General features: G+C 60.0%; 51 protein-coding genes and 1 pseudogene (2 of these 52 cut by a window edge). 12 read left to right on the plus strand and 40 right to left on the minus strand.

What is annotated here, in order from left to right; all coding sequences use genetic code 11:
- The 16 genes from nusA to KI792_14130 all read right to left on the minus strand — a co-directional run.
- Positions 1 to 1,347, minus strand: the 5' portion of a protein-coding gene (gene nusA / locus KI792_14055) for a transcription termination/antitermination protein NusA (GenBank protein MBV6634146.1). 240 nt of this gene lie to the left of the window's left edge; only the first 1,347 of its 1,587 coding nucleotides appear in the window; the start codon lies at positions 1,345 to 1,347; its stop codon lies beyond the left edge, outside the window.
- Between the two features lie 60 nt (positions 1,348 to 1,407).
- Positions 1,408 to 2,004 carry a ribosome maturation factor RimP gene (gene rimP, locus KI792_14060; protein ID MBV6634147.1) on the minus strand — a complete coding sequence of 199 codons (597 nt, stop codon included), beginning with the start codon at positions 2,002 to 2,004 and terminating at the stop codon, positions 1,408 to 1,410.
- Between the two features lie 210 nt (positions 2,005 to 2,214).
- Entirely contained in the window at positions 2,215 to 2,946 is a 732-nt protein-coding gene (locus tag KI792_14065; GenBank protein ID MBV6634148.1) for a tRNA (guanine(46)-N(7))-methyltransferase TrmB, read from the minus strand.
- A gap of 58 nt (positions 2,947 to 3,004) precedes the next feature.
- A complete protein-coding gene (gene metK, locus KI792_14070) occupies positions 3,005 to 4,177 on the minus strand; it encodes a methionine adenosyltransferase (protein ID MBV6634149.1) in 1,173 nt (390 codons plus the stop codon).
- A gap of 248 nt (positions 4,178 to 4,425) precedes the next feature.
- Positions 4,426 to 4,914 (minus strand): helix-turn-helix transcriptional regulator, encoded by a 489-nt coding sequence (locus tag KI792_14075; protein MBV6634150.1) that lies wholly within the window; start codon positions 4,912 to 4,914, stop codon positions 4,426 to 4,428.
- 134 nt (positions 4,915 to 5,048) lie between these two features.
- Entirely contained in the window at positions 5,049 to 6,782 is a 1,734-nt protein-coding gene (lnt, locus tag KI792_14080; protein ID MBV6634151.1) for an apolipoprotein N-acyltransferase, read from the minus strand.
- A 14-nt stretch (positions 6,783 to 6,796) separates the two neighbouring features.
- Positions 6,797 to 7,714, minus strand: a complete 918-nt coding sequence (locus tag KI792_14085; GenBank protein MBV6634152.1) for an HlyC/CorC family transporter — start codon at positions 7,712 to 7,714, stop codon at positions 6,797 to 6,799.
- Between the two features lie 134 nt (positions 7,715 to 7,848).
- Positions 7,849 to 8,415 carry an rRNA maturation RNase YbeY gene (gene ybeY / locus KI792_14090; GenBank protein ID MBV6634153.1) on the minus strand — a complete coding sequence of 189 codons (567 nt, stop codon included), beginning with the start codon at positions 8,413 to 8,415 and terminating at the stop codon, positions 7,849 to 7,851.
- Positions 8,412 to 9,458: a PhoH family protein gene (locus KI792_14095; protein MBV6634154.1), complete on the minus strand. Its 1,047-nt coding sequence runs from the start codon at positions 9,456 to 9,458 to the stop codon at positions 8,412 to 8,414. Before KI792_14095 ends, ybeY begins: the two co-directional genes overlap by 4 nt.
- On the minus strand, positions 9,455 to 10,915 hold the full coding sequence (gene miaB, locus KI792_14100; GenBank protein MBV6634155.1) for a tRNA (N6-isopentenyl adenosine(37)-C2)-methylthiotransferase MiaB: 1,461 nt from the start codon (positions 10,913 to 10,915) through the stop codon (positions 9,455 to 9,457). The genes KI792_14095 and miaB overlap by 4 nt, the downstream gene beginning before the upstream one ends.
- 69 nt (positions 10,916 to 10,984) lie before the next feature.
- Positions 10,985 to 11,851, minus strand: coding sequence for a 1-acyl-sn-glycerol-3-phosphate acyltransferase (locus tag KI792_14105; GenBank protein ID MBV6634156.1), 867 nt, complete (start codon positions 11,849 to 11,851; stop codon positions 10,985 to 10,987).
- Positions 11,852 to 11,875: 24 nt separating this feature from the next.
- Positions 11,876 to 12,691: a GNAT family N-acetyltransferase gene (locus KI792_14110; protein ID MBV6634157.1), complete on the minus strand. Its 816-nt coding sequence runs from the start codon at positions 12,689 to 12,691 to the stop codon at positions 11,876 to 11,878.
- Between the two features lie 285 nt (positions 12,692 to 12,976).
- Positions 12,977 to 13,420: a MucR family transcriptional regulator gene (locus KI792_14115; GenBank protein ID MBV6634158.1), complete on the minus strand. Its 444-nt coding sequence runs from the start codon at positions 13,418 to 13,420 to the stop codon at positions 12,977 to 12,979.
- 354 nt (positions 13,421 to 13,774) lie between these two features.
- Entirely contained in the window at positions 13,775 to 14,263 is a 489-nt protein-coding gene (locus KI792_14120) for a GNAT family N-acetyltransferase (GenBank protein ID MBV6634159.1), read from the minus strand.
- Positions 14,260 to 14,928 carry a tRNA (adenosine(37)-N6)-threonylcarbamoyltransferase complex dimerization subunit type 1 TsaB gene (gene tsaB, locus KI792_14125; GenBank protein MBV6634160.1) on the minus strand — a complete coding sequence of 223 codons (669 nt, stop codon included), beginning with the start codon at positions 14,926 to 14,928 and terminating at the stop codon, positions 14,260 to 14,262. Before tsaB ends, KI792_14120 begins: the two co-directional genes overlap by 4 nt.
- Positions 14,929 to 14,958: 30 nt before the next feature.
- Complete coding sequence (locus KI792_14130; protein MBV6634161.1) at positions 14,959 to 15,555, minus strand: malonic semialdehyde reductase; 597 nt, start codon at positions 15,553 to 15,555, stop codon at positions 14,959 to 14,961.
- A 145-nt stretch (positions 15,556 to 15,700) separates the two neighbouring features.
- Between KI792_14130 and KI792_14135 the strand changes: the two genes are divergently transcribed.
- The gene (locus KI792_14135) at positions 15,701 to 16,846 is read left to right on the plus strand and encodes a polysaccharide deacetylase family protein (protein MBV6634162.1); all 1,146 of its coding nucleotides are present in this window, start codon (positions 15,701 to 15,703) and stop codon (positions 16,844 to 16,846) included.
- Positions 16,847 to 16,872: 26 nt separating this feature from the next.
- Here KI792_14135 and KI792_14140 read toward each other — a convergent pair whose 3' ends face one another.
- The 15 genes from KI792_14140 to rph all read right to left on the minus strand — a co-directional run bounded on the left by KI792_14140 (position 16,873) and on the right by rph (position 34,166).
- Positions 16,873 to 17,439, minus strand: coding sequence for a NifU family protein (locus tag KI792_14140; GenBank protein MBV6634163.1), 567 nt, complete (start codon positions 17,437 to 17,439; stop codon positions 16,873 to 16,875).
- A 64-nt stretch (positions 17,440 to 17,503) separates the two neighbouring features.
- Positions 17,504 to 18,100, minus strand: coding sequence for a universal stress protein (locus KI792_14145; GenBank protein MBV6634164.1), 597 nt, complete (start codon positions 18,098 to 18,100; stop codon positions 17,504 to 17,506).
- Positions 18,101 to 18,154: 54 nt separating this feature from the next.
- The gene (locus KI792_14150) at positions 18,155 to 18,895 is read right to left on the minus strand and encodes a TIGR02186 family protein (GenBank protein MBV6634165.1); all 741 of its coding nucleotides are present in this window, start codon (positions 18,893 to 18,895) and stop codon (positions 18,155 to 18,157) included.
- Positions 18,892 to 19,827, minus strand: coding sequence for a sulfite exporter TauE/SafE family protein (locus tag KI792_14155; GenBank protein MBV6634166.1), 936 nt, complete (start codon positions 19,825 to 19,827; stop codon positions 18,892 to 18,894). Before KI792_14155 ends, KI792_14150 begins: the two co-directional genes overlap by 4 nt.
- Positions 19,828 to 19,972: 145 nt before the next feature.
- Positions 19,973 to 20,851, minus strand: coding sequence for a hypothetical protein (locus KI792_14160; GenBank protein ID MBV6634167.1), 879 nt, complete (start codon positions 20,849 to 20,851; stop codon positions 19,973 to 19,975).
- Positions 20,851 to 21,429, minus strand: a complete 579-nt coding sequence (locus tag KI792_14165; protein MBV6634168.1) for a hypothetical protein — start codon at positions 21,427 to 21,429, stop codon at positions 20,851 to 20,853. The genes KI792_14160 and KI792_14165 overlap by 1 nt, the downstream gene beginning before the upstream one ends.
- Positions 21,429 to 22,433: a tryptophan--tRNA ligase gene (gene trpS, locus KI792_14170; GenBank protein MBV6634169.1), complete on the minus strand. Its 1,005-nt coding sequence runs from the start codon at positions 22,431 to 22,433 to the stop codon at positions 21,429 to 21,431. Before trpS ends, KI792_14165 begins: the two co-directional genes overlap by 1 nt.
- Before the next feature lie 75 nt (positions 22,434 to 22,508).
- Positions 22,509 to 24,077: a murein biosynthesis integral membrane protein MurJ gene (gene murJ / locus KI792_14175; protein ID MBV6634170.1), complete on the minus strand. Its 1,569-nt coding sequence runs from the start codon at positions 24,075 to 24,077 to the stop codon at positions 22,509 to 22,511.
- A gap of 158 nt (positions 24,078 to 24,235) precedes the next feature.
- On the minus strand, positions 24,236 to 27,163 hold the full coding sequence (locus KI792_14180; GenBank protein MBV6634171.1) for a [protein-PII] uridylyltransferase: 2,928 nt from the start codon (positions 27,161 to 27,163) through the stop codon (positions 24,236 to 24,238).
- Positions 27,160 to 29,862, minus strand: coding sequence for a DNA mismatch repair protein MutS (mutS, locus tag KI792_14185; protein MBV6634172.1), 2,703 nt, complete (start codon positions 29,860 to 29,862; stop codon positions 27,160 to 27,162). Before mutS ends, KI792_14180 begins: the two co-directional genes overlap by 4 nt.
- A gap of 35 nt (positions 29,863 to 29,897) precedes the next feature.
- Positions 29,898 to 31,115: a coproporphyrinogen III oxidase gene (locus KI792_14190; GenBank protein ID MBV6634173.1), complete on the minus strand. Its 1,218-nt coding sequence runs from the start codon at positions 31,113 to 31,115 to the stop codon at positions 29,898 to 29,900.
- On the minus strand, positions 31,081 to 31,815 hold the full coding sequence (locus tag KI792_14195; GenBank protein MBV6634174.1) for a hypothetical protein: 735 nt from the start codon (positions 31,813 to 31,815) through the stop codon (positions 31,081 to 31,083). The genes KI792_14190 and KI792_14195 overlap by 35 nt, the downstream gene beginning before the upstream one ends.
- 108 nt (positions 31,816 to 31,923) lie before the next feature.
- Positions 31,924 to 32,607 carry a hypothetical protein gene (locus tag KI792_14200; protein MBV6634175.1) on the minus strand — a complete coding sequence of 228 codons (684 nt, stop codon included), beginning with the start codon at positions 32,605 to 32,607 and terminating at the stop codon, positions 31,924 to 31,926.
- A 159-nt stretch (positions 32,608 to 32,766) separates the two neighbouring features.
- Positions 32,767 to 33,417 (minus strand): RdgB/HAM1 family non-canonical purine NTP pyrophosphatase, encoded by a 651-nt coding sequence (gene rdgB / locus KI792_14205; GenBank protein MBV6634176.1) that lies wholly within the window; start codon positions 33,415 to 33,417, stop codon positions 32,767 to 32,769.
- A gap of 20 nt (positions 33,418 to 33,437) precedes the next feature.
- Positions 33,438 to 34,166, minus strand: a complete 729-nt coding sequence (gene rph, locus KI792_14210; protein ID MBV6634177.1) for a ribonuclease PH — start codon at positions 34,164 to 34,166, stop codon at positions 33,438 to 33,440.
- 111 nt (positions 34,167 to 34,277) lie between these two features.
- Between rph and hrcA the strand changes: the two genes are divergently transcribed.
- From hrcA to dnaJ, 4 genes are all read left to right on the plus strand, one after another.
- Positions 34,278 to 35,375 (plus strand): heat-inducible transcriptional repressor HrcA, encoded by a 1,098-nt coding sequence (gene hrcA, locus KI792_14215; protein MBV6634178.1) that lies wholly within the window; start codon positions 34,278 to 34,280, stop codon positions 35,373 to 35,375.
- A gap of 126 nt (positions 35,376 to 35,501) precedes the next feature.
- Positions 35,502 to 36,272, plus strand: a complete 771-nt coding sequence (gene grpE / locus KI792_14220; GenBank protein ID MBV6634179.1) for a nucleotide exchange factor GrpE — start codon at positions 35,502 to 35,504, stop codon at positions 36,270 to 36,272.
- A gap of 365 nt (positions 36,273 to 36,637) precedes the next feature.
- Positions 36,638 to 38,593, plus strand: a complete 1,956-nt coding sequence (dnaK, locus tag KI792_14225; protein ID MBV6634180.1) for a molecular chaperone DnaK — start codon at positions 36,638 to 36,640, stop codon at positions 38,591 to 38,593.
- Positions 38,594 to 38,728: 135 nt separating this feature from the next.
- The gene (gene dnaJ / locus KI792_14230) at positions 38,729 to 39,865 is read left to right on the plus strand and encodes a molecular chaperone DnaJ (GenBank protein ID MBV6634181.1); all 1,137 of its coding nucleotides are present in this window, start codon (positions 38,729 to 38,731) and stop codon (positions 39,863 to 39,865) included.
- A gap of 1 nt (position 39,866) precedes the next feature.
- Here the strand turns inward: dnaJ and KI792_14235 are convergent, their stop codons facing one another.
- On the minus strand, positions 39,867 to 40,736 hold the full coding sequence (locus KI792_14235) for a hypothetical protein (GenBank protein ID MBV6634182.1): 870 nt from the start codon (positions 40,734 to 40,736) through the stop codon (positions 39,867 to 39,869).
- Positions 40,737 to 40,874: 138 nt separating this feature from the next.
- Here KI792_14235 and dapB point away from each other — a divergent pair, with 138 nt between their 5' ends.
- Positions 40,875 to 41,732 carry a 4-hydroxy-tetrahydrodipicolinate reductase gene (gene dapB / locus KI792_14240; protein ID MBV6634183.1) on the plus strand — a complete coding sequence of 286 codons (858 nt, stop codon included), beginning with the start codon at positions 40,875 to 40,877 and terminating at the stop codon, positions 41,730 to 41,732.
- A 12-nt stretch (positions 41,733 to 41,744) separates the two neighbouring features.
- Here the strand turns inward: dapB and KI792_14245 are convergent, their stop codons facing one another.
- The 3 genes from KI792_14245 to KI792_14255 form a co-directional block, all read right to left on the minus strand.
- The gene (locus KI792_14245) at positions 41,745 to 44,183 is read right to left on the minus strand and encodes an FkbM family methyltransferase (GenBank protein MBV6634184.1); all 2,439 of its coding nucleotides are present in this window, start codon (positions 44,181 to 44,183) and stop codon (positions 41,745 to 41,747) included.
- A gap of 121 nt (positions 44,184 to 44,304) precedes the next feature.
- Entirely contained in the window at positions 44,305 to 45,201 is an 897-nt protein-coding gene (locus KI792_14250; protein ID MBV6634185.1) for a methylated-DNA--[protein]-cysteine S-methyltransferase, read from the minus strand.
- Positions 45,202 to 45,336: 135 nt separating this feature from the next.
- Positions 45,337 to 45,870, minus strand: coding sequence for a DUF2244 domain-containing protein (locus KI792_14255; GenBank protein ID MBV6634186.1), 534 nt, complete (start codon positions 45,868 to 45,870; stop codon positions 45,337 to 45,339).
- 155 nt (positions 45,871 to 46,025) lie between these two features.
- Between KI792_14255 and nth the strand changes: the two genes are divergently transcribed.
- Entirely contained in the window at positions 46,026 to 46,661 is a 636-nt protein-coding gene (gene nth, locus KI792_14260; protein MBV6634187.1) for an endonuclease III, read from the plus strand.
- A gap of 17 nt (positions 46,662 to 46,678) precedes the next feature.
- Here the strand turns inward: nth and KI792_14265 are convergent, their stop codons facing one another.
- Together KI792_14265 and KI792_14270 are read right to left on the minus strand one after the other, a co-directional pair.
- Positions 46,679 to 46,873, minus strand: coding sequence for a hypothetical protein (locus KI792_14265; GenBank protein ID MBV6634188.1), 195 nt, complete (start codon positions 46,871 to 46,873; stop codon positions 46,679 to 46,681).
- Positions 46,874 to 46,978: 105 nt separating this feature from the next.
- Positions 46,979 to 47,752 carry an EI24 domain-containing protein gene (locus KI792_14270; protein MBV6634189.1) on the minus strand — a complete coding sequence of 258 codons (774 nt, stop codon included), beginning with the start codon at positions 47,750 to 47,752 and terminating at the stop codon, positions 46,979 to 46,981.
- Positions 47,753 to 47,840: 88 nt separating this feature from the next.
- On the opposite strand from KI792_14270, the gene KI792_14275 reads away from it, so the two are divergent.
- Entirely contained in the window at positions 47,841 to 48,824 is a 984-nt protein-coding gene (locus tag KI792_14275; protein MBV6634190.1) for an adenosine kinase, read from the plus strand.
- 13 nt (positions 48,825 to 48,837) lie between these two features.
- Here the strand turns inward: KI792_14275 and KI792_14280 are convergent, their stop codons facing one another.
- A complete protein-coding gene (locus tag KI792_14280; GenBank protein ID MBV6634191.1) occupies positions 48,838 to 49,839 on the minus strand; it encodes a zinc-dependent alcohol dehydrogenase family protein in 1,002 nt (333 codons plus the stop codon).
- Between the two features lie 120 nt (positions 49,840 to 49,959).
- On the opposite strand from KI792_14280, the gene KI792_14285 reads away from it, so the two are divergent.
- Positions 49,960 to 50,862: a LysR family transcriptional regulator gene (locus KI792_14285; protein MBV6634192.1), complete on the plus strand. Its 903-nt coding sequence runs from the start codon at positions 49,960 to 49,962 to the stop codon at positions 50,860 to 50,862.
- On the opposite strand, the gene KI792_14290 is transcribed toward KI792_14285, so the two are convergent.
- Positions 50,847 to 52,748 (minus strand): ABC transporter substrate-binding protein, encoded by a 1,902-nt coding sequence (locus KI792_14290; GenBank protein MBV6634193.1) that lies wholly within the window; start codon positions 52,746 to 52,748, stop codon positions 50,847 to 50,849. The genes KI792_14285 and KI792_14290 overlap by 16 nt on opposite strands.
- Here KI792_14290 and KI792_14295 point away from each other — a divergent pair.
- Positions 52,747 to 55,434, plus strand: a pseudogene (locus tag KI792_14295) (bifunctional acetate--CoA ligase family protein/GNAT family N-acetyltransferase). The gene KI792_14290 and the pseudogene KI792_14295 sit on opposite strands and share 2 nt — an antisense overlap.
- Before the next feature lie 18 nt (positions 55,435 to 55,452).
- On the opposite strand, the gene KI792_14300 reads toward KI792_14295, so the two are convergent.
- Positions 55,453 to 56,457 carry a D-glycerate dehydrogenase gene (locus KI792_14300; GenBank protein ID MBV6634194.1) on the minus strand — a complete coding sequence of 335 codons (1,005 nt, stop codon included), beginning with the start codon at positions 56,455 to 56,457 and terminating at the stop codon, positions 55,453 to 55,455.
- A 223-nt stretch (positions 56,458 to 56,680) separates the two neighbouring features.
- On the opposite strand from KI792_14300, the gene KI792_14305 reads away from it, so the two are divergent.
- Both KI792_14305 and fabA read left to right on the plus strand, forming a co-directional pair.
- Entirely contained in the window at positions 56,681 to 57,286 is a 606-nt protein-coding gene (locus KI792_14305) for a hypothetical protein (GenBank protein ID MBV6634195.1), read from the plus strand.
- A gap of 162 nt (positions 57,287 to 57,448) precedes the next feature.
- Positions 57,449 to 57,671: the 5' portion of a bifunctional 3-hydroxydecanoyl-ACP dehydratase/trans-2-decenoyl-ACP isomerase gene (gene fabA, locus KI792_14310; GenBank protein ID MBV6634196.1), read on the plus strand. Its footprint extends 305 nt past the window's final position; the window shows 223 of its 528 coding nt (coding positions 1-223); its start codon is at positions 57,449 to 57,451; its stop codon lies off the right edge, out of view.

The raw sequence follows: 57,671 nt of genomic DNA on the forward strand, positions 1-57,671 counted from the left end.
TTCTGGGGTCATACCGCCGATCTCGGCCAGCTGATCTTCCACGCCAAGCTCAACCCGGCGGGCTTCAAACTCGGCATCACGCTTCTCGATGAAGTTGGCGGCGCGCTGCTGAAGTTCAGCGCCCAGCTCTTCCTCGATGCCTTGAATGCCGGTCAGTTCATCAACTGGGCTTTGGGCGATGTCTTCCAGGCTAGCGAAGCCCTCAGTGACCAGCAGGCTGGCCAGCATCTCGTCGCAATCCAGTGCCTCGATGAAGATCTCGGTACGCTTCTTCATCATCTCCTGGAAGCGGGCGGCTTCGTCCTCTTCGGTGATGATGTCGATATCCCAGCCGGTCAACATGGAAGCGAGGCGCACATTCTGACCACGACGGCCAATTGCCTGCTTCAGCTGCTCTTCTGGCACCACAACCTCAACCCGGCCGGTTTCCTCATCCATCACCACTTTGGAGACCTCAGCAGGGGCCAGCGCGTTCACCAAGAAGGTGGCGGCGTCTTGGGTCCATGGAATGATGTCGATCTTCTCGCCTTGCAGCTCGCCAACGACGGCCTGCACACGGCTACCACGCATACCAACGCAAGCGCCGACAGGGTCGATAGAGCTGTCATTGGAGATCACAGCGATCTTCGCGCGGCTGCCTGGGTCACGGGCAACGGCCTTAATCTCAATCACACCGTCATAGATTTCAGGCACTTCCTGCGCGAACAGCTTGGCCATGAATTCTGGGTGGGTGCGGGACAGGAAGATCTGTGGGCCGCGCTGCTCTTCACGAACATCGAAGATATAGGCGCGAACCCGGTCACCGTTCTTGAAGAACTCACGCATGATGGTCTCATCACGGCGCATATAGCCCTCGGCACGGCCAAGATCGATGATCACATTGCCATACTCAACCCGCTTGACGATACCGTTGACGATCTCGCCAGCGCGGTCCTTGTACTCTTCATATTGGCGGGCACGCTCAGCGCCGCGCACTTGCTGAACGATCACCTGCTTCGCGGTCTGTGCGGCGATGCGGCCAAAATCAATTGGTGGCAGTGGGTCGATCAGGAACTCACCGATCTCAACGCCCTCTTGGATAACCACAGCTTCGCGATGTGGAAGCTGGATGTTTTCATCTTCGATCTCAGCATCGTCGGCGACGACCTCGCGGTAGCGGGCCAGGGTGATCTCACCGTTTTTGCGGCTGACCTCGGCGCGGATATCGTGCTCTAGGCCGTATTTTGAGCGGCCAGCTTTTTGGATCGCCTGTTCCATGGCGACCAGCACTTCTTCCCGGTCGATGCTTTTCTCGCGGGCGACCGCATCGGCCACTTGCAGCAATTCGAGGCGTGGAGTTCCTGACATTTTTCCGTCCTTCGTTCTTCTGTCCGCTGTCTCTAGCTAGTGCGGCGCAGTGTTAGTCGCTCAATGTTGAGTCTCGGTAATCTCTAATTCGGTATCGACATCATCGCCGGCTTCATCCAACTCCAAGGCACCGCCCTGGGCGCCGGCTTTACCGCCCGCCTTCGCCTGTTCATGGGCGATCAGCGCATCGGTTAGGATCAGCTTGGCTTTCTGAATGCCGTTGAAAGGCAGGGCGATCTCACCCTCCTCCATCTCCAGCACCACGGCGTCGTCATCCTGGGTGCCGATAATCGTGCCGCTGAACTTACGGCGGCCGCCCGGCTCAGTCGTGGCGTGGTGGAACAGCTCCACCTTCGCCTGAAAGCCGGCGTAGTTCACATAATCCTTCAGCCGGGTCAGCGGCCGGTCGATCCCTGGTGACGATACCTCAAGGTGGTACGCGTCAGGGATTGGGTCTTCCACATCGAGCACGGCAGAAATAGCGCGGGAGATATCGGCGCAATCATCCACGGTCATCGATGCACCATCGGCGCGGTCGGCCATGATTTGCAGCACTGGGCGCTTACCGCCCTGCAGCTGCACGCGCACCAGCTCATAGCCCATATCTTCCAGGGCGGGCTCGATAATCGTCGCAACTTTGGTTGCCGGATCGGCCATGCTTTGCCTTGCTCGTAAAACTCTGTCCTGGCCCCATTCGGCCAACAAAAAAGGCGGACCGAAACGGCCCACCCATCCAACGCGATCCTGTCGCGCCGATTGTCGCTCAACCTCGTCTTCTACAAAGCGTCATCACGTACAATCAGGTATGGCCGCCAATATAGGGATTTTTACGACAGGCACAAGCGCGGATGATTGGGGGGCGTCCTGCTAGCCCTCATCAATGCGGGTGAAGTTCAGGAAGTAACCGCAGCGGCCCTGGGCCACCGCCTTCTCAAAATACCGCGTTGGCGACCAATCCTCTGGTGGTACTCGCCAATCACTCGCCTGCTCTGCCTGCCACTTAAAGGCGGGGTGGCGCCAGGTCCGTTCCATCATCCAATCGGCCAGTCTTGGATCATCGGTGGCCAGGCGCAGCTCGGCGCCTGGTTTCATGATCGCGGCAAACCGGTCCAGGGTGGATGGCTGTAGGAAGCGGCGGCGGTGATGCTTGGTTTTCGGCCAGGGATCTGGGAACTGAAGATAAAGGCGCCCAACAACTGAATTTGGAATGGCGGGCAGTAGCTTGCGCGCGTCATCGGGAAACACCCGCACATTCTCAATCTTGCGCGCATGCATGTGGTTCAGCATGGCGGCGACACCGTTCAGAAACGGCTCAAAGCCCAGAATGCCGACATTGGGATAGGTCTCGGCGATATGCAGGGTGTGCTCACCATTGCCAAAGCCGATTTCGAGCCAGAAATCCTCGATCTCGCGACCGAACAGGCCGTCCGGGCCGATCAGCTCATCCGCGGTGTAGGTTTCACCCTCTGGTGGGACTGGCAGGCCGTATTCGGGCAGGGTGGTCAGCGCATCGGCGCGGCCCGCCCGTAAGGGGCGGCCACGGCGGCGGCCATAGAAACGATCGCCGCGTCTGCGCGGTTGAGCATCGCTCTCCTGCATAAGGCCAGCAGTTAACCCCCGATCGCGTCTTGTGTCCCCGGCAGATCCCTAAAGTCGCTTAGAACGCGCTCTTCAGTTGGTCGACCAGGTCCGTCTTCTCCCAAGAGAAGCCGCCATCAGCCTCTGGCTCACGGCCAAAGTGACCATAAGCAGCGGTGCGGGCATAGATTGGGCGGCTCAGCTTAAGGTGCTCACGGATGCCACGTGGGCTTAGATCCATCACATCCTGCAGGATGGCTGGCAGCTTGGTGTCGTCCACTTTCTCGGTGCCATGGGTATTCACATAAACCGAGAGCGGCTTGGAAACGCCAATCGCGTAGGAAAGCTGGATCGTGACGCGGTCGGCCAGATCAGCGGCGATCACGTTCTTGGCGAGGTAGCGCGCGGCATAGGCAGCTGAGCGGTCAACCTTCGTCGGATCCTTACCGGAGAAGGCACCACCACCGTGTGGTGCGGCACCGCCATAGGTGTCGACGATGATCTTACGACCGGTCAGGCCGGCATCACCATCCGGACCACCAATCACGAAGCGACCGGTTGGGTTCACATAGAACTCAGCATCCGGGCACATCCAACCCTCAGGCAGGATCTTCTCGACATGGGTGCGAACATATTCGCGGATTTCTTCCTGGCTGGCGCCTTCGGTGTGCTGGGTCGACACAACAACGGAGGTGGCGCCAACAGGTTGGCCATCGCGGTATTGCAGGGTGACCTGGCTCTTCGCGTCTGGGCCGAGGAAATCGACATCTTTGGCGTGGCGAGCAGTGGCCAGTGACCGAAGGATTTCGTGGGAATAGTAAATCGGCGCTGGCATCAGAACCGGCGTCTCACGGCAGGCATAACCGAACATGATGCCCTGGTCGCCCGCACCTTCATCCTTGTTGTCAGCCGCATTGGCATCAACACCGATGGCGATATCAGCAGATTGCTGGTGCACCCGGTTCAGGACTTCCGCGTTCTTCCAGTGGAAGCCGTCTTGCTCGTAACCGATGTCTTTGATCGCTTCGCGGGCCAGCTGCTCCATCAGCTCATGGGTCACGCTGTCCGGGCCGCGCACTTCACCGGCCAGGCCGACAAAGTTGGTGGTGGTCATGGTCTCAACCGCCACGCGGGAGAGCGGGTCAGCGCCGAGGAAGGCATCGACGATGGCGTCGGAGATGCGGTCACACACCTTATCTGGGTGACCTTCAGAGACAGACTCACTGGTGAAAAGGAAATCGCCCTGGCTCACGCTACTACTACCTTCTGCGGAGGCGGCTGGCTTGGATGGTGGGACAACAGTCATGGGCCAGAACTCCGCCGTTATTATGAATTGATTAGATGATGCGACGTCATCAACGAACGCTGATGAGAGGGTGGCTGTTGTGGCAAGCGTAGCCGCCAAGGTCAAGCATCAGGCGCCTGCCCAGCATAAGCTGTAAAAATTTAGGGTTGATAACCACAAGACATAGCCGGTTTGGCCGGGTCTTAAGCGCCTGTTTAGTCAGCCTTCGCCAGGGTGCGGGCGAGGTCTAGGATCCGGCGACGGACACCGGTATCGCCAATGCTGTAATAGGCCCGAACCAGGTCCAGGGTCTCTTTACGCGCCATTGGGTCATTGTCGAGCCGCGCCTGTGGTTCCTCACCGAAGCCGGCGACCGGCTCGGTCGTGGCTTCCCCGGGCCCCTCATAGATCGCGAGGACGTCGGCGGGCATATCATCGAAGAAGTAGTTTACCGAGACGTCGAGCAGGCGGCTCAAATGGAATAGGCGGCTGGCGCCGATCCGGTTGGCGCCGCGCTCATACTTCTGCACCTGCTGGAAGGTGAGGCCCAGGGCATCACCGAGCCGTTCCTGGCTCATGCCCAGTAGGGTCCGCCGCTGGCGCAGTCGCAGGCCCACATGCATGTCCACCGGGTGTGGACCGCTATCCTGTTTACGGGCACCACCAGATTGGGCTTGTCCTGGTTGATCCTGATCGAAAGGCATAAACGGCTCTATTGGGCTATTCGACGGGCGAATATCTGTTTGGTTTCCTACACTAACTGGGTTGCCCGTTGGCTTGCCGACCCCGGTACCCGGTCATGTTTTGGTTGGCTTAACTGATCGATACACGCTTTGCGTTAGGTCGCAGTTTTATTGGTGCTGCGTACCGTCACGACCGTTATCACGATCCAACCAATCAGCAAGATATAGAAAAACCACATCGGGGTGAAGTGAGATGCGTCATTCAGCTCACTCGATCCGTCTGGGGTGGCCCGATTGACCGGCTTTGGCAGCGGCATATCGAGGACATCGGCGGTGTTGATCGCACTCTGAACCAGCACCCGGCCATGGCCGTCGATGACCCCAGAGATGCCGGTATTGGCGACCCGAACAACCGGCAACCCAGTTTCAATCGCGCGCATTCTAGCGCTGAAGAAATGCTGATGTGGGCCAGCTGTGGCGCCGAACCAGGCATCATTGGTGACCGTCACAATCCAATCAGCCGACGATACGGCACCGCTGAAAAGCCCTGGAAAAATAACCTCATAGCAGACCATGGGCAGTGGCCGTGGCAGGCTGGGCGGCAGTAGCGGTGGTAGGTAGGTGGCGTCCAGGCGCTGGCCCGGGCTGAAATCAGAAGACCCAGCGGCAATCGCGTCCATACCCAGCGGGCGTAGGATCGAGCGGAGCGGTAGGAACTCACCAAACGGGACCAGCTTGACCTTGTCATACCGGCCCAGCGCATCCCCTGCCGCGTTCAGGGTGATCACACTGTTGTGATAGCGGAAGCCCCCTTCCTCATTATCGTTCTCTAGCGGCTCCCGATGTGGCGTGCCGGTGAGGAGGTAGCCGTCATATGGGATTGCCAGGGACACGGCGGTCCGTGCCGCCTCATCAATGCCGAGGGCATAGGGCACCGCCGTTTCTGGCCAGATAATTATTGGCGGGATCGTATCGCCGTCATCGTCCGGTGGCTGGGTGGATAGGGTGATCAGCCGGTTCAGGATCTCACGCCGGTTTTCCGCATCCCACTTCTCAGTCTGCTGAACATTGGGTTGGATCAGCCGAACGGTGGTGCTGGCATGGTAAGTGGTTGGATTGTCGGACAGGCGTGCGGCACCCCAGGACCACAGGGCCACGGTGCCGATGATCGCCAACAGCGGCAGAGCCAGGCGCAGCCGCGCCTCAACCTTGCCCTGGCAGAGGGTCGCGAGGGCTAGTGGGACCGCAATCGCAAACAGGCTTAAGCCATAGCTGCTGATCAGGGCCGCCCCTTGCAGCAGTGCCTCACTACCGGCGAGGCCATAGCCGACCAGGTTCCAGGGAAAGCCAGTCAGAACCGTGCCGCGCAGGAACTCAGCCAGGGTAAAGGCGGCGACTAGCGCCAGAAATCGACCGGTACCCTTAGCGCCAGAGGCGGTGACGGCGAGACCGGCCAGGCCCCAGAATATCGCAAGTCCAGCGGGCAGCAGGGTCACGGCAAACGGCACCAACCACCAATACTTGCCAATATCGGTGAACAGGGCCGCGCTGATCCAGTAGAGGCCAAAGGCCAGATAGCCAAAGCCAAAGGCCCAAGCGGTCGCAAACCCGCCCCGCTTTGTCGTTACCCCATCAAACAACCAGGCAAAGCCGATCCAAGCGATAGGCAAAGCAGGCAAGAAGTTGAGCGGGGCGAGGGATAGGACGGCCAGGGCACCCAGCAAGAACGCCAAGCCCATCCGCTTCCAAGGCTTAAGCGCCGCGCACCAGGCGGCGGGCCGCTCAAGCGGGGCAAGCCAGGCATCAAGCTGGCCCGGTACGCCTTTCAAGAAGAGGGGGCGCAGGGAGATGGGTTTCGGGACGGCCCAGGGCGCCTGACTGACTGCCATAAGCTGACCAGTTTCTAACTTTGGTTGGAGGCGCCGGTAACGGTCGCGCCTTGTCCCTCATCGGTACGGCCTGCGGTCCGGTAATGGTGCACCCGCAAACGGCGAATGCGGCGGGGATCACATTCTAACACCTCAAACTCAAGGCCTGAGCTATGGGGGATTAGGGCGCCGCGATTTGGCACCTCACCGGCCAGGGCGAAAACCAGGCCGCCCAGCGTGTCGATGTCTTCCCGCTCTTCCTCGGTCAGCAGGTGGCCGACATGGGCCTCAAAATCATCGATATCCAAGCGGGCATCGACGATCAGGGTGCCGTCTGGCTGTTCCACCAACTGTGGTGCCTCATCCGTCTCATGCTCATCGCGGATTTCACCGACGATCTGCTCAACCAGATCTTCAATGGTCACCAGGCCATCAATGCCGCCGAATTCATCAACGACAAGGGCCAGGTGGGTCTGCTTCATCCGCATCTCAAGCAGCAAATCCATGACCGGCATTGAGGGGGCAACAATCATGGGGTTGCGGACCAGATCAGTCAGCACGAGCGGCTTACCGGCTGCCAGGGCCGCCAGCACATCCCGGATGTGCAGAACGCCGACAACCTCATCCAGGCTCTCGCGATAAACCGGCATCCGGCTGTGGGTCTTGTTGGCCAGCAGCTTCAGCAGATCACTTTGCGGGGTGTCGACCTCAATCGCATTGATGTCCACCCGCGGGACCATGCAGTCTTCGGCTGAGAGGTCGCGCAGCGCTAGCACGTTCTGGATCAGCATCCGCTCATGCGCGGCGGCGGCGTTATCAGCCTCGGCGCCATTGCGACCATTGCCGTTCTTGCCGCCGTTTTTGCTGTTGCCGGTCATCTCGCCATAGATGGCGGCATCGACGCCGATATCATTGCCGTCATCGCCACCAAACAGGCGTTTGATCCGCGCCATTAGGCCATCGCCGCCGTTGTTATCAGCGGGGTTGTAGGTTTTCTGGCTGATCGGTGCCCCACCCGTGTGGGGCTTGGGACTAGATCCCGGTGGTTCTTCACCCGCGGGCATGCTGGATTTGGTTGGTTGCTCACTCATTGTGCTGAGGCCTCTTCGTCAACGGCCAAACCAACACGATCAAAGCGATAGGGGTCATCGAGACCCAACCGGCGTAACGCCAACACTTCCAACTGCTCCATAAAAGCGGCCTGTTCGTCATCTTCATGGTCCAGGCCGACCAGGTGATACAGCCCGTGCACCACCAAATGGGTGACGTGCTGCCATATGGGAATATCCCGCGCTTGGGCCTCGGTTGCAACCACATCCTGGGCCAGGATCAAGTCACCGATGGGCAGCGCCTCCATCCCGGGCAGGGCGGACACAGTTTCGCCCGTCTCAAATTGCGGGAAGGACAGCACATTCGTCGGCTTATCCTTGCCCCGATAATCCCGGTTTAGCTCACGTACGGCATCGTTATCCGTCAGGACAACTGAGACTTCCCAGCCAAGCTCACTCGGCCAGTCGGCGGGTTTGCCATTGGCGATCAGCTCTTCGTGACCAGCATTCAGGGCATCTTGGACCACTTGCACAGGCGTTTTGGGCGCGAGGGCAGCGGCCCATTGGTCATCCGCGACCTCTAGGATCAGGGCAGGCTGGGTCATTCGGGCTGTTTCTTTGTTTTATCAGCCCGGGCATAGGCACGGACGATCCGGGCCACCAGCGCATGGCGCACCACATCTTCAGCGGCGAAGCGGACAATATCCATATCCTCCTCCTCGCCGAGGATATCCAACGCCTCCAACAGGCCAGAGCGGACATTGGGCGGCAGGTCGATCTGGCTCGGATCGCCGGTCACAACCATGCGGCTATTCTCACCCAGGCGGGTCAGCACCATGCGCATCTGCATCGTGGTGGTGTTCTGCGCCTCATCCAGGATCACGAACGCATTGGCCAGGGTACGGCCGCGCATGAAGGCAAGCGGGGCCACTTCGATCTGCCCACTCTCCAGCCGTTTGGCCGTGCGTTCTGGGCCCAAAAGATCAAACAGCGCGTCATAAATCGGGCGCAGATAGGGGTCGACCTTGTCCCGCATATCACCGGGCAGGAAGCCAAGGCGCTCACCGGCCTCAACCGCGGGGCGGGTGATGATGATCCGGTCCACCTCTTCCGCCAGAAACCGGCGCACTGCCTCAGCGACGGCGAGGTAGGTTTTACCGGTACCGGCCGGGCCAACGCCAAAGACAAGGGCGCTATCGGCCATGGCCTGAAGGTAGCGCGCCTGGGTTGGGCTGCGTGGCATCAGACCGGCGGCATTGCTGTGCCCACGGCCAGGTTTACCGCCCCGCTCAACCACCGGGGTTCCGGCACCGATGGCGCGGAGGGCGGCAGCCCGTGCGGTTTCATCAAGATTGCCCATGGCACTCCTCAACACGGCATCAATCTCAGCCGGTCCAACCTCAAGCCCGTGCTTCAACCGCTGCCAGATCGTTTCCAGCGCGGTGCGGGCGGTTTCAACCGACTCTTCTGGGCCGATCAGGGCAAGGCGATTGCCCCGGCTCGCGATCTGCAGGCCCAGCTGGTGTTCGATACGCGCAAGATGGGCGTCATGCTCGCCGCAGAGAAGGGCGAGCAGGTGGTTATCGTCGAATTCCAGGGTGATCTGATTGTTCAGATCCGATGGTTTTGCGGTCTTGCTATCGCTCAAGACGCAACCTCCAGCTCGCTGCCCATCACCTCATCAGCAACGGTGACAATGTCACCGGTGACGCTGTTCGCGTGGGCGCTGGCGATCTTCACATCTACCACCTGGCCAAACAGCCGCTCATTCGCCGTCACGTGGACCGACTGCATGTAGGGCGAGCGGCCATGCAACTGGCCCGGGATCCGGCCCATACGGTCCAGCAGTACTGGCACGGTCTCGCCGATCATCCGGCGGTTGAAGGCATCCTGCTGGGCATTCAGTAGCTGCTGAAGTGCGCTCAGCCGCTCGGACTTCACGTCTTCAGGCACTTGGGTCTTGGCATCGGCCGCTGGCGTGCCCGGGCGGGTGGAGTATTTGAACGAGTAGGCTTGCGCATACTCAACCTCTTGAACCAGGCGCAGGGTATCGGCGAAGTCCTTATCGCTCTCACCTGGGAAGCCGACGATGAAGTCAGAGGATAGCGCCAGGTCGGGGCGGGCCGTCCGCAGCCGGTCAATGATCTGGTGGTAGAACTTGGCATCATGCTTACGGTTCATGGCCGCCAAAATGCGATCAGAGCCGGCTTGGATGGGCAGATGCAGGAACGGCATCAAGCCTGGGATCGCGCCATGGGCCTCAATCAACGCATCATCCATGTCGCGCGGGTGCGAGGTGGTGTAGCGCAGGCGCTCAATGCCATCGATCTCCGCCAGCTCATACAGCAGACGGGCGAGGCCCCAATCGGAACCATCCGGCCCCTCACCGTGATAGGCATTCACGTTTTGGCCCAGGAGGTTCAGCTCTTTCGTGCCGCCAGCCGCTAACCGTTTCGCTTCCGTAATAAGCTGGGCGACGGGGCGGGAGTATTCGGCACCACGGGTATAGGGAACAACACAGAAGGCGCAGAACTTATCGCAGCCTTCCTGAACCGAGAGGAACGCGCTGGGGCCTGGATTACTGGCGTTCTTCTCTGCCTCGCCTTGCAGTTGATCGAACTTCTCATCCACCGCGAAATCGGTGTTGATCAGCCGCTTGCCGCCGGTGCCCTTCTCAACCGCCGCCACCATCTCAGGCAGGGCATGATAGGCCTGGGGCCCGAACACCATATCGACATAGGGTGCGCGCTCGGTGATCTCTTCACCCTCTGCCTGGGCGACGCAGCCAGCGACAGCGATAGCCGTCTTCTTGCCCTTAGCGGCGCGGGCATCCTTCACCTTGCGTAACCGGCCAAGGTCGGAGAACACCTTCTCCGTCGCTTTTTCCCGGATATGGCAGGTGTTCAGGATAACCAGATCCGCATCCTCTGGTGCCTCCACGGGCTTATAGCCCAGCGGGGTGAGGAGGTCGGCCATCCGCTCACTGTCATAGACATTCATCTGACAGCCCCAGGTACGGATCAGCACGCCCTTGGTGTCTGGGCGCTCTTCGGCTGGGTTTTCGGGCGCGGTATCAGGCGCGGTTTTGGTTTGGCTATTGTTCATGGCAGCGGGGATTTACAGTGGCTGCTTGAAGGCTGCAAGGCAAGTCTGCCGGAAATTAGGGCAAAGCGCCTATGCGGCAAGCGCTTCCGGGCTTGGATCAGGCGTTCTCTCTGGCACGCCGGCAAGGCCATCGAGGGGCAGGCCGCCATTGATCTGGTCGATAGCCCCGCGCACCGCATCCTCGGCCTGCTTTGCCATGTCCTTACGGCTCGCCCCCGCAACCTTGATCGGCTTCAGAAAGGCCACCGTCACCGTGCAGTGGCCGAGGCAGGCCAGGCGCCATAGATGGGGCATCAGGTCCATATCGCCGTACCAGGCATAGACATGGCGCATATCCCGGCCAAGCGGCAGGTTATCCAAATGGGTGCAAAGAACGGCAATCGGCTGGATGGTCAGCTGGGTATCGCCCTCCCCATTCCCCGCGGCTAAATCAGCGACAGAGAACAGCGCGGATTTGAACGGCAAGACGCCAAGGCTGTCGGATGATGTGCCCTCTGGGAACAGAATCAGATCGGTGCCATCGGTCACCCGGTCGGCCATGTTGCGCCGCTGGTTGTCCAGGTCGCGGCGGTTCCGCTCAATGAACACGGTGCGCTGTAGGCGGGCCAGCGTGCCAAAGAGTGGCCAGCTCGCCACCTCAGCCTTGGCAACAAAACTGCCAGGGATCAGCGAGCCCAGAACCGGGATATCGAGATAGGATGTGTGGTTTGAGACGAACAGCAATGGCTTTGTCTCCACCGGCTTGCCATGCAGTTCAATCTCAATGCCAAACACCTTACAGGCCAGCTTGTGAAACATCAGCGGGATGCGATGCTCATGGGCGCGGCGAAGGGATGGTACGGCCAGAATGATGGCCTGGATCCCACCGACCAGCAGGACCATCAGGAGGAAGGTCAACAGGCGGACGGTGCCAAGTATGCGGGAGCCGGTGGGCATATCAGTCGGGGCGTTCGCTAGACGTCAGTTGGATGCGCTACTGGCGTCGGCGTCTTTCTCGTCATTAATCCGACGGGTGTAGTGGTCGTAGTATTTGGAGGTGACCGTATCGGTCTTCACCACCACACAAACGTCGGTTGTGTGGAACTGCGGATCAATCACCGCGCCGTCTCCAAACTTCGCACCCAGGCGCAGATAACCCTTAATCAGGGGTGGCATCTCATTCAGCGCGCGCTTGGGGTCAATCTGATCGGCGGGTAGCCGGTTCATATCGACATAACGGTCGCGCACGGCCACGGGCCGCAGTTCTTCCGGCGCCATGTGGTGATGGTGCAGGTAGGAAAACGCCATCGCATGTTCATCCGGATCAACGCCGGGGAAACTCGCACAGCCAAACATGAAGCCGATATCGTAATGGAACACGTAAGCGGCCAAACCGCGCCATAGCAGCTGCATGGTTGGGCGGTCGCGATACTCGGCATGAACGCAAGAGCGGCCGAGCTCCAGGATGTCGCCCGGCTGCTGAACCAGCGGGTCGATATCGTACTCATCAACCGAGTAGAATTGGCCAGCCTTCTGGGCCAGTTCACGGCGCATCAGGCGGTAGGTGCCGACGATCTGATTACGCTCATGATCCATCACCATCAGGTGGTCGGCATGGTCATCGAACGCATCCATATCCTTACGCTCGGCGGCCATGGCCTCATCCGGCTTTGCGGCCATTTCTTCATAGAAGATTTCGTAGCGCAGGCGCTGAACGGCGGCCACATCCTCCGGCCCCGTGGCTAGTCGTGCGCCGAGGCGGCCAAGGCGCAGGCCGTCCCCTTGCAAAAGCTCCAAACTCACCGGTGCTATCCCCGCTACTCTCAATGCCCGGCGGTATAGGGTCCGGGCTGATTATTCTGTGCCTTGGTTGTACCCAACGATGGTCCCAAGGGCTGGCGCTCACGTCGCCGTGCGATTGGCCGCAATATGATGTCGAGCTTTGTTATTGCCAAGCATAACCGGCCCGCAAGAAACAAAAATTGATCTGGGGTGGCCTTAGAACGGGCGCCTAGAGCGTAAAGAAAAAGCCCGCCTCAGGCTTGGGACGGGCTCTTCTATATCAAATCTCAGCGCTTGGAATTACTTCCGGCGACCACGCTTGCGGGTGGTTTTGGTGCCAAGACCAATGTCTTTCGCCAGTTGGCTACGCTGCTTGGCGTAGTTCGGCGCGACCATTGGGTAATCCGATGGCAGGCCCCAACGCTCACGATACTCCTCAGGGGACATATCGTAGGCGGTTTTCAGGTGACGCTTGAGCATCTTCAGCTTCTTACCGTCTTCCAGGCAGACGATGTAATCAGGCGTGATCGACTTTTTAATCGGCACGGCTGGCTGTGGACGCTCTGGCTCTGGCTCAACCGTCTCACCAAAACCGGCGAGGGTTTTGAACACGTTCTCAATCAGGCTCGGCAGTTCAGCCGGTGCGACAGAGTTGTTCGACACATGGGCCGATACGATTTCACTGGTCAGGGCCAGTAGGTGGTAAGTATCGGGCTCTTCCATTGCGAGTGCGTCGTCGGTCATTTGGCTCATATTGGGGTCTAAGTCCTCAGTTCTAATGATGTGCTCGATTACTGCCGGTCTTTGGTTGCCTTTGAGGTTTGAAACCTTCTCGTGAACTCTCTTCGACCGGCTTGCGTACCGATCATTCCGAACAGCGCTAGATGATATCGGCCCTTCATTGCCGTGCCATTTGTCCCAATCATTGGGGTGGCGGGCATCGATCAAATTACGGGCAGAGCTCTATTACCCGGCACTTTGGCCGGTTTTGCTGTAGAAATAAAAGTAATATTTTGAACAATTAGCAAAATTTGCTGGGTGAATGCTTTTATCTGTGTCGAACAATCCCCAGGTAATTAAGACCCAGAAATTCTGACATCAGTTCTGATCGACAATCCCGCCAATCTTGCGGGTCATCAATATCGCATCCTCATTGCCATAGTATCGCGGCCGTAACCCGGTCTGGGTAAAGCCAGTTCGCTGGTAAAGGGCAATTGCCGCGCGGTTGCTGGCTGCGGCCTCCAGCATGATTTGTTCGCATCCTTTACTGGCGGCGTCAGTGGCCAGGTGGTTGATCAGCGCCACACCCAGCCCTTGCCTCCGCGCGTTGGCAGCCGTGGCAATCAGTAGGATTTCAGCCCTATCGGCGACGGACTGAACCAAGATTACACTGGTCAGTGCACCCCCATCCGCGCCCCTATGTCCCCAAGCCTGGCTATGGCCGGCGTTCAGTTGTTTGGCCAGGCTATCCGCCGACCAGCCACCCGCGACTGCTTGACCATCATTGGCGGCCACCTCTTCCAATAGCTCGGCGATCTCACCTGCCGCTTCGGCGGTAAGTGGCCGGGGGTCGCCAATGTCGCTCATTGTTCCGCGAGCCAGATGCGGGATGGCTTGGCGGGTTTGGCATCTGGAGGGCGGGCATATACCGGTTCAAGTGGCGCAAGCTCATCCCACTCGTATCGTTCTTGGGCCAGCCTAGCCAGTACGACTGGGTCGGGTCGGGTCTGGATGACACTAATCTCTGCATTGATGGCATTCGCAACCATGTCTGCTGCATCGCCGATAACCCGAAGTCCGGTGACGTCACCACCCAGCCAATCGACAAGCTGGTTGGGAGCCAGGGCCTGTTCTCGAGCGTCACCGTTAATTGTGAGATACCTAAAGAACAGGTCAGCACGACGGCTATCGATGGCGATCAATAGCGGTTTGGCATCATCTGGTACCAAGGCGTGGAAGGCATCGAAGCTGCTAATTCCCATACCGGGAATACCCAGCGCTAGGGCAAGCCCCTTTGCGGCGGCTAGGCCAATTCGAATGCCAGTGAATGCCCCGGGCCCGGTGGTTGCGGCTACTAAATCCAGATCACCGGGCTGCAACCCTGCCTCGGCCAGCGCAGCCTCAATCCAGGGCAGCAGGACAGCCGCTTGCCCATGGGCCATGGCTTCCCGGCGGTCGACCAAGACTTGGTCGCCATCCAGGATCGCCAGGTGACAGCCTGCAGTGGCGGTATCGAAGGCGAGAACGCGCATTATCGGCCCCCTTTAACGGGGCTGATCTGATCACGCGATGGTGCAGGCCTCACCGAACTCAAAACGTGGGCTGCGTGGGTGCATGTTGACCGGGTCGCCATAACCGAGATTGCAGAGGAAGTTGGATTTGATCGTCGTGCCAGCGAAAAAGGCCTCATCCACCTTGCCCTTGTCAAACCCAGACATCGGACCGCAATCCAGACCGAGGGCCCGGGCGGCCAACATCAGGTAACCACCCTGCAGGGTCGCGTTGCGGAACGCTGTCTCTTCAATCGCGGCGGGTTTGCCAGCGAACCAGGACCGGGCATCGGTATGGGGGAAGAGCTGCGGCAGCTTCTCATAGAACTCCATATCCTGGGCAATAATGGCACAAACCGGTGCGCTCATCGTCTTATCCAGATTGCCGGCGGCAAGGCATGGCTTCAGCTTTTCCTTCGCCTCGTCAGACTTCACAAAGACGATCCGGGCGGGGGAGCAGTTGGCGCTGGTCGGCGCCATCTTCATCAGGTCGAAGACCTGGTGCAGCGTCTCATCCGCAACGGGTTTGTCCTGCCAATCATTGAAGGTTCGTGCCTCGTTGAACAAAAGATCGAGAGCTTGTTGGTTTAGGGGTGTCTTTTCGCTCATGGTTTTCTGCTATCCTTGCGATCGAGGCGTTTAGTGGAACGTGAGTATCGGGATGACCGTGGCAACTTATCGCTGCAGATCGTCTTGGCAAATCACAGCTATGGTTGTCGCGCGTTTTGTGCGGGGTTACAGGTCAATCAACCGCATGAACCGACAATTCTTTTCACTATTGCCAGCCATCCTCGTGATGTTGGGTGGGTTGCTGACCCTCCCCGCGACGGCATTTGCCCTGACATCGGAGGCTAACCCCGCCGGCGCCGGTCGCAGCAGCACCGTGCTCGCCTATTTCCGGTTTGGCGAGGATGCATTCCCAGGGGCCAGCATCCGCCTCGACCAATTTGAGGGGCATCTGCGTGCCCTGACTAACCCCAATATCGATGTAATTGATCTGCCCGCCGCCCTGGCACTGGCCGGGCAATCTGCGGCGCCAACCCCGGCGCAGCCGGATCGACGCCGGGTGGTGATCACGGTCGATAATGCCTATCGCAGTTTCTATGAGCATGCCTGGCCACGGCTGAAGGCGGTTGGGCTACCGGTCACCCTGTTTGTTGCCACTGATCTGGTCGATGGCGGCGCCTCCCAATACATGAGCTGGGATCAGATCCGCGAGGTTGCAAGCGAGGGTGTCACAATCGGCCTGCGCGGTGCGGCCCATGCCCATTTGCCGGGCCTGACAGATCTGGACCTTCTCAAAGATATTCGCCACGCGCTAAGCCGGGCGGAGGCTGAATTGGGGGCGACGCCGCGCTTGTTCTCCTACCCCTATGGTGAATTCAGCAATCGGGTGATCAATGTTCTGGCGGGACACGGCTTTGTTGCCGGATTTGGCCTGCATTCCGGTGCCCTCGACCCCAACAGCCTGCCCAGCGGCGGCAGCTTCTCCCTGCCGCGGTTCCCGATTACTGAGAAGTTTGGCGATGCCGACCGGTTCCGGCTGGCGATCAATGCCCTGCCGCTCAGTGTTGAGGGCATGACGCCCAGGGATATGGCGCTCTCCGATCCGCAGCCACAGATTGGCTTTACCGTGGATGAGGCGATGGGCCGCCTCGATCGTCTGAACTGCTTTGCCAGTGATCAGGGCCTGCTTGGCATGACCACCATTGGGCGCCGGGTTGAGCTGCGCTTGGCGGCGGGGTTTGAGCCTGGCCGGGCACGGGTAAATTGCACCATGCCGGTAACCCAGGCAGGTGCCGCAACCGATGGCGAGCCAGAGCGCTGGCGCTGGCTGGGCCTTAATTTCTACTTATCGCGACCGGCGGGTGATCGGGCGGTACTAGGCCCCCGACCCTAAGGACAGATGATGGGGCCAGCCTGGCCTCACATCGTCTGTTCGACTTCCTCAACCTCAGGAATGTAGTGGCGCAGCATGTTCTCGATGCCGTGCTTCAGGGTCATGGTTGAGGATGGGCAGCCAGCACAGGCGCCGCGCATCTGCAGATAGACCACGCCATCTTCAAAGCGTTCGAAGACGATGTCGCCGCCATCTTGCGCTACGGCTGGGCGGACGCGGGTCTCGATCAGCTCACGGATCTGGGCTGATACCTCATCCTCATCGGCCGGTGCCTTTGGCGTGTCGTCGGCTTCCTCGGCCTGTTCTTTGGCCAGGACGGGATCGCCGCTGTTGAAATGCTCCATGATCGCGCCGAGGACGGCGGGTTTCAGTTGGAACCAGTCAGCCTCATCGGTTTTGGAGACAGAGACGAAGTCATAGCCAAGGAACACACCCTCAACCCCATCAACGCCCATGAGGCGGCTGGCGAGGGGGGAGCGACCGGCGGCCTCGGCATCGCGGAAATCGGCGGTGCCGTCGCGGCCCATGACTTCCCGACCGGGCAGGAACTTAATGGTCGCTGGGTTTGGTGTGTCTTCGGTTTCGATAAACATGGTTGCGGCCCTTCTAAGTTAGCCGTGGCAATTGCTTAACGGAGGAAATGGTGAACCAGCGCCGTTAGGTCAACTGATCAATATCGGCAATGCTTAACCCGCCAGGGATCACCACCACTGGAATCCGTAGGCGGCTCAGCCCCTTTTCCATCACGTGGCTGACCAGCGGCCCGGGGCCGCTATCGCTGGCGGCGGCGGCCAATACCAGGATCGACAGGCTCTCCTCCGCCTCAATCAGCTTCAGCAGCTCTTCGCGCCGCTTACCCTCGCGAACATGGATGATTGCCATGCCGCCGGTTTCGGTCTGCACCTGGCGGGCGAGCTTATGCATCTTCTGCTCGGCTTCCTGCCGCTTCTCGGCACGGATCATGTCTTCCACGGCGGCCCATTGCTGGACCTCGCCGCTATCGATCACATGCAGCAAGGCAACCCGGCCGCCGGTATGCTTTGCCCGGCGGCAGGCGTAATGCAGGGCCACTTCCATCTCTGCACTCTCATCCGCCACAACCAGGAAGGTGCGGGGGTTGCCGGCCGGGCTGGCGGGGTCGGGTGCGTTATCGGCGCCGCTGCTGCTCTCTTCCGCGGCTTTCGCCTCACTTGGCGCGGCATCGGCGGCTGGTGCTGGGGCTTCTGCGCCGTTATCTGTTGGACTGTCGGACATTAGTTGCCTCCCTTGAGGGTGCTGGGCTGTTGCCGCCCGGTCGTTAACTCGTTGTTATGATTTGCGGAACATGAAGGCGGCGAACCATCCCGCCGCTGCGGCGATCAACACGGCGGCGAGGCCGAAGATCGCGGAATAATCATGGGCGAAGTCGAAGACATCCGCGCTGATCCCCACCTTCTCAATCGTCAGCGGGGTATCAACCTCGGCCACCACCTCACCACCCCGGATCAGCATGACCCGCACGGTGTAGTTCCCGGTCGGTACATTGGCCGGGAAGAAGATATCGGCCCGGAATAGGCGGCTGCCGTTAAACGTAACGTTGCCAATCTGGGCAGCGTAGAGGCCAGCCGCCTGCCGATCTTCAATCAGTGCCTCCCGAAACGCTCTTTCCGTCGCGTTGTCGAGTTGGTTTACCTCGGTCGGCAGCGGCAGGTTTTCCAGCCCGATCCGGTGGATCTGCCGTGGCGTCTGGCGCAGGAAGTTATCCGGCTCCCGGGTTGCGGCGGCGTAATAATAGGTCGGCACATCGTTGAAGCGTAGGCTCTCGGTGTTGGTCCAGATACCGGCAACCCGGGCCTTCTTCCGCACGGTTAGCGTGGCGCGGGGCCCCTCAACGACAACGGCGACATCACCCTCCCCATCCGTGGCGCCAAACAGGGTCAGTTCTGTGCCGGTGAAGGCAGTGTTGATCGCAATCAGGTGGTCTGAGAGATCAGCGCTCAACGCCTGTGCCTTGGCCTGGCTTAGGGGCAACATCATAAGGGCGAGCAGGATTATGAGGCGTGCAATCATCGGCCTGCCTCCGCCTCTGACACCACGGCCGTGACGCTATAGATGCTTTCCGGCTCGCTAATCAGCTCCCGGGTCAGACCACCGGCGACCAACAGCAAGATAATCGCCAGCATGGCCCGTGAGGCCTCAGCTGGGACCTTGCCCGCAACCTTGCTGCCATACTGGGCGCCGAACACGCCGCCAGCCAACAGGATCAACGCTAGGAACACATCTACCGTCTGGTTGGTAACGGCGTGGAGGAAGGTGCTGACCGCCGTCGTAAACATAATCTGGAATAGCGAGGTGCCGGCAACCAGGCTGGCGGGCATGCCAATGACATAGATCATCGCCGGGATCAGGAAGAACCCGCCACCGATGCCCAAGACAGCGTTCAACAAGCCGGCCAAAAAGCCGATGCCACCCGGCAGTAAAGCACTGATATAAAGACGAGATTGTGGGAACCGCATCTTCCACGGCAGGCCATGAAGGCGGCTATGCCGTTGCCGTTTGGTGGCCGCACCAGCACCCCGCCGCCGTCGGATCAGGCTGCGAATACTCTCCGTGATCATCAACCCGCCGATCAGGCCAAGGGTGATCACATAGGATAGGGAAATCACCAGATCGATCTGACCCAGCACACTCAAAATGCGGAAGATCGTGATGCCGACAAAGGTGCCGAGGACACCGCCAGCCAACATGACCAGTCCCATTTTGATGTCCACATGCCCGCGTTTTAGGTGGGCCAGGACACCGGAAACAGAGTTCGCGACCAGTTGGTTTGCCTGGGTACCCACGGCCACCGGGGCCGGGATGCCGATAAAGATCAGAAGCGGCGTCATCATGAAGCCACCGCCAACCCCGAACATGCCCGATAGGAACCCGACACCGCCGCCAAGCAGCAGCAGCATGAACGGGTCGATCGAGAGTTCCGCGATCGGCAAATAGATCTGCATCAGCGAGAAACAGGCATAAGGGTTAAAAATCTCGACAGCTCAGGGCCTTACCCCCGGTTCTGCGCCGCGGATAAGGAATTGGCAAGTCGAAACCGGGTTTTACCCCGATATCAGCCGAAAACGCGGCCTGGCCCAGCGATCTGGCTTAGCGATCTTGGCGATCCGGCAGGCTGGTCGGCTCACCACCCAAATCGAGGTCGAAGGCGGCACCGGAAGACGATGCTGGGGCCGTGGTAAAGCCCTCTGGCAGGCGGGGCTCATCCGGCTGTGGGCGGGCCTGGCGCTGCTGGATCACCGCGGGTTGCCCCGCTTGCGGTGCGGTGCGGATCTGTTGCACCTGGCTGTTAGGCAGGGGCTCACAACGCTGAGCACCAGTGGCGTCATTGATCAGCCGCCCGGTTTGCTGCTGGATCAGGAAGACCGAGCTGATGCCGCCGCGGTCACCATTGGTTAGCGGGGTCAGGGTAACCGTGGCTTGCTGGCCCACCTGGAACAGCCGGTCGAGGCGGAAATCAGCAGCGGGGATAATACGCCGCTTACCACCCAGGATCGGCACATTCTGGCCCTTATAGGTGAACGGCTCCACATGGCCGAGGCCGATAATCTGTTCCCGGTCACCCTGCTCAAGCTCCACAATCATGAAGTTCTCAAGCTGGATTGGCGCGGTGCCATCGGGGCTGCCAGCCAGATACATCGCCTCACACGCGCCGGGGGTTACCTGAACCTGGGCGGGTGGGGTGATGAAGTAGGGGCGGCGGCTATAGCCACGGGTCTGAACTTCAACGCCCAGGTGAGGCTGGGCCCGAAACTCGGTCACCGGGCGGAAGGAGACAGCGGCGATCATGGCCACGGTCCGCTGCTGAGGTGCGCTCAGGGCGGCAATGCTGCCGGAAATGTCCGGTGCCTCCGGCAGGCTAAACTCAGGCGCCTCAACATCAACACCGAGGGCGCGCAGCTCAGCACAGGCGCCGGGGGCCAGGGCGGCGGTCGCGATCAAGCAGCTGCGGGTGAGGGCCTTGATCATCACTCAGCGCAGCTCCGCGGTGTCCAGGCCGTCTCGGGGAACTCAACGATCAAATAGACCGGTGTCGATTGCGCAATAACGCCCAAATCCATCGGTACGGCGCCAACCAGGCGCGTTTCGCAGGCGGGTAGCAGATCGGTTAAGTCAATGGCGCCCGCCGGGATCGGCATGCCCTGGTACAGGTTTTCGACCGGCACCTTCTGGCGGCGTACCTGGCCGATATCACCGGCGGCGAACTGGCCAATGCCGCTTGGCGTTGATGGGTCCTCAATCTCCAGGATCAGGAAGTCATCAATCTCAATCGGTGCGGTGCCATCGGCAGATCCCGCGAGATAAACGCGCGTCCCTGGTGCCCGGCGGATTGGCAGGGCGCCAGGCTCAATCAGCGGGGTTGGGGCGATCCGCTCACCATCTTCCATCTCAACTGAGAAGCGGAGATCAGCAGCGAAGCCAAGCTGGGTTGAGCCTTTTTGTTCCACAGCCGGAATGAGCTTGGCGCGGCCCTCATCATGAAGCGTCCCACCACAGGCGGTGAGCAGCAGAAGCGTTAGGATAAGGGCGGCCGCGCGTTTGATCATCAGCGAAGCCCCATGATCTTCTGGGTTTCGGCCAAGACCGGTGCCGCCAGGTCATTCGCTTTCTCAGCACCCAGATCGAGGATCCGGTCGATCTCTGCCATATCGCCGAGCAGGCTGTTCATCCGCTCGGTAATCGGCGCTAGCTTCTCAACCGCGAGGTCGGCCAGTGATTGCTTCAGGCCCGAGAATTGCCCACCGCCAAACTCACCCAGCACGGCCTCTTTACTCGAACCCGCGAGGGCTGAGTAGATTGTCACCAGGTTATCCGCCTCTGGGCGTCCTTCCAGCCCTTCAACCTCGCTTGGCAGGGCCTCAGGATCGGTTTTCGCCTTGCGGATCTTGAGGGCGATGTCGTCCGCCGTGTCGGTCAGGTTAATGCGGCTGTAATCCGATTGGTCGGATTTGCTCATCTTCGATGTGCCATCGCGCAGTGACATAACCCGGGTTGCCTCGCCCAGGATCTGTGGCTCGGGCAGGGGGAAATGCTCAACGCCATAGCGATGGTTAAAGCTGGTCGCGATCTCGCGGGTCAGCTCCAAATGCTGCTTCTGATCCTCACCCACCGGCACGTGGGTGGCCTTATAGACCAGGATGTCAGCGGCCATCAGCACAGGGTAGGAGTAGAGGCCAAGCGGCGCCACATCGCGCTTCTTGCCTGCCTTTTCCTTGAACTGGGTCATGCGGTTCAACCAGCCCATCGGCGTCAGGGTTGAGAACAACCAAGACAACTCAGAATGGGCGGCAACCCGGCTTTGCTGGAAGATAATGCATTGGGCGGGGTCGATACCGGCGGCGATATAGGCGGCGGTCAGCTCACGCACATTGCGGCGCAGCTCTTCCGGGTCTTGCGGCACGGTGATCGCGTGCAGGTCGACGATGCAAAAGATGCTCTCGTAATCGCTTTGCAAATCCACCCAATTGCGCAGCGCCCCAAGGTAGTTACCAAGGTGGAGGCGGTTGGTCGGCTGCATGCCAGACAGAATGCGGCGGGTGGGCTTAGACATGGATTGCTTAAAGACGAAAAACGGATAGGCGGGCCGCTGTTATCCCCGCTGGTATCCGGGGGGTCAAGGACGGGTTTATGCAGCCGGTTCAGATGGCCCGCTGAGGCTGCGTTTGATCTCCCCCAATCGGCCCGCACCGGTGGCCAGGCAAGCCACAAAATAGGTGACAGCACCAAGGCCGATAAGGCCAAACATCCAGCCGACCCGGCGATAGGCATCACTCAACACATCAATGCCCAACTCGCTGGTAACAAACAGCGCGATTAACAGCGAGGCAGCCATCACCGCCCCGGCAATGACAATCCGCGGCAGACGGCTTCTAAACCGCTCATCCAGCGTGAAATGCCCGGCCCGCTTAAGCCCCCGCGCCAGCAAGGCGAGGTTCAACCAGGCAGTGATGCCGGTGGCAAGTGCGATGCCCGCATGGCCCAAGACCTGGATCAACGCGATGCTAAGCGCCGTATTGATCATGGTTGAGATGATCGCGATTTTGACCGGGCTCGCCGTATCCTGCCGCGCGAAATAGGCCGCGTTCATAACCTTCACCCCAACATAGGCGGGGATGCCGATGGCATAGGCGGTAAGTGCGGCGGCGGTGGCAATCGTGTCCTCTGGTCCGAACCGTCCATATTGGAACAGGCCGCCAATGATCGGCCCAGAAATGAGCGCAAGGCCTAGGGCGGCCGGCAGCGCCAGCAGCAGGCCATATTCCAAGGCGCGGGACAGCAGATGGGTTGCCTCGCCGGTCCGCTCCCCCTTCACCGCGCGGGATAGGCCGGGCAGTAGGGCAGTGCCGATGGCGATGCCAATAACGCCGAGCGGCAGCTGGTACAGCCGGTCGGCGTAGAACAGCCAGCTAATCGCCCCTGAGGGGAGCAGGGAGGCGAGGATGGTGTCGATCATCAAATTGATCTGCAGCACCCCGCCGCCGATCAACCCCGGGCCCATGAGCTTGAGCAGCTGGCGCATATCGGGGCCCAGCTGTGGCGCGATCAGCTTAGGTGCCACGCCTGCCTTGGCACTGGCCGCCAGCAGCAGGATCAGCTGCAGCACCCCGGCCACCGTGACCGCGTAGGCCATGGCAATGGCGGGCTTCCCCTCACCAAACCAGGCATAGAGTAGGGCGATAATCAGTGCGCTGTTGAACAGGATGGGGGCGGCGGCAAAGGGGGCAAACCGCCCAATGCTGTTCAGCAACCCACCCAGCAGGGCAACGATTGAGATCAGCAGCAGATAGGGAAAGGTGATCCGCGCCAGATCGACGGCAGCCTGAAACTTATCCGGCTCATCCACGAAACCGGGCGCCAAAACGGTCACCACGGCGGGCATGAAGACCAGACCCAACACCACAAAGGGCAGCAGGAATGAGATCATCAGGGCCAGGGCCTGTTCTGCCAGTCTGCGCCCGGCCTCTGCGCCCTCATCCTCAATCTTGCCGGAAACGAGCGGGACGAAGGCGGCGCTGAACGCCCCCTCGGCAAACAAGCGGCGGAAGAAATTGGGCAGCTTCAACGCCACGAAGAAGGCATCGGCCAGGGGCCCAGCACCCAACACAATCGCGGTCAGCAGATCCCGGGCAAAGCCGAATACCCGGCTGACCATGGTCAGACCGCCAACTGTGAAAATGGCACGGGCGAGGGACATTCTGTGTGGCTTAGCCGAGGTGTAGCTGGGGGCGATTGGGTCTTTACTGCCCAACCAGCCCTAACGGAATTCAGCGGCGCTGATAAGGCAGGCTGGGTAAAGCCCGCTATATCGCGGTCACGCTGATGAATTTTGGCATGCCTTAACGAAGGGCCTGATTAGCCCGCCCGCTCCAGCGACCCGCGCTCTTTTCGACGCGTGCTGGCCTTATAGCTGCCGGGCTGATCAGGCGGCTGATCGCTATCGTCATCGCCTGGGTCAATCACTGCCAAGAGACGTTCACGCAGCTGCGCAAGCCGATCTGGGTGGGTGATTTTCAGGCCGCCCGGATCACGCAAGTAGAAGACATCAATCGCCTTCTCCCCATAGGTGGTGACCTTCGCGGCGGAAATCTGCAGCCGTTCATCGGTCAGGGTGCGGCCTAGATCATAAAGCAGACCCGGTCGATCCCGGCCATTTACCTCAATCACCGTGCTGCGGTTGCTGGCCTGATTATCGATCAGCACGCGCGGTGGCACGGTGAAGACATGGGTGCGTGATGGCAGGTCATGGCGATGGCGTGCGATCTTCTTATCGAGGAAGCTCTGATCCTCAAGCGCGCGGTGGATGTTGATTGAGAGCTTGGCGAGTTTGTCCCCGCTGCCGATTGGGTTGCCCTGCAAATCCTGGATGGCGAACACATCCAGCACCCAACCATGGTTGAAGGTGAAGATCTTCGCGTCCAGGATGCTGGCGCCGGTGGCGGCAATGGCCCCGGTCAGGGCGGCGAACAGGCCCTTACGGTCCTTGGTAATCACGGCAACCTGGGTATAGCCCGCCGCCACATCGACCCGGGTGTCGAGCGCCAGCTCTTGGTTCTCAGTTTGCGCGCCATGCATCAGCCGGGCGAGATGGGCCAGCTGCTCCGGTGGGAAGGCATGCCAAAGCCCGGCGGGTGCCACCTCAATGAACCCGCGAATGCGATCGCCAGACCAATCGCTGAGTTGCTCGCGCAGGCCCTCAACCAGCCGGGAATCATAGGTAGCTGGTGGTCGCATATTGTCGTCGGGCGTCAGCCGCTGTTCGGTTACGAAGAACAGGCGGCGCAGCAACCCGGCCTTCCAGGCATTCCAGCGATCGGGCCCAACCGCCGCGATATCGACGGTGGTCAGGACATGCAGCAGGCGCAGGCGTTCGGTGGATTGGATCAGATTGACGAAATCATCGACTGCCTTGGGGTCATCCAAATCTCGTTTCAGCGCCGTGCGTGACATGGCCAAATGCCAGCGAACTAGCCAGGCGACGGTTTCCGTTTCCTCAGGTGTCAGGCCGAGGCGCGGGCAGACCTTGAGCGCCACCTTCTCGCCTAAAATCGAGTGATCACCATTGCGGCCCTTGGCGATATCGTGGAGCAGGACCGCCACAAATAGCGCGCGGGTTGAGCTGATCTTGCCATAGACCTCAGTCGCCAGGGGGAAGTCCTCTGCCCGGCTGCCATCGGCGATACCGTGGAGGATTTCCACCGCATGCAGCGTGTGCTCGTCCACCGTGTAGACGTGGTACATGTCGTACTGCATCTGCGCCACGATCCGCGCCCAATCAGGCAGGAAACGACCAATCACGCCGGTATCGTTCATCAGCTTAAGAATGCGGATCGCGTTCTTGCCGGTCAGGATGTCCAGGAAGACCGCATTACAGGCGGGGTCGTTCTGGATCTTCCGGCCAATGCGCCGATGCTCACGACTAATCCGCTGTAGCGAGGCCGGGTGAATAAACCGACCTGAGGTTTGGGCCACCCGGAAGATGCGGATCAAATCCTCCGGCTGTTTTCTCAAATGATCGTCGCTCGGCAGGTGCAGCCAGCCGCCCTGAACCGGGAAGCCCTCAATGTCAAATGCCCAGATGGCGCGGCCAATGCGGGCGATCCGCCCGGTGAAGACCCGATCCTGGAACAGTGCCGTCATGTTACGGCTCAGCGCACCAACCTCCTTTGCGACCAGGAAGTAGTGCTTCATGAACCGCTCAACGCCTAGGGTTTTGCCGTGGTCGACATAGCCGAGGCGTCGGCTCAACTCTGGTTGCAGGTCAAAGGTGAGGCGGTCTTCACCGCGACCGGTGAGGTAGTGCAGATGGGCGCGTACAGCCCAGAGGAAGTTCTGCGCCCGGTCGAACGTCTCGGCCTCTTCCTCGCTGATCTCACCTAGATCGACCAGATCATGGACCCGGTCGACCCGGTGGACATATTTCGCGATCCAGAACAGCACATGCAGGTCGCGCAGGGCGCCCAGGCCGTTCTTAACGTTGGGCTCAAGCACGTAGCGGCTGTCCCCCACCTCATGGTGGCGTGCATCGCGCTCCTCCATCTTCGCCTGGATGAAGGCGGGGGCGGTCCCGGCCATCACATCGTTCTCAAACTTGCCCTGAAACTCCTCAAACACCTCGGTATCACCGGCGAGGAAGCGGGATTCCAGCAAGTTGGTGCGGATCGTCATATCCGCCTTGGCCTGGCGGATACAGTCATCGACGCTGCGCACCGCCTGACCAACCTTCAGGCCCAAATCCCAAAGGAAATAGAGAACGAATTCAACGCTCTGCTCAATCGTCGGCGTGCGCTTATAGGGCAGGATGAACAGCAGATCGATGTCGGATTGGGGCGAGAGTTCGGCCCGGCCATAGCCGCCGGTGGCAATCAGGGCCAAGCGCTCACCGGCGGTGGGGTTGGCAATCGGGTGGGCGACCTTAGTGCCCAGATGATAGATCGCCTGGATCACCCCATCGGCTAGCTGGGCGTGTTGGCGCACACAGATGGCGCCGGTCGCATCGCCGGCGCGGCCATTTTCGAACTGGTTGCAGATCTCGGCATGACCATCGGCCAGGATCTTCTTCAGATACTCCAGCACCGCCGGGCGGCCCTTGCCATCGGCCCATTTGGTTTTGAGCGTCTTGTTTAGTCGTTCAGCAGGCGGCAGGGCGGCGAGGCCCGGCACAACCAAATCGCCCAGATAGTTGCTGGCCGCGCGCTTGGCGGCCGCCTTTGCCTGGCCTTTTGGTGCTGGCTTCGCGGCCTTCCTACCCTTCGGCTTTTTCGGGGTGGGTTGCTTACTCAATTTGGCTGCTCTCGCTCCTTCGCCAGCCGGTCTAGCTCATAGACTAGCTCAAGTGCCTGGCGGGGGCTCAAATCATCTGGGGTGATCTCAGCGAGGCGCTGCTCCACCGGTGAGGGTTCTTGTTCAACCTCTGCTGATGGTTCCGGGATCGCGTGAAAGAGCGGTAAATCCTGCGCCAGATTACTGGCCTTGCCGCCCTGACGCTCCCCGGCCTCTAAGGTCTCAAGCACGGTTTTCGCCCGCTTGATCACCGGCTTGGGCAGGCCAGCCAGTTGCGCCACCTGAATACCGTAGGAACGATCGGCGGCACCGGCGCCAACACTGTGCAGGAAGACCACATCGCCCTGCCATTCCTTCACCCGCATATGGTGGTTGGCGAGGCCATTGAGCTTGGCACTGAGGCCCGTCAGCTCATGATAGTGGGTGGCGAATAGGCCCCGGCACTGGTTCTTATCGTGCAGATATTCAACGCATGCCCAGGCCAGCGACATGCCGTCAAAGGTGGCGGTGCCCCGGCCGATCTCGTCCAGAATAACCAGGGACTTGGATCCTGCTCGGTGCAGGATCGCGGCGGTCTCTAGCATCTCAACCATGAAGGTTGAGCGACCCTTGGCCAAATCATCGGCGGCACCAACCCGAGCAAATAGCCGGTCAACAATGCCAATCTTGGCCGCCTCGGCGGGCACAAAACCGCCCATCTGCGCCAGGATAACGATCAGCGCGTTCTGGCGGAGGAAGGTTGATTTACCGGCCATGTTCGGGCCGGTCAGCAACCAAAGCCGCCCCGTATCCTCAAGCTGGCAATCATTGGCGACAAACCCTTGGGGTCCCGTCTCGGCCAGTTGTTCCACCACCGGGTGGCGGCCGCCGGTGATCTCAAACGCCATATCCTCGCTCATTTCAGGGCGGGTATAGCGTTCGGTGACGGCAAGGTTGGCAAGGGCGGTGGCCATATCAGCCTCAGCGGCGGCAGCGGCCAGGGCGCGCAGCGGCTCGGTCTGGCTTAAAATACTGCGGCGGAGGTCTTCGAACAGCTCCAGCTCAATCGCCAGGGCGCGGTCGCCTGCCTGGCTCATCTGCTGCTCAAGATCCGCCAGTTCCGTCGTGGTGAAACGCACAGCATTCGCTAGTGTCTGGCGGTGGATGAACTGCTCGTTATGGGCGGGGTCGCGCAGTTTATCGGCGTGAAGGGCCGTCACCTCAATGAAGTAGCCCAACACATTGTTGTGCTTGATCTTCAGCCGCTCAACGCTCGTTTCGGATGCGTAACGAGCCTGCATCTCAGCGATATACTGGCGGCCTTCGGTTTGAAGCTTGCGGTATTTATCCAGCTCTTCGGTATAGCCGGTGGCGATAAACCCACCATCGCGGGCCAGCAGCGGGGCCTCATCAGCCAACGCCCCAGTTAGCAGGGTTGGCAGCCCCTCAGGCGGGGTAAGTGGGTCAATCAGATCAGCGAGGTTGGTCGGCAGATCCTTGGCTTTGGATAGCTGGGCCGCCAACGCCTCTGCGGTTTCCATAGCCTGCCTGATGGCCAGCATGTCGCGTGGGCCACCACGCTCGAGGCCAAGGCGGGATAGCGCCCGTTCAATATCCGGCATGGCCTTGAGGTGATCGCGCAGGGTTGCCTCTTCCCCACGCTCGGCAACTAGCCAAGCAACCGCATCATGGCGGTTGGTGATGGCGGTCAGGCTGGTGCTGGGGGCGACCAGGCGCTGGGCAAGGGCCCGTGCGCCGGCGGCGGTAACCGTGCGGTCAATGGTGGCAAGCAGACTGCCGCGCCGTTCCCCGCTCTGGGTGCGGGTCAGTTCAAGAGCACGGCGGGTGACGGCATCGATCTCCAGGCTGCCATCATCAACCTCCCTTCGTGGACGTTCCAGCGGGGCATGCTGACCACATTGGGTCAGGGTGATGTAATCGATCAGCGCGCCAAGGGCGGTTAGCTCGGCGGTTTCAAACCCGCCAAAGGCATCAACCGATCCAACCTCATAGAAGTCGGTGAGGCGCTTGCTGGCGTTATTGGCATCAAACCGGGCATTTGGCTGAAACGCGATCAGGCCACGCCATTCGTTCAGCAGCTCGCGGGTGGCCGGGTGCTGCTCCAATCGTTGTGGTGCCAGGATCTCCGACGGTTCAAACCGGGCGATAGCACCGTTTAGCCTCGCGGCATCAAGCCACTGGGTCATCACCGTACCGGTGGAGAGATCAGCGGCGGCGAGGCCATAGCGGCCCGCCTGCTCAACCACCGCGATCAGGAAGTTATGCTGACGGGCATCCAGCAGCGTGTCTTCGGTTAGGGTACCGGGGGTGACGACACGGATGACGTCACGTCGGACCAGCGCCTTTGAGCCTGCGCGTTTCTTGGCCTGCTCTGGTGTTTCGGTCTGCTCGCAGATGGCAACCTTATGGCCCTGCTTGATCAGCCGGGCGAGGTAGCCCTCATAGGCATGGAAGGGCACGCCGCACATGGGGATGTCATTGCCACCAGCATTGCCGCGCCGGGTCAGGGTGATGTCCAGCGCTGCCGAGGCCGTTACCGCATCCTCTAAGAACAGCTCATAAAAATCGCCCATGCGGTAGAACAGCAGGCAGTCAGGATGCGCCCGTTTGATGCCGGCATATTGCTGCATCATTGGGGTATCCGGCAGGTCGTCGAGGCCTGGGATCTCGCTGGTGTTATGGGTGCTGCCGTCGGGCATTTGGTGTCGGCGTGGGTGTGGGCGCGGGCGGAGTTTTACGGAAGCAACGTCGATAACACGCTATTCAGCCGTTGGCGACCCGCTGCGGTCAGTGAAAGGCGCTGTTTATCCCAAGCCTGTGCATCGATTAGGCCAGCCTGCGTCAATCGTTGCACTTCCGAAACATCCAAGAGCTGGTCGATGTCGCCGCCGCCAAGTTCCTCGATCCGCAGGATTGGCAGGCCCTCGACCAGGCGCAGGCCCATCATTAGCGCCTCGGTCACCTGATCAATCGGTGCCACAACCTCAAACGGCTTGGCGCCATGGCCCGCATCCTCAACCTGCTCCAACCAGGCCTCGGGCGCCAAATGGGTGCGGGTGCCAACGCGGCTGCCGTCCGCCAGGCTAAGTCGCCCATGGGCGCCGGGACCGACACCAACATAATCGCCATAGCGCCAATAGGTCAGGTTGTGGCGGCTCTCCTCCCCTGGCGCGGCGTGGTTTGAAATCTCATAGGCCGGCATGTCAGCGGCACTGGTGATCGCTTGCGTCGCCTCAAATAAATCCCCGGCCAGCTCATCCTCCGGGATCTGGAAGACGCCACGATTGTGCAGGGTGAAGAATTGGGTCCCTGGCTCAATCGTCAGCTGATAGGCGGAGAGGTGATCACAACCAACCTCAAGCGCTTGGGTCAGCTCTGTCTCCCAGGACCCAACGCTCTGCTCGGGCCGGGCATAGATTAGATCGAAGGAAACACGGGCGAAGTAACGCTTGGCCAAGGCCACGGCGTTAAGGGCCTCCGCAGCTGAGTGCTGACGGCCGAGAAACTGAAGGTCAGTGTCGTTCAGTGCCTGTACGCCCAGTGACACCCGGTTCACGCCAGCGGCACCAAAGCCCTCAAACTTCCCCGCCTCAACTGAGGTTGGGTTGGCCTCCAAGGTGATTTCCGCCCCCTCGGCCATGGGCCAAAGCTCGGCGATTGTGTCGATTACGGCGGCGGTGGTCTGTGGGGCCATCAGTGATGGCGTGCCGCCGCCGAAGAAGATCGAGGTGACGGTCTGGCCCGGGGTCAGACGGGCGAAATGTTGGAGCTCTGTGATGAGGGCCCGGCGCCAGCGATCATGGTCCACGGCCTCACGGACATGGCTGTTAAAGTCGCAATAGGGGCATTTCTTGGCGCAGAACGGCCAATGCACATAGATGCCAAAGCCGGGCGTGGCCTTGGTCTCGCTATCTGAACTAACCGGTTTGTCCTGGACGTTTTGCCGGACCATCAGCCACCACTTCACTCTTCGGGTAGATGGCCTGAACCATCTTATCCACTGCCTTTGGTCGTGGGCTGTACTCGGCCTTTTGCGAGCGATCAAGCTGGGCAAAGGTCACAGGGCGACCGCGAGGGCCATCGACCTCAAGGATCGCATCGAAGCCAAAGCCATTATCACCGCGCGGTTTCTCGGCAATTCGGCCAACCATTTCAGCGGTATAGAGGGTTGGCTTGGCATCCATGCCATCTCGCCGAACCTCAGTCACTGCGAGTGTGGAGGTGAAGACCGCTTTTCGGTCTGCGCCAGGTTGGTCGGCAAGCTTGGCCAAGACCTTGGCATTGCCCATCTCATCATCCCGCTCACCGCCAGGGGTTTTCTCGGTCAGCAGTGCGTAATGTGGGCCGGGCCATCCGCCCAGGCTGGGGATTTCCAGGCCGGTATCTTCGGCAGCGACGATCACTTTGCTAACTGGGCGGCCAACCTTCGCCTCCACCGCGCTGAAATCGAAACCTTCTGCTGCGCCAGTGGATTTCAGGGAAGCATTTTCAGCCGTTGAATCGCCGGTCTCGTCGGCTTGTGGCAGGTCGAGGTCTTTCAGCGTCAGAACCGTGACGCCGCTGCCTTCCAGGCGCTTTTGCATCTCAACCAGCTTGCCCTGATTGTTGGAAGCCAGGACGAGAACGGAATCTTTATCGAGTGTCGGTGCCATGCGTGTTTCCCCAGAACATCTTAAGCCTGCGCACGCTTAACTAGATACGTGCTGGTGGCCTTTCTTGCAATCAGGCGGCCAGCGCTTTGGCAGTCAGTGACCAGTCAATCAGCGTCGCGGGCGCCTTGGCGACGGTGCCGCGTCTGGCTTTGCCACCCGGTCGGCCTCGGCATCTGAGGCGATGCCCGGCATCACCCGGTTGACCAGCTGGTCCAGGGCCCGCGCGGTGGGGCGGAACTGGCTGCGCTCCTCCGGCTGCATCTGGGCCAGCGTGGTTAACAGGCCAAACGGGCGGAAGATGGGGTCAAAGCCAGCGCTGATCGTGCCCTGTGGGATGATTGAGATGACGCCGTCGATGGCTGCCCGCTCATGCACCACCTCACCATCAGGCCAGGCAATGGCGATATTACTGACCAGCTGCGCGCCCCGATCCGGAAGGATAGAGGCCCCGGCATCCAGCAGGCTTTGTAGGATATGGGCGTTGTTATCGTCGTTTTTGTTCGGGCGGTTGATGTCCAGCATGCGGACACCGGGGTAGCCACCCAGCGCCTCAACTTCCAACCCCTTGGCCTCGGCAATGGCGGGCAGGCCGGTTGAACGGGCAGCCGTGACGGCCCGGGCGATCGCCGCTTCTTGAAGGGTTTTGCCCAGATCCTCTGGTGCCTTGCCGCGCTTATCCACTAGTCTGTGGACGCGGTCGATGGCGCCAGCCGTCGGGCTTTGCACCTCAAAGAGGAAGCCATAATGGTTGCTGGCGATAACCAGTTCGCGATGTTCTAGCTGTCGGGTCATGTCCCAAGCGCCTGAGCTAGCGCCGCTGTTGCTAAGATCATGGCGGCGGACGCTACGCCTGGTTCATGAAAATGGGCAGCAACCAATGGCCGCCGAAAACGCATAACAGATCGGCTGAAAACTCAGGCGTTTGCACATGATTAGGGGGCGGGTGGTCGCCTAGCCGGGAAAGCAGCGTTCCCGGAGCAGGGCAAAGGCGTTGGCGCGGTGGCTGATCGCTTGCTTTTCCGTCGGGTCCATCTCAGCGAAGGTGACCTCATAACCATCGGGTATGAAGACGGGATCATAGCCAAACCCCTTCTCCCCGCGCATGGGCCAGGTGATGCTGCCCTCGCAGCGCCCCTCAACCACCTCCACATGACCGTCCGGCCAAGCGAGGGCGAGCGCGCTGATAAAGGCGGCTGATTTATCGGCATTACCGCTGGCCTGCATGCGGTCATGGACCTTGGTCATGGCCATCACCCAGTCACGGGCGGGCAGCTTCTCACCGTCGGGCCCTTCCTCAGCCCAATCGGCGGTGTATACGCCGGGCGCACCATCCAGGGCGGCCACGCTTAGCCCGCTATCATCGGCGAGGGCTGGTTTGCCGGACGCGCTGGCGGCGGCGAGGGCCTTGATCGTGGCATTGGCCATGAAGGTGGTGCCAGTTTCCTCAGGCACATCGAGGCCAAGCTCACCGGCGCTAGTCATATGGGGCACCCGGCCCTCAAGCAGGGCCGCAATCTCTGGCACCTTGCCCTTATTGTGGGTGGCGATCACCAGGGTATCGCCATCGAAAAGCCTTGGGGTCGCCCTTGGGGTTTCGCTCATCCGCTTAATCCTTGGCCCGGTTAGCGCTTCAACGCTTGGGTCTGAAGGGCGGCAAGCTCGGTGCAGCCCTGCTCGGCGAGGCCCATCAGGGCGTTAAACTCGTCCCGGCTGAACGGGCGCTCCTCGCCCGTGCCCTGGATCTCAACAATCCCGCCAGAGCCGGTGAGCACGAAGTTGGCGTCGACCACGGCGTTGCTGTCCTCTGCATAGTCCAGGTCCAGCACAGGCATGTCGCCATAAACCCCGCAGGAGACGGCGGCCACACTATCGGTCAGGGGAATTGCATCGATGGCCTTAATCGCCAGCAAATGCTGAAGCGCCAGGTGTAGGGCCACATAACCGCCGGTGATGGCGGCCGTACGTGTGCCGCCATCGGCCTGAATGACGTCGCAATCGATCTTGATCTGGATCTCGCCCAGCTTCTCCAAATCTATGATGGAGCGTAAGGCACGGCCAATAAGACGCTGAATCTCTTGGGTTCTGCCCGATTGCTTACCACGGGCGGCTTCCCGGCCCGTGCGGCTGCCGGTGGAGCGGGGAAGCATGCCGTATTCTGCTGTCACCCAGCCACGGCCGGAATTGCGCATCCAGCCCGGCACCCCATCCTCAACACTGGCGGTGCACAGCACATGGGTGTGGCCAAACTTAATCAGGCAGGAGCCTTCGGCATGGATTGAGACATCGGTTTCGATCTCAATCGCGCGCATGGCGTTGGCCTCACGGCCAGAGGGGCGGCTGGTGCTAGTCATGGGTAATTCCGCTGTCATCGGTGATGGTTTGATTGGTGGCGGGCTCTATAGCATAGGGTTGATTGCTTCCCCACCCTTGCTGATCGCCGCTGTCGCTTTTAAATTCAGCCTATGACCGACACGATCAAAAAACCCGGCTTTAGCCTGAGTGAAGGCGCGGAAACCCGCCCAGAATCACCGTTGAATGCGTTGAACGAACGCTCACGCGAGGTGCTGCGCATCATCGTTGATAGCTATGTTGAAAGCGGCGAGCCGGTGGGATCGCGCACCATTTCCCGGTCTATGGAGATGGGGCTATCCCCTGCCACCATTCGCAATGTGATGTCGGATTTGGAGGAGGCGGGCCTGCTCCATTCCCCCCATACCTCGGCCGGTCGACTGCCCACCGATGCGGGTTTACGGCTGTTCGTTGATGGCTTGCTGCAGGTGGGTGAGGTTGGCACCCATGAGCGGCAATCGATTGAGGCGCTAGGCGGTGCCGCCGGCAAAACCATGCCGGAGATGTTAAGCGATGCCACGGCGATGCTGTCCGGTTTGTCCCGGTGTGCTGGGCTTGTTGCGGCACCGAAACGAGAAATGCCGCTGAAGCAGATTGAGTTCGTTCAGCTCGGCCCCGGTCAGGCCTTGGTGGTGATGGTCACCCAGGATGGGTTGGTTGAGAACCGGGTGCTGGACATCCCGCCCGGTGTGCCGCAATCGGCCCTGCGTCAGGCGGCCAATTATCTGAATGCGCGCCTTGTCGGCCGTTCTATTGAGGATGCCCGTACTGAGATCCTGGCTGAGATTGAGACCAGGCAGAGCCAGCTGGACACCCTATCCTCCCAGATTGTTGAGGCCGGGCTCGCCGATTGGTCCGGTGATCAGTCCGGCACACTGATCATCAAGGGGCAGGCCAATCTGCTCGATGATATTCAGGCGTTGGAAGACCTCGAGCGGGTCCGCCAACTGTTTGAGGATTTGGAGAACCAGGAAACGGTGATGCGGGTCCTGGATGCAACCGACCGCGCTGAGGGTGTGCAAATTTTCATTGGCGCCGATAACCGCCTGTTCTCCAGCGCGGGCTGTTCCGTCATCGTCGCGCCCTATCACAACAGTGCCCAAGAGGTGGTGGGGGCAATCGGCGTGATTGGCCCAACGCGGCTCAACTATGCCCGGATCATCCCCATGGTCGATTACACGGCCAAGGTTATCGGCAAGATGATGGGCTAAGTTTATCGATCAGGCGGTCTGGTCGCGTTCCCAGGTCGACTTCCCACCATAAAGACCCTATATCCGCCTCAGGCCGATTTCGGTCGCGCCCATACCTGTCCGAGATACCAATTGAGAAATCGCAATATGGCGAACAACAAACCGAAAGCCGAACCAACCGCTGATGCGCCGCAGAATGGCGAGGATACGCCCCTAGCTGTTGACCCAACCCTGGGTGAACAGGGCGAGGCCCAACCCCAGCCAGGTCAGGCGAGCGATGCCTATAAGGCGGCAGAGCAAGCCGACCCGCAACCGGCCGATGCGACCCCGCCGTTCCTCCGTGATGATGAACAGCCAGCCGATGGTGAGCCGGCCCAGGCCGCGCCCGACAATGTGACGCCGTTTGTTGATCCAAGTGAAGAACTGGCCGCTCTGCAGACCCAGGTTGATGATCTGCGTGATCGCTTACTTCGCTCTGCTGCGGAAACCGAGAATGTGCGCCGCCGGCTTGAGAAAGAGAAGACGGATGCCAGCAAGTTCGCGGTCGGTAAGTTCGCCGAAGACATGCTGAGTGTGGCCGATAACTTCGCCCGTGGCCTCGATGCCGTGCCACAGGATGCGCTGGATGCTGCCGATGATCGGCTTAAGAACCTATTCGACGGTATCCGTGCCGTTGATAAGGAGCTGCAATCCGCCCTGAAGCGCCATGGCGTCGTGCAGATTGAGATTGCCGAGGATGAAATCTTCGACCCGAACAAACATGAAGTGATGTTTGAGGTGGAAGATCCGTCCAAGCCACGGGGCACGATCATGCAGGTTCTGCAACCCGGCTATATGGTGCATGAGCGGCTGCTACGCCCTGCTCGCGTTGGGGTCACCAAGGGTGGCGCCGATGGTCCGGTCAATCAGACCGCATAAAACCAGGCTTTGTTAGGCCGACCGCAAGATTTGGAAATAGGCTGATTTCTGCGCTCTTGTTGGTTGGCGAATGGGTAAAAGCTTTCCCGGCAGCCGCAATTACGCCACTTTTCCTGGCGTTGCCGTGTTGCACCACCCGTCGGGACTGCCTATATCCGCTATGGCTGCTTGTCGGTTCGGTGTTTGCGCAGTATTCCAGCGCCCCAACCGGACACCCCATTAAGGGGTGGGCAGCCAGCTAGATGATAATTTTTGGAGGCTGGCAGGGCCGCTTTAGATTTTAAGGACTGCTAGTTTTCCGCCGCCATATGGCCCGACAGACAGATGTAACGGGCCGGTCCAACAAGGGGCATGAGTGAGAGACGATGAGTAAAGTTATTGGCATTGATTTGGGCACGACCAATTCCTGTGTCGCCGTTATGGATGGCGGCCAAGGTAAGGTGATCGAGAACGCCGAGGGCGCGCGCACGACCCCCTCGATGGTCGCCTTCGGTAAGGATGGTGAGCGCCTCGTCGGTCAGCCGGCAAAACGCCAGGCTGTGACCAACCCAGACAAAACCCTCTATGGCATTAAGCGCCTGATCGGCCGCCGCTTCGATGAGAAGCAGGTCAAAGAGATGGTTGAGAAAGCGCCGTTCAATATCGCTGCTGGCGATAATGGCGATGCTTGGGTTGAGGTGGGTGACGAGAAATATGCCCCATCCCAGATTTCCAGCTTTGTCCTGTCCAAGCTGAAAGAAACCGCTGAGGCTTATCTCGGCGAAGATGTGACCCAGGCGGTCATCACTGTTCCTGCGTACTTCAACGACAGCCAGCGCCAGGCCACCAAAGACGCCGGTAAGATTGCTGGTCTTGAAGTTCTGCGCATCATCAACGAGCCGACCGCGGCCGCACTCGCCTACGGGCTCGAGAAGAAGGGCACCGGCACCATCGCCGTTTATGACCTTGGCGGCGGTACCTTTGACGTCTCAATCCTCGAGATTGGCGATGGCGTGTTTGAGGTGAAGGCCACCAATGGTGACACCTTCCTCGGCGGTGAAGACTTCGACAACAAGATCATCGACTACCTGGCCGAAGAGTTCAAAAAGGAGAACAGCATTGATCTCCGTAAGGACAAGCTGGCCCTGCAGCGCCTGAAAGAGGCCGCAGAGAAGGCGAAGATTGAGCTGTCCTCCACCACCTCCACCGATGTGAACGAGCCGTTCATCAGCGGTGACCAGGATGGTCCAAAGCACCTGAATATCACCCTGACCCGCTCGAAGCTGGAGGCGCTGGTCGCCGATCTGGTTAAGCGGTCGATCCAACCTTGTAAGGCTGCGCTGAAAGATGCTGGCCTCAAGGCATCTGAGATTGATGAGGTGATCCTGGTCGGTGGTATGACCCGGATGCCTAAGATCATCGAGGCGGTCGAAGAATTCTTCGGTAAAGAGCCACACCGTGGTGTGAACCCGGATGAGGTTGTGGCCGTTGGTGCCGCGATCCAGGGCGGCGTTCTGAAGGGCGATGTTAAAGACGTCCTGCTGCTCGACGTGACCCCGCTTTCCCTTGGTATTGAAACCCTGGGCGGTGTGTTCACCCGTTTGATTGAGCGCAACACCACCATCCCAACCAAGAAGAGCCAGACCTTTTCAACCGCTGAGGACAATCAGAACGCNGTGACGATCCGCGTCTTCCAAGGTGAGCGTGAGATGGCAGCGGATAACAAGCCGCTGGGCCAATTCGACCTCGTCGGTATTCCGCCAGCACCCCGTGGCGTGCCACAGATTGAGGTGACCTTCGACATTGATGCCAACGGTATCGTCCAGGTCTCCGCTAAGGATAAGGCCACCGGTAAAGAGCAGCAGATCCAGATCCAGGCTTCTGGCGGCCTCTCTGATTCCGATATCGACCAGATGGTGAAGGACGCAGAGAGCAACGCGTCCGATGACCAAAAGCGTCGTGAAGTTGTGGAAGCCCGCAACCAGGCCGATGGCCTCGTCTACTCAACTGAGAAGTCGTTGGAAGAAGCCGGTGACAAGATCTCCGTTGAAGAGCGTCAGGACATCGAAACCGCCATTGCCGCCACGAAGGAGGCAATGGAAGGCGACAACCCAGAAGCCATTAACGAGGCCCGCGAAGAGCTGCAAAAGGCAGCGATGAAGCTGGGTGAGGCCATGTACAAGCAGAGCCAGGAAGAGGCCGCAGCCGAGGGTGGTGACGATGCCGCCGATGCTGATGCCGCTGACGAGGCCGCGCGTAAGGCCGAGGCCGATGAGGGTGTTGTCGATGCCGAGTTTGAGGAAGTCGACGAAGACGAGCAGGGCGATAAAAAGGCCAGCTAACCCGGTCTTTTGTCCTTTGGTCCGCTAATGGGCATGGCTTAAAGGCCGGGTGTTTGGCAAACAGCACCCGGCTTTGCCATTTCCAGATCACTTGTTCCGCCAACCCTCTTACTTGCTGTTTCGGATTAGCCAAGCATGTCAAAACAGGATTACTACGAACTGCTCGGTGTGGATAAAGGCGCCTCGGCTGATGAGCTGAAGAGTGCCTACCGCAAACAGGCGATGAAGTATCACCCCGACCGCAATCCGGGTGATGAGGCGGCCGAGCTTAAGTTTAAGGAAGTCAGCGAAGCGTACGACATACTGCGTGATGATGATAAGCGCGCGGCCTATGACCGTTATGGTCATGCGGCGTTTGAAGGCGGCGGCGGTCCAGGCGGTGGCGCTGGTGACTTCGGCTTTGGCGCCAACTTCGCCGATATCTTTGATGAGATGTTTGGCGACTTCATGGGCAGCAAGCGCGGCGGCGGCAAGGCCTCCAGCCGTGGCTCAGACCTCCGCTACAATCTAGAAATCGATTTAGAACAAGCCTTTAAGGGCGATAAGGTTCAAGTACGCGTCCCAACCTCGGTGATCTGTGAGGCCTGTGATGGCACCGGCGCTGAAGGTAAGAGCGAGCCTGAAACTTGCCCAACCTGTGGTGGCGTTGGTCGCGTACGGGCCCAGCAGGGCTTCTTTATGATTGAGCGTACGTGCCCCACCTGTAGTGGTGCCGGTAAGATCATCAAAAACCCCTGTCGGGTCTGTTCTGGCTCTGGGCGCGTACGCAAAGAGAAGAGCCTTAGCGTCAATATCCCCTCAGGTGTTGAAGATGGTACGCGTATCCGCCTCGCCGGTGAGGGTGAGGCAGGGCTACGCGGTGCGCCAGCCGGTGACCTCTATATCTTCCTGACCGTACAGCCGCATGATTTCTTCATGCGCTCCGGTTCCGACCTTGGTTGCCGGGTGCCAATCCCGATGACCACGGCGGCCATGGGTGGTCAGATTGAAGTCCCAACCATTGATGGTAAGCGCGCCCGGGTGACGGTGCCGGCGGGTACCCAGACCGGCCAAGCCTTCCGCCTCAAAGGCAAGGGCATGTCGATCCTACGCTCCCAAACCAGGGGCGATATGATGATCGAAACGGTTGTCGAGACACCGCGCAATCTGTCGGCCAGGCAGAAAGAGCTACTGAAAGAGTTCGATCAGGAAGGCAAGCCAGGCGCCAACAGCCCGGAATCAGAGGGCTTCTTCTCCAAAGTGAAAGAGCTTTGGGAAGATTTGAAGGACTAGGTCAAACCGGTCCGGTGATTGGGTTGATGACCCCCTTGGGCCGCGCCTCATAGCCCAGTCGCTCCAGCAGCTCTTGATAGCTTGGTTGCTGCTCAAAGAATGTCAGCATCGGTAGCGGCACATCTTTTGCTGTACCTTTGGTAATGCCGCTGGACGTACGCCCGCTACGATCCCCGGTCAGAGCGGGCGCAATGGCCAAGTCAGTCGCCTCGCTCTCATCCGCTCGGCTTAACCCTAGACCGCTGATCATCTCTCTGTCCACCTGATCAGGTGCCTCGATAAAGGCTTCATGCTGGAAGATTGGGGTGGTCTCAATCGCCTTGGCAAAGGCCAGGTAGCCAAGCAGGAAGTGATTTATCTCTTGTGGATTCAGTAGCTTATCCTGATATCGCTGCATGCCGATCAGGCTCATAAACATGGCAAGCGGATGCCGGACCAGTGTAACCGCACGGATGCTGTAGTGTTTGGCCAGCAGGTCCCTGGTAACCATGCGCTGGTCAGCCCGCTCTGCTTCCGGCCAGCCATGGAAGTCCAGATGCGGCCAATCACGGATAACAACGGGTCGGCCTGCTGATTGAAAATGATCGATGACTTGGCAAAGCCAATGCTCATTGTTCTCCGCCTCATCAAGCGCGGCGCTGGGTGGGCTGTCAGGCATGGTGGTGCCGTAATACTCTTCCGCCTGATGCACGATATGGAAAAGGTGCCCGCGCCCTGGCTCCATGCGGTTAATATAGGCCGGGCCTCGTGGGTGGATCTCACTAAATGTGGCGGCGCCCGTGGCGGCGGTCAGGTAGCGCGCGACGGCGGTGCCACCAGACCTGGAGAGGCAGTGGAACATGGCCACTGATTTGTCGCCAGATTGGCTCATAATCACATCGCGATGTCTTTGGGGTGGCCGATCTCTACCGGCACGATGATCTGTCGTGCTATAGCCTGCTGAATGCTGGAGGTCAGTCAACTAGAACTGTCCTAAGCACCGAAAACTTCAGGGCTGGAGGTAACCCCCATGCTGAACACATCACAGGGCCAAGGCCAAGCCACCGCGCGGGTTGGATTGATTGGTGCTAAGGGCCGCATGGGGAAAAGCATTGCGACGGAGCTGTGGTCGCTTCAGCAGGCGGGTTCCGGTCCATCGCTTGCTGGCCTCGCCGTTCGGGCGGGTGATGGGTTGATTGGCCAGCCTGCCAGTGATGCGCTGGGCTTGGCTGGTTGTGATGCGGTGTCGATGAGTACGCTTGCGGCACTGCCTGATGGGCTCGATGTGCTGATCGACTTCTCCTCCGCAGCGGCATTGGCTGATAACCTTGCCTTCGCCCGTGAGAAGCAGTTGCCAATCCTTATTGGGACAACCGGCTTGGACGATCAGGCCTTGTCCGCGATTGATGCGGCTGCTGCTGATATCCCAGTGATACTGGCGGCAAATACCAGTCTTGGCATCAATCTGCTGTTGGACACGGTTGCCCGGTTGTCAGCTACTCTGCCCGCTGATCTTGCCGATATTGAGATTGTGGAGATGCATCATGGCGGGAAGCGGGATGCCCCTTCCGGCACTGCGCTTGCCTTGGGAGAGGCCGCCGCTGCGGGGCGCGGGCGGTCGCTTGCTGAGATACAGAAGCTCTCAAGAGAGGGTGACACAGGCATCCGCCCAGATGGCCAGATTGGCTTTGCCACCTTGCGTGGTGGGGATGTGGCTGGCGAGCATACAGTTATCTTCGCCACGGCCGGTGAGCGGATAGAACTTACCCACCGTTGCACTGACCGTGCCGTCTTTGCCAGGGGTGCCGTACGTGCCGCAGTATGGCTAGCTGCCAAGCGGGGCCAGCCTGGCAGGTACACCATGTCTGATGTGCTCGGTCTGGTGTGACCTTCGCTTGTTCTACACGACCGTGAACAAGCTTGGGTCGCGCGCTTCATAGCCAGTTTCGGCCAGTAAGGCTTCATAGGCTGGTGAAGCCTCAATCAGCGCCATTTGGGCAGCGCTTACCTCAATCGGTGCTTTGGGCTCGATTGCCTTGGCTGCCCGGGCATCATTATCGCCGGTGATCTTCACCGGCTCACTCTGCAGCTTCTCAGCATAGTTGGGGCTGAAGGCCAGGCCGAGCGCGTCGCACATGGCCTTAACAACCTGATCCGGTTGTTGGACGAAATCCTCATATTTGAAGCGCGGGGCATCGCCTGCGGCTTCTAGGAACCGGACATAGCCTGCGAGGAAATCCTCACAACCCCGGGCGCTTTCCAAGAACTCCCGTGTGCCCTCACCCTGGGCCAGTGACCGCAAAAGGGTAACCGGGTGCCGAAGGATGGTGATCGCCGTTGGTTGATAGTGCTTGGCCAGCATTTCCGTGGTTACCAACCGGTTGCTGCGGTTACTAGTAAACTGCCAGCCGAGGAAGTCTAGATGGGCCCAATCCCTAACAACTGGCCGTCGCTCCCGATCAAAGACCTGGTCGAGTACGGCAATTGTCAGCGCCTCATCATTATCGCCAGCCTCTAGGGCCTCTTGATTTTCAGGCAGGGTGATGTCGAACCACTCCCGCGCCTGATGGGCAATGTTGAACCGTTCTGGTGATTTGGCATCCAGCTTGGCGGTCATGGATGGGCCAAGTGGGTGGATCTCGCTAAACAGACAGGTCTGGGGCATCGCTGCCAAGCAGCGGGACATGATGGTGGCGCCGCTTCGCGCCAGGGCATGAACGACACGTACAGTCCGTCCGGGATGGCGGGATTCAACCGTAACGCTGGGATCGGCCGATCCGGTGATATCGCGGAACCGCTTACCGAAGCCACCACTCCATAACTCGGCATTTCGGTGATCAGGTTCCCGGGTCATTAGGCGATTGAAAAAGCCCGGAACATCACCGTCGATGCTGACATTACCCCGGATAATCACAAGCATTGCCCGGCGAAGCACTTCAATCGGCATATGCTGTGTTTTAACAATCTCCTGAAGCGAATTCAGGGTCTGTGCCGAGGTCATAAAGAAGCCTGAGAAGGCGTTATCGGTTAGACGCGTACACAGCATTGTGCACACCAACCAATCATTGATTGGGCCCTTTAGCGGTAGGGCATCATAGGCGGGTGCCGGTGACAGGAACGGCATCTGGATCGATGCCTCGCCCGTGCCCAATATGTCGATTGCCCGGCCAATGATTTTTAACTGTGCGCTTCGAAGTGCCAAATCACGCGCAATACGTGCGGCACTGATCAGCGCCGATGGATCTTCCTGCTGGTATTGTGGGCAGGTGGTCATCAGCTGCCAGGCTTGCTGCAAATGGGCAAGGCGCAGTGCTGTTGCCTCGCTATCTGGTGGTGTGGTGCCATCACTGGTCGGTTGGGGACCGATAAGGCTGGCTGCCGCCCAATGGCTGAGGGCATCTCGATACTGACCGGCGCCTAGGTCATCCGCCTGCTGGCCCCATTTAAGCCATACGCCGCCAATCATAGTGGCCCATGGCTGCTGTCGTATAACGAGGCTCCAATCCGGGGCTTGGGCGGGCAGGGCGGACAGTGTCTCCACCAGTAGGCCACGCTTGGCCAGCTGCTCTGCCCGGTCCGGCTTACAGCCAAATAGGTTCAGCTGGAAGCCATCAATCTCTTCCGACAAGTCGAATGGACGAAGTGCCTGGATACCGCGAATGCTGACATAAGCTTTGTATCCAATGTCCTCAAAGGCGGCGATCAGGGATTTGTTGACCTCACCACCATGCTTCAGTTCGAACATGACGAGCGGTGAATGCTCGGCGAAGAACTGCTTGCCGCCACGAATAATCGATTCCTCTGCGCCTTCAGCGTCCAGTTTGACGAAATCAATCTGCTCATCAGGGAAGGCATCACTCATCAACTGATCGAGGGTCGAGAGCGCCACCTTCTCGGTATTCTCGCTAGCCTCTTCCGCGAGGGCATTGAGTTCTGGGCTGTTCGAAATCGTCAGGAAGCCATCACCGGTACTGTCGGATAGGGCCAGTTGATGGACAGAGATGTTTTCAAACCCATTTGCCTCAACAGACTGGCGCAGGTAATCGGCGGTGGTGCTGGCGGGCTCTACCGCCCAAAACTTGCCAGACGGGCCCGACGCTTTGGCTGCTGCAAGGGTGTAGATGCCAAAATTTGCCCCGATATCCAGCATGCGCATGTTCGGCGCGCTCAGCTTTCGAACGAAGTCTAGCTCATGCTCAAACCAATCTTCCTGCTCCAGCAGGACATAGGGCGTAATCTGGGAAAGGTCATTGGGAACAACGGTTAAGGCACCGTCTTTCGACTCAATCGTCAGTTTCTCGACCGCGGGACTCGGGTCAAAGGGGGCAAGAGCAGCCATCGGAGAGGATCCAGGGGCGGGGTAGGGAACAGTTTTTAGCACTGCCAACGTCGCGCGCCAGTGCCACGATGTCCACTGTAAAGCCAGGAACCAACCAGATGGTTAAAACCTAGTTGATGCTCTACGAGGCCGCTGTGACGGCTGGGTTGCTGGCGAACTCCTGGGCCAGCAGCAGCCGCTTACGCCCAATGCCCCAGCGATAGGCATGGATCATCCCGGTTGAGGTGATGGCCCGATGGCATGGAACTAACCAACTGATTAGATTGGCACCACAGGCACTGCCGACCGCCCGTGTCGCTTTCGGTGCCCCGATGGAGGCCGCCAGTTCGCCATAGCTGGCCACTTGCCCTGGCGGAATACGCAGGAGGGCATGCCAGACCTTAAGCTGGAAATTCGTCCCGCGCAGCAGCAGTTTTGGCGGGCTGTCTTTGGCTTTTTTGCCACCCGGCATAAGCCAGGACAGGGCGGTCTGTGCCGTCTTCGCAATCGCTTCATCATTGCGGAGTCGGGTGGCCCGCGACCACTCCTCATGGAACTGGGCTTCTGCGCTGCTCGGGTTGTCGGGATCAGCAAAGGCCAGCCAGCAAATACCCCGATCGGTGGTGCCGAGTAGGACCGGGCCGAGCGGCGAGATCGCCCAACCATAGGTAATCTCAAGCCCTGCGCCTAAGTCCTTGTATTCACCGGGAGTCATCGCCTCCGTCGCGACGAAAAGATCGTGCAAACGGCTCGGTCCGGACAGCCCAGTCTCCAAAGACGTCTCTAACAGGCTGACTCCATTATCTAAATACGACCTCGCATGGGCGAGGGTGGCGAACTGTAAGAACCGCTTTGGGCTGACCCCCACATGTTGGGTAAAGGCACGCTGGTAATGTGGCGCGCTCCACCCGGCCCGGTTGGCCAGCTGTTCCAAGCTTGGCTGGCTCTGCCAGTTTGCCGCCAGATATTCCAGGCTGTCGCCGATGGCGGCGCTGATGGCGCTGTCAGGTTCGGGATTTGGGGGTAGTGGCTCTGCCATGGCGGTAACTTGTGCGCTGCTGGGCGACATGACCAGCCTCCTTCAATTCTCTCACGTTTGAAGCAGGGTAGTCATCGGCCCAATCGGCCGACACCCGATTATTGCGATTTTAGTTCTACGGGCGGAGATGGCGGCCTATTCGGCGGCAAGGGCAGCTTGGGGACGACGCCAGCGATCAAGGGCGCGCTGCAGGGCGGCGGCAAAATCAGCCCGTTCTTCCGGTGCAAGGAAACTGCCAATCGTGATGGATTTGCCGTGGCTGGTCAGGCGGATCTGACTGTCATGTTCCACCGGTTCGGCGATATGCACATGCAGCCAATAGGGCTGGAACGTCCAGCGGGTGTGCTTGCCCCAATGGTCACGCCGATCCACAACCAGGCGGCTCTCGGTTAATTTCACCGTCTCGTAAGTGCGGCCGGATTTGTAGTTTGCCCGGAACAGGCAATAAAGCAGCAGCACATCAAGCCCAAGGAAGCCAACCACAGGCCAGGCGCCAATGGCGAAGAAGAAGCTGCCAACGGTTAGCGACAGCATCACCACACCCGCCATTAACAGGCGAAAGCCACGCGGCGACAGGCTGCGATTGGGGTGCAGGATGGCGTCGAAGAACACCGCCTCGGCTGCCCGATCATCGCCCCGCTTTGGCTGCTGATTGTGGTTGCTGTCCATGCTCATGGCCTAGCAATATGGCGTCGCTTCGGCTATCGGGAAAGCGCCAGCTTGCCGCGCCTGCCCGTCGGTATAGCTATCGGTATTGATCTTGGCGTTCAGCATGACTGAAACCGCTTAACCTACCCTTCACGCCAAAGCGCAAAGCCCGCACCATGAAGCCAGAGCAGATTGACGAGTTCTTTGCCCGGTTATCGGCCATCGATCCGGAGCCGCAATCCGACCTTGAATACACCAATCCCTATACGCTGCTGGTTGCCGTGGTGTTGTCAGCGCAGGCCACCGATGCCGGGGTGAACAAGGCGACGCGGAACCTGTTTCCGCTGGCCGATAACCCCCATGACATGCTGGCCCTGGGCGAGGCAGTGGTACGGGACAAAATCAAGACGATTGGCCTGTTCAACGGCAAGGCCAAGAACGTTATCAAGCTCTCAGAGATCCTGGTTGAGAAGTATGGCGGTGAGGTGCCAAAGACGCGTAAGGCACTGCAGGCCTTGCCCGGTGTTGGTCGCAAAACCGCCAATGTGGTCCTGAACATTGCCTTCGGTCAGCCGACCATCGCGGTCGACACACATATCTTCCGCGTGGGCAACCGCACCAAGATGGCGAAGGGTAAGACCGTCGATGATGTGGAGCGGAAGTTGGTGCGTAAGGTGCCAGCGAAATGGAAGCTGCATGCCCATCACTGGCTGATCTTACATGGACGCTACACCTGCAAGGCACGGAAGCCAGACTGCCCATCCTGCACGGTCCGGGATTTGTGCCCCTATCCGGACAAAACCCCAGGCTGAGATCGGGGAATTGGGCGTTAACCGGCGCTTTGTTCAGCGGCGGCGACCTCGGTTTCCTTCGCTGGCGCTTCGGCTGGGGCCTCAACCAACACATCGACGCTGGTCTTCATCACGCCAACGGCGGTGCCGAGAATGGCGCCCATGGTGCCGCAACCGCTCAAGCTAAGCAGGGCAAGGGCTAGGAAGGTGGTGCGGGGCAGGTGCTTAATCATGGGCGCCAGCCTGGGGCTCCGATGCCCATCAAACAACCCGTTTCAAGCTAAGTCGCTGTTTATGCTTGCCGATGTGCCCGGCCAGCGACGCGTTTTGTTGATGGTCTAGGCCGTTGGCGTGCCCAGATCGGGGCCCGAGTCGGTGATTTGTGGCGGCTTGGTTGTCGCTAGTTCATAGATATCGGTGCGCGATAGCCAGTGGCTGACCATGGCGGCCGCAATGATCGGCGCAATCAGGTTTAGCACCGGAATGGCGAACAGAACGGCGATCAGGCCGCCGCGAAACATAACCGCCTCTCGGTTACGGCGCCGCCATTCATCCACCGCCTTTTCTGGTACCCGGCGCATGGCGACCATGGTCACAAACTCGCGGGAGAGCAGGTAACTATTGATGACCCAGGCGACAAACACACTGATCCCGGTCCAGAAGAACAGCATCGCGAAGAGGGAGAGCGCACCGGCAATCAGGATCAGTTTTAGGGAACTGATCAGGGCGGTTACGATTGGCACTGGTTGTTGCGGTGGCAGGTAGGCCTCGTAATCCGCCTCAATCGGGTCGAGCACTGGCTCGGCGGCGAGCCCCACAATCGCCGTCATCACCACCGGAAATAAGAGGAAGGCCAGGACGGCACTGCCGCCGACGGCGAGGGCGCTGATAACGCTGTCGATCCAGGCAATCTCAAAGGTCTGAATGCTGCCGAAGATCAGCCAGGCGAGACCGGGAATCGTGAATAAAACCACGAGGCCGGTGACAATACAGACCACAAGCGCCAGTAGGACCTGGGGTCGGCGCAAATCGGCGAAGGCGGAGAAAAGATCATGCAGCATGGCGCCGACGATAGCCGTCTCGACACCCGTCCTTAAGCCTTTTTGTGCCATAACCGCTCACCCGGTTTGACAACTGTGTGCCACCAGGGCCAGATGCCCCCGATTCTATCGCCCGCCCAACGGAATGCTTGTTAGCGCCATGACCAACACCCAACCAAAAGTCGTCGGTATCGGTAACGCCGTCGTTGATATTATTGCCGAGGTCGATGAGGCCTTCCTGTCCAACCATGACGTGCCTAAGGGCGTAATGAACCTGGTTGATCAGGATCGCTCGCGTGAGTTGTCTGGCGCCATCAGTAACCCAACCATGGCATCTGGTGGGTCGGTCGCCAACTCCATGGCCGGCATTGCCTCCTTTGGTGGCTCCGCTGGCTTTATCGGTCGTGTACGTGATGATGAGCCGGGCAAGTTCTACGGCGCGGATATGGAGCGTGAGGGTGTTTATACCCCTATCGCCCCGGCCCAAGATGGTGGTGATACCAGCCGTTCGATCATCCTGGTAACCCCGGATGCCCAGCGCTCCATGAACACCTATCTTGGTGCCTCAACCGAGTTGAATAAGGACGATATTAATCACGCCCTGATCCAGGAGGCGGAGTATCTGTTCCTTGAAGGTTACCTCTGGGATAGCGAGCGACCACGCGAAGCGATGATGGAGGCCGCTGATGTGGCCCTCACCGCCGGTACGGTTGTCGCCTTCTCCATGTCTGACCCATTCCTGGCGGACCGGTATCGCGATGATATCCGCAACTTCCTGCCCCATTCGGTTGATCTGCTCTTCGCGAACGAGGCGGAGATTACCTCACTCTACAAGGTGAATACCTTGGCCGAGGCACTGGATCTGGCCCGCAATGATGTGGATACCGCCGTCATCACCCGCTCTGAGGCTGGCTGTGTTGCCATGCATAAGGGCGAGACCGTGCGTATGCCGGCCGTCCCGGTGGCCAATGTGGTTGATACCACCGGCGCCGGTGACCAGTTCGCGGCCGGTTATCTCTTCGGCCTTAGCACCGGTCGATCCATGGCGGATTGCGCCCAGCTTGGCGTGATCGCGGCAGGCGAGGTGATCAGCCATATCGGCCCACGCCCCGCCCAACCGCTGAAGAACCTGATCCCGGGTTAATCGCCTGCGCCGGTTAGTCGGCGATAGCGATTACCACCTTGCCCAGGGGGCGGCCATTTTCGGCATGGGTCTGGGCCTCAGGCACCGTTTCCAGGGTGAAACGCTGATCATCGATCAGTGGCTTAAGCTTGCCCGCCTCAACCAGGGCCGTGGCACCGGTCAGAATGCGCTGGTGCTCTGCCCCGCCAATACCGGCCAGCAGGTTCAGTGGCATAAACACCAGATGCAGGCTAAGGCCGCGGGCGTGCAGAAGGCTTAGGTCATGAGTGAACAGGCTGACCAGCGCCACCACATGGCCATTTAGGCGCGCGGCACTGAAGGCGGGGTCCAGTTGATCGCCGCCGGTGCCGTCAAAGACAATGTCGAACCCGGCGCCATCGGTCAGTTTGGCCACCGCCTCATCCCAATCCTCATCACGGTAGTTGATGATGTGATCGGCACCCAGATCGCGGGCGATCTTGGCCTTGTCATCGCCGGAGACGGAGGCGGTCACCTCCGCACCCCAGGCTTTTGCTAGCTGGATGGCGATATGGCCGACACCGCCAGTACCACCGCGCACTAACACGGTTTTCTCGGCGCCCCGGCTCTCAGACAGCCCGGCGCGTTCTAGCCCTTCCCAGGCGGTAATCGTGACCAGTGGCATCGCCGCCGCCTCAACCGGGCTGATATTGCTTGGCCGCTTGGCGATCACGCGGGTCTCCGCTGCGATCAGCTCGGCATAGGCGCCGCCCTGGCCCTTTACCCCGCCCGCCGCACCGTAAACCGCGTCACCCACGGCGAAATCGGTCACATCGGGGCCAATGGCGGTAACAATCCCACTGACGTCAAAGCCAAGAATGCCGGGGAACTCAGGCGCAATGTCACGCCCATCGCTGCGCAGCTTGTAGTCGACGGGGTTCACGCTGCTACCCTGCTGACGGATCAACACCTGGCTGGGACCTGGGGTGGGATCGGGCACATCTTTCAATTGGAAAACTTCTGGGCCGCCAAAGGCCTCAATGATCTGGGCGCGCATTGCGTGTCTCCATGGCTATAGGGTCTGATCGGCAGATTGCCGTTCCCAAGGAAGATGCGCCCAACAGTATACTTTGATAATAGGATATATATAGAAGGCTATATTCGGATATTTTTGATAATGGACACGCTTTCCCTCCGGCTCTTCATCCGCATTGCCCAGCGCGGTGGCCTCAGCCCGGCCGCCCGTGACCTTGGCCTGTCGCCAGCAACGGCGAGTGCCAGATTGCGTGGGTTGGAAGAAACCGTAGGCGTTCGTCTGTTCAATCGAACCACCCGGGCCCTATCTCTCACCGCCGATGGTCAGGCCTTTATGCCCTACGCTCAATCAGCGGTGGAGTTGCTAGAGGAGGGGGTGGTGGCCGCCGCTGGCGTGGCGCCCGGTGCCCAGGGGGCTTCGGCCGTACGTGGGGTATTACGGATGGCGGCCTCGGCCTCTTTTGCCCGGATGCATATCATGCCCGCCCTTCCAGCCTTCATGGTTCGGCACCCGGCCATCTCGCTGGATCTGCAGCTCTCTGACGATATGGAGGATATGGTGGAGGGGGCCTATGATCTGGCCATTCGCAATGCGGAGTTAAGCGATAGCACGATGATCGCACGGCAGTTGGCGCCCGATGATCGGATATTGGTCGCCTCACCGGCCTATATTGCTAATCGCGGTATGCCGCAGACGGCGCAGGAACTGGCGGCCCATGACTGCATTGTCACCGGGCAGGCTGATCACTGGCAATTCGCCAGCGGTGCCGCGTTCAAGATCAGACCCCGGCTACGCGTCAATGATGGGGAGGCCGCCAGGCTGGCGGCGGAGGCTGGCCTCGGCATCACCTTAAAGTCGCGATGGAATGTCTATCGCAGCCTGGCAACCGGCGCCCTTGTTCCGGTGCTGGTTGGGGATCAACCGGTAACGAAATCAGCGATTTGGGCGGTGGCGCCCTCGGCCCGCCTGATGCCGCCTAAGGTGCGGGCGATGATCGATTTCCTGGTCGATCGTTTTGGGCCAAAACCCTATTGGGTCACCTGATCCGCCCACCATGCCTCGATAACCAGGCCATAGAGCGGCGTGTTCTCTGGTCTTTGCACCGGATCCCAATAGGCCACTAGGTCATGGCCCAGGTGATAAAGCAGTACCGCATAGTGATTATGGGTCAGCACCCGATCCAACGCATGGGCATGGGTTATCAGGTCTTCCCGGCTCTCGGCATTGGCGATCCCGGCGGCCAGGGCATCCACAGCCTCTGAGCGTACGCCCGCATAATTTCTTGAGCCCTGCTGATCGGCAAACTCACTGCCCCAATAGAGCCGCTGCTCTAACCCGGGTGACAGGGTATTGATCCAGCGATAAAGCACCACGTCATAATCAAAGGCATTGAGGCGCTGCCGAAACTGGGTGGCGTCCACACTTCGAATGCCCGCCTTGATGCCAAGCCGGGCAAGCGTACGCGTCCACTCCAGAACGATCCCCTCTTCAGCGCCGGTCTGGATTAAGATCTCAAGCTGCATCTGCTCGCCATCCGCATCCACCAGCTTGCCGCCTTTAAGCTGCCAGCCGGCCTCACGCAGTAGGGCAATCGCGTGGCGCAGATTACCGCGCCTTCCGGCCATGCCCGACCCATCCGTTTGGGGCGCCGAATATGCATCGTTGAACACCGCCGCCGGTAAGGTATCGGCAAATGGCTCAAGCAGTGTTGCTTCCCCAGCTGTGGGCGTACCCGTCGCTGCCAGCTCGCTATTGGGGAAGTAGCTCTCAATCCGTTTATAGGCGCCCCGGAACACCGCCCGGTTTAGCCACTCAAAATCAAAGGCTAGGTCTAATGCCTGGCGTACGCGTAGATCATCAAGTGGCGTACGTCTTGTGTTCATGATCAGGGCGCGGGCCCAATCTGGCCGTTGATGCGCCAGCTCTTCCAGGTTCAGTGCCTGCCCGGCCGAACCCGGGACGTCATAGCGGGTGGCCCAGGCGGTTGGGTCACCCTCCCGTCGGAAGTCGGTTTCCCCGGCCTTGAACGCCTCGAGTGCCACGTCATTGTCGCGGAAGTATTCGATCTGCACCCGGTCAAAATTGTAATGCCCCCGATTAACCGGGAGATCCGCACCCCAATAATCATCAACCCGCTGATAGATGATTTGCCGCCCCGGATCGATTGAGGCGATGCGGTAAGGACCGCCACCCAAGGGTGGTGTCAGCGTGGTGTCGCCAAACTCCTTATCCGCCCAATAATGGGCAGGCAGCACCGGAAGCATGGCGAGAACTAAGGGCAGCTCACGCTCCGCCGCCGGGTCCAGGTGGAAGATGACGCTGTGATCATCCGGGGTCTCAATCTTATCGACCAGGCCATAGGTACGGCGGGTATTGGGTCGCCCATGGGTACGCAACGCTTCGAGGGAGAAGCGCACATCCTCTGCCGTCACCGGATGCCCATCATGGAACCGGGCGGCTGGGTTAAGGCGGAACTCCATCCGCCGCCGATCTGGTGACAGCACCACGCTTTCGGCAATCAGGGCATAGACGCTGAACGGTTCATCCCAGACCCGGCGCATCAGCGTGTCATAGGTGAGGTTAAGCCGGGCCGCTGCCTGACCGGTGATCAGAAACGGATGCAAGTTATCAAAGGCGCCGGTTGCCGCCTGCCGCAGAGTGCCGCCCTTAGGGGCCGCCGGATTGGCATAGGTTAGATGCTGAAAACCCGGGCCATATTTCGGGTCATCGAACAGGGCCAGGCCGTGTGTCGCGGGCGCTTCTTGGGTCGGGTCCGGTAGGGTATGGTCTGAGCCATTGGCAACTGCCTGGCTGTTGATCAGGATCAACACCAGAAAGGCGATAATTGGTGTACAAACAGCTTGCGCAACGCTGTGGCGCGCCGGTCTGCGCGCGCCGCCATCTCGGACTGTAACCGAAGGGCCTGACATGAGTATCCGTAACCTCGATGCGGTGTTTCGGCCGAAATCTGTCGCCTTGATTGGCGCCAGCCGCCGGGAAAATTCGATCGGCCAGGTTCTGGCCCGCAATCTCACCGCTGGTGGCTTTGCCGGGCCGGTCCTGCCAGTTAATCCCAAATATGACAGTGTTGCTGGCATCCTTGCGTACAAAAGTGTCGAGGATTTGCCGATTACCCCCGATCTGGCGGTGATCTGTACCCCAGCGCCAACGGTTGCCGGTTTGGTTGATCAATTGGCGGCGCGCGGAACCAAGGGCGTGGTGGTTATCACCGCTGGATTCGCCGAAGGCGGCGAGGCTGGGCAAGAGCGACAGGCGGCCCTGCTAGAGGCGGCGAAACCGCATCTGGTTCGGATTGTGGGGCCCAATTGTCTGGGTATCTTGGTGCCTGGCCATGGGCTAAACGCCAGCTTCTCCCACCTGTCGCCGGCGGATGGGAATATTGCCTTCCTCTCCCAATCCGGTGCGGTTCTGACCTCGGTGATTGATTGGGCTGGAGGCCGTAACATCGGCTTCTCCCTCATGGCGTCCATGGGCGCCATGGCGGATGTGGATTTCGGCGATATGCTCGACTACCTCGCCCGTGATCCCAAGACCCGCGCAATCATGCTGTATATCGAGGCGGTAACCGAGCCACGGAAGTTCATGTCCGCCGCCCGGGCCGCCGCGCGGACCAAGCCGGTGATCGTTATCAAATCGGGCCGGACCGCAACCGGCGCCAAGGCGGCGTCCAGCCATACCGGCGCCCTGGCTGGGTCGGATGAGGTTTATGACGTCGCGTTCCGCCGGGCGGGCATGCATCGCGTGGCCGATATGGACGAGTTGTTTGATGCGGTTGAGACCTTGGGCATGCGCCTCAAGGTGGGTGGTGAGCGTCTTGCCATCCTGACCAATGGCGGCGGTCTAGGGGTGATGGCGGCAGACACTGTCGCCGATCTTGACGGCCGTTTGGCCGAGCTTAAGCCCGAGACGATTGAGGCGCTGAACCAGGGCCTGCCACCAACCTGGAGCCATGGCAACCCGGTGGACATCATCGGCGATGCGCCGGGCAGTCGTTATACCGCCGCGTTGGATGCCCTGATCGGTGATCCCGGCGTGGATGCCATCCTGACCATAAATTGCCCCACTGCCATTGCCGATAGCGGCGATGCGGCCGAGGCCGTGGTAACGGCCGCGGGTAAAACGTCGAAGCCGATCCTGACCAGCTGGCTGGGTGAGCAAGCGGTTGCCCCCGCCAGAAGCCTGTTCGCCGAGAACAGTATCGCGACCTATGACACGGCCGAGCAGGCGGTGCGGGCCTTCATGCATTTGGTCACCTACCGTCGGAACCAAGAAACCTTGATGGAGGTGCCGGATAGCCAACCGGAGGAGGTGACGGCACACCTGCCCCATGCCAAGTCGATCATTGATGGCGCCCTGGCCGAAGGACAGCGCTGGCTGACAGAGTATCAGGCGAAGCAGGTGTTGGAAGCCTACGGTATTCCCACGGTCGAAACCGTCATTGCCAAAGACACAGCCGAGGCCGTTGCGCAGGCGAAACGAATTGGCAAGCCGGTGGCGATTAAGATCCTGTCCAAGGACATCACCCATAAATCCGATGTGGGCGGGGTGGCGTTACACCTCACCACACCGAAGGAAGTTGAGCAGGCCGCGAACGCTATGCTGGAACGGGTCAGCGCCCAGTATCCCGAGGCGGATATCGATGGCTTTACCGTCCAGGAAATGGCCCAGATGCCGGGCGCCCATGAGTTGATCATTGGGATGGTTGAGGATCAGGATTTTGGTCCGGTGATCCTGTTCGGCCAGGGCGGCACGGCGGTTGAGGTCTTCGATGATAAGGCGCTGGCCCTACCGCCCCTGAACATGAACCTGGCCCGGGCAGCGATTAAGGAGACCCGGGTCTATCGCCAGCTGGCCGGTTACCGGGATCGACCGCCCGCTGATCTGGATGCCATCGCGCTCACCATGATCAAGGTGGCTTAGATCGTTACCGATTTTCCCGCCATTGATGAGCTCGATATCAACCCGCTTTTTGCCAATGAAAACGGTGTCTTGGCCCTTGATGCTCGGATTGGAGTTAAAGAGCCAAGCGTCGATATCGGCAGTAAGCGCCTGGCCATCCGCCCCTATCCAAGGGAGCAGGAACGGGTGATCGAGGATGGCGGTGGGGCGCAATACTTCCTCCGCCCGATTAAGCCCGAGGATGAACCCGCCATGCATGACATGGTGGCGGATATGGAGCCTGAGGATCTGCGTCTGCGCTTCTTCTCCCCGGTGAAACGCCTGACCCATGACACGGTCGCCCGGCTAAGTCAGATCGACTACGACCGCGAAATGGCCTTCGTCGCGTTTGAGCAGGGGGATGATGGCGCCCCCAGCAACAAAATCGCCGGGATCGTCCGCATTGCCGCCGATCCTGACCGGTTGCGGGCTGAGTATGCGGTGATTGTCGCCTCACGCCTGAAGGGCAAGGGGCTGGGTCGCCGCCTGATGGGGGAGATCATTAGCTATGCCCGCAAGCGGGGCATCGGCGAGGTGTTTGGTGAGGTGCTGCGCGAGAACAAGCCAATGCTCGCCTTATGTGAGGAGCTGGGCTTTACGCGGAAGGCCAATGCGGACGAGCCCGAGATCGTCGAGGTGACCTTGGCGCTGTCGTAATCCGCTTGTTCGGTCGGTTTAGTCGTCGATGCCTGGTAGTACGCGGTCTGGTGGCCGGTGGCTATCGGTGAAGGTCTTGATGTTGATGATGACCTTATCGCCCATGGCCTGGCGGCCCTCCCGGGTGGCTGAGCCCAGATGCGGCAGGACCACGGCATTCTCAAGCTCACGCAGGGCTTGCGGCACTTCCGGCTCATTCTCATAGACATCGAGGCCAGCACCGGCGATCTCACCGGTTTGCAGGGCGCGGATCAGCGCCTCTTCATCCACTACTGGGCCACGGGCTGTGTTCACCAGCACGGCATGGGATGGCAGCAGGGATAGCCGCTTGTCGGAAAGCAGGTGGTGGGTCGCCGGCGTATGTGGGCAGTTCACCGAGATGATGTCCATCCGGGCCAGCATCTGATCCAGATCCTGCCAGAACGTTGCCTCCAACCGCTGCTCAACATCAGCAGGGGCGCGGCGGCGGTTGTGATAATGGATTGAGAGGCCAAAGGCGCGGGCGCGGGTGGCAATCGCCTCGCCGATGCGGCCCATGCCGATAATGCCCAGGCGTTTACCCGCCAGTTTCAGGCCCAGCATCTGGGTTGGGGCCCAGCCGGTCCACTGGCCGCTGCGGACCAGGCGTTCACCCTCGCCCATGCGGCGCGCGACGGCCAGCATCAGGGCCATGGCCACATCGGCCGTATCCTCGGTCAGGACGCCGGGTGTGTTGGTAACGGTAATGCCCTTCGCTTGGGCTGCTTTAAGGTCGATATGATCAACCCCGGTGCCGAAGGAGGCGATTAGCTTCAGGTCGGGGCCTGCTGCCTCAATCACCTCGGCATCGATTCGGTCGGTAACGGTGGGAACCAGCACATCGCAGTCAGCGACAGCGGCTTTCAGGCCCTCGGCGTCCAGCGGGGTATCGTCGCCATTCAAGGTTGTGGAAAACAGCTCCATCAGCCGGGTTTCCACCGCCTCTGGCAGGCGGCGCGTGACCCGAACCCGGGTCGTCCGACCATTATTTGATACCGCGGCCATCTGGCGTTGCCTCCCCGTCTTTGGCTAGTCTTCATCTGCCTCTGAGGCCCATTGCCAGCATCCTGACGCCTTGATCGGCGACTTATCGATCTGCGCTGGCACAAATAGGCTAGACGGGGCACATAGCGCTGGCAGGGCGCGCTTGTCCAGATTGATTGGCGCATGCCTGCAGCGTTTCAGACCTGCCTCGCGGGTTTTTGACAGTTCGGAACGGGAAGTGACGATGGGTTTTACCCGGATTAATTGGGTTGTGGCGGCGCTGGCGACCGTTGGTGCGCTGGCCCTCTTTGTGCCCGAAGCCTCGGCCCAGAACGGTGGCCGTGGCGAGGTGCTGGGCGCCATCTCTGATGGGGATGCCGCCGCGACTGCTATCGCCACCGCCCAGGTTGCGCGTGGTCCACAGACCGGTTTGCGCCTGCCGCGCTTTGTTTCGCTGCGCCGGGATAAGGTGAATATCCGCACTGGCCCCGGGCTCAGCTATCCAATTGATTGGGTTTATCAGCGCGCGGGCCTGCCGATTGAGGTGACGGCCGAGTTTGAAACCTGGCGCCGGGTCCGTGATTTTGAGGGCACTGAGGGCTGGGTCCATCATTCCATGCTGTCAGGCCAGCGCAGTGCCATGATCCGTGGCCAGGATGCCGATCAAATCCGCATGCTTCAGGCCGCCCCAGATACCCAAGCAGAGCCGGTTGCCCGGGTTGAGCCGGGGGTGATCGGGGTCATTCGCCTCTGCGATGGTGCCTGGTGTGAATTGGATGTGGCTGGCCATGTTGGTTGGCTGCCGATTAGCGCACTTTACGGTGTGCGTGACGGTGAACAGGTTCAGTAATTTGACCTGATTGACCAGCGGCGGGGGCACCGACCTAGCTTTCCGTATACGTCCGGTTTTCAATCGGGGTTTGCGCCGCTCAACCGAATTGCCTAAAACCCGCCCATGGTTTGCTGCGGCGTGTCCCGCCCCGGCCCCCCGAATTAAATGGTATGACTGTCCATGACTGCCTCCAGCATCGCGCACCGCAACAGCTTCGACTATGACGATCTGATCGCCTGCGGTAACGGCACGCTGTTCGAAACCCCGTATCCAAAGCTGCCACTGCCGCCGATGCTGATGTTTGATCGCATCACCAAGGTTGCTAGTGAAGGCGGCGCCTATGGTAAGGGCGAGCTTGAAGCTGAGCTGGATGTGAAGCCAGACCTTTGGTTCTTCCAATGCC

It is taken from the genome of Alphaproteobacteria bacterium SS10, assembly GCA_019192455.1.
Taxonomy (GTDB): Bacteria; Pseudomonadota; Alphaproteobacteria; order TMED2; family TMED2; genus TMED2.

Bases quoted from the DNA above. Each gene is read 5' to 3' on its own strand.
- KI792_14135 (MBV6634162.1), top strand. From the start codon at position 15,701: ATGAACCGACAATTCTTTTCACTATTGCCAGCCATCCTCGTGATGTTG.
- KI792_14280 (MBV6634191.1), bottom strand. From the start codon at position 49,839: ATGCGCGCCCAGATCATTGAGGCCTTTGGCGGCCCAGAAGTTTTCCAA.
- KI792_14145 (MBV6634164.1), bottom strand. From the start codon at position 18,100: ATGTCCGACAGTCCAACAGATAACGGCGCAGAAGCCCCAGCACCAGCC.
- KI792_14195 (MBV6634174.1), bottom strand. From the start codon at position 31,815: ATGGCACCGACACTCGATAAAGATTCCGTTCTCGTCCTGGCTTCCAAC.
- KI792_14200 (MBV6634175.1), bottom strand. From the start codon at position 32,607: ATGACCCGACAGCTAGAACATCGCGAACTGGTTATCGCCAGCAACCAT.
- KI792_14120 (MBV6634159.1), bottom strand. From the start codon at position 14,263: ATGAGCGACATTGGCGACCCCCGGCCACTTACCGCCGAAGCGGCAGGT.
- hrcA (MBV6634178.1), top strand. From the start codon at position 34,278: ATGACCGACACGATCAAAAAACCCGGCTTTAGCCTGAGTGAAGGCGCG.
- trpS (MBV6634169.1), bottom strand. From the start codon at position 22,433: ATGTCTAAGCCCACCCGCCGCATTCTGTCTGGCATGCAGCCGACCAAC.
- KI792_14245 (MBV6634184.1), bottom strand. From the start codon at position 44,183: ATGGCTGCTCTTGCCCCCTTTGACCCGAGTCCCGCGGTCGAGAAACTG.
- rimP (MBV6634147.1), bottom strand. From the start codon at position 2,004: ATGGCCGATCCGGCAACCAAAGTTGCGACGATTATCGAGCCCGCCCTG.
- KI792_14275 (MBV6634190.1), top strand. From the start codon at position 47,841: ATGACCAACACCCAACCAAAAGTCGTCGGTATCGGTAACGCCGTCGTT.
- lnt (MBV6634151.1), bottom strand. From the start codon at position 6,782: ATGGCAGTCAGTCAGGCGCCCTGGGCCGTCCCGAAACCCATCTCCCTG.
- KI792_14235 (MBV6634182.1), bottom strand. From the start codon at position 40,736: ATGAGCCAATCTGGCGACAAATCAGTGGCCATGTTCCACTGCCTCTCC.
- KI792_14155 (MBV6634166.1), bottom strand. From the start codon at position 19,827: ATGCAGATCTATTTGCCGATCGCGGAACTCTCGATCGACCCGTTCATG.
- KI792_14115 (MBV6634158.1), bottom strand. From the start codon at position 13,420: ATGACCGACGACGCACTCGCAATGGAAGAGCCCGATACTTACCACCTA.
- KI792_14190 (MBV6634173.1), bottom strand. From the start codon at position 31,115: ATGGTCCGGCAAAACGTCCAGGACAAACCGGTTAGTTCAGATAGCGAG.
- nth (MBV6634187.1), top strand. From the start codon at position 46,026: ATGAAGCCAGAGCAGATTGACGAGTTCTTTGCCCGGTTATCGGCCATC.
- KI792_14085 (MBV6634152.1), bottom strand. From the start codon at position 7,714: ATGGCGCGGATCAAACGCCTGTTTGGTGGCGATGACGGCAATGATATC.
- KI792_14105 (MBV6634156.1), bottom strand. From the start codon at position 11,851: ATGCCCACCGGCTCCCGCATACTTGGCACCGTCCGCCTGTTGACCTTC.
- KI792_14290 (MBV6634193.1), bottom strand. From the start codon at position 52,748: ATGTCAGGCCCTTCGGTTACAGTCCGAGATGGCGGCGCGCGCAGACCG.
- mutS (MBV6634172.1), bottom strand. From the start codon at position 29,862: ATGCCCGACGGCAGCACCCATAACACCAGCGAGATCCCAGGCCTCGAC.
- grpE (MBV6634179.1), top strand. From the start codon at position 35,502: ATGGCGAACAACAAACCGAAAGCCGAACCAACCGCTGATGCGCCGCAG.
- KI792_14285 (MBV6634192.1), top strand. From the start codon at position 49,960: ATGGACACGCTTTCCCTCCGGCTCTTCATCCGCATTGCCCAGCGCGGT.
- ybeY (MBV6634153.1), bottom strand. From the start codon at position 8,415: ATGACCCAGCCTGCCCTGATCCTAGAGGTCGCGGATGACCAATGGGCC.
- KI792_14270 (MBV6634189.1), bottom strand. From the start codon at position 47,752: ATGGCACAAAAAGGCTTAAGGACGGGTGTCGAGACGGCTATCGTCGGC.
- murJ (MBV6634170.1), bottom strand. From the start codon at position 24,077: ATGTCCCTCGCCCGTGCCATTTTCACAGTTGGCGGTCTGACCATGGTC.
- miaB (MBV6634155.1), bottom strand. From the start codon at position 10,915: ATGAACAATAGCCAAACCAAAACCGCGCCTGATACCGCGCCCGAAAAC.
- KI792_14250 (MBV6634185.1), bottom strand. From the start codon at position 45,201: ATGGCAGAGCCACTACCCCCAAATCCCGAACCTGACAGCGCCATCAGC.
- tsaB (MBV6634160.1), bottom strand. From the start codon at position 14,928: ATGCGCGTTCTCGCCTTCGATACCGCCACTGCAGGCTGTCACCTGGCG.
- KI792_14160 (MBV6634167.1), bottom strand. From the start codon at position 20,851: ATGATCAAGGCCCTCACCCGCAGCTGCTTGATCGCGACCGCCGCCCTG.
- rdgB (MBV6634176.1), bottom strand. From the start codon at position 33,417: ATGAGCGAAACCCCAAGGGCGACCCCAAGGCTTTTCGATGGCGATACC.
- KI792_14165 (MBV6634168.1), bottom strand. From the start codon at position 21,429: ATGATCAAACGCGCGGCCGCCCTTATCCTAACGCTTCTGCTGCTCACC.
- KI792_14065 (MBV6634148.1), bottom strand. From the start codon at position 2,946: ATGCAGGAGAGCGATGCTCAACCGCGCAGACGCGGCGATCGTTTCTAT.
- KI792_14265 (MBV6634188.1), bottom strand. From the start codon at position 46,873: ATGATTAAGCACCTGCCCCGCACCACCTTCCTAGCCCTTGCCCTGCTT.
- KI792_14300 (MBV6634194.1), bottom strand. From the start codon at position 56,457: ATGGCCGCGGTATCAAATAATGGTCGGACGACCCGGGTTCGGGTCACG.
- KI792_14140 (MBV6634163.1), bottom strand. From the start codon at position 17,439: ATGTTTATCGAAACCGAAGACACACCAAACCCAGCGACCATTAAGTTC.
- KI792_14255 (MBV6634186.1), bottom strand. From the start codon at position 45,870: ATGGACAGCAACCACAATCAGCAGCCAAAGCGGGGCGATGATCGGGCA.
- dnaJ (MBV6634181.1), top strand. From the start codon at position 38,729: ATGTCAAAACAGGATTACTACGAACTGCTCGGTGTGGATAAAGGCGCC.
- dapB (MBV6634183.1), top strand. From the start codon at position 40,875: ATGCTGAACACATCACAGGGCCAAGGCCAAGCCACCGCGCGGGTTGGA.
- KI792_14305 (MBV6634195.1), top strand. From the start codon at position 56,681: ATGGGTTTTACCCGGATTAATTGGGTTGTGGCGGCGCTGGCGACCGTT.
- KI792_14150 (MBV6634165.1), bottom strand. From the start codon at position 18,895: ATGATTGCACGCCTCATAATCCTGCTCGCCCTTATGATGTTGCCCCTA.
- KI792_14130 (MBV6634161.1), bottom strand. From the start codon at position 15,555: ATGAGCGAAAAGACACCCCTAAACCAACAAGCTCTCGATCTTTTGTTC.
- rph (MBV6634177.1), bottom strand. From the start codon at position 34,166: ATGACTAGCACCAGCCGCCCCTCTGGCCGTGAGGCCAACGCCATGCGC.
- KI792_14075 (MBV6634150.1), bottom strand. From the start codon at position 4,914: ATGCCTTTCGATCAGGATCAACCAGGACAAGCCCAATCTGGTGGTGCC.